Source organism: Streptomyces sp. CLV115, from assembly GCF_038448545.1.
Classification (GTDB): Bacteria; Actinomycetota; Actinomycetes; order Streptomycetales; family Streptomycetaceae; genus Streptomyces; species Streptomyces sanglieri.
Genome location: NZ_JBCEWQ010000026.1, coordinates 1 through 57671 on the forward strand (window position 1 = coordinate 1; position 57671 = coordinate 57671).

Below are 57671 nucleotides of genomic sequence, written 5' to 3' on the forward strand. Positions count from 1 at the left end.
GGGATGGGCCTGTCGGTCGGTGCGCCCGGCGGTGTGTCGACCGGCTCGCCCGGCGGGGCGTCGACCGGGCCCTCGGCCGCGGCGTCGGCCGGGGCATCCACCGGGGCGCCGACCGGGGCGTCGGCAGGACCCTCGGCCGGGCCCTCGGAGGATGCGGGCACCGATCCGTCCGCCGGTTCCTCGATCGGACGGCCGGAGGCGACCGCCTCCCGTGCCCGTGCCCCCTGCTCCGCCACCGCGGCCGCCAGCGCCTCCGGCAGCCAGCCGCCCTTCGCCATGCCCGCCGCACCCTCCAGGGCCAGCTCGGCCGCCACCGTTCCGGCGCTCGGCCGGTCGGCCGGGGCCTTCTCCAGGCAGCGGGCGACCAGGTCGCGCAACTCCTCTGGAACCGCGCCGAGTTCGGGCGCGGTGCGGGCGATCCGCTCGGCGCCCTCGGCGGCCGGACCGTCGGCGAGCGGGGTGGTGCCGGTCGCCGCGTACGCCAGCAGCAGGCCCAGCACGAAGAGGTCGGAAGCCGGTCCGGGCTCCTCGCCCGCCACCTGTTCCGGAGTCAGATAGCCGAGCCGTACGGACAACTGGCCGCCGGGCCGGGCCTCGGCGGCGGCCGCCGCGCCCAGCGGGCCGAACGCGGTGAGACGCGGTCCGTCCCCGGCGAGCAGCACCGTCCGGGGAGCGAGGCCCTGGAGCACGGCTCCGGTGGCGTGCGCCCGGGAGAGGGTCTCGGCGATGCCCGCGCCCAGTATCCGCACCGCACGCTCGGGCAGCGGTCCGGTGGTACCGATCGCCTCGGCGAGTGTCAGTGCGGGTACGTACGGGCCCGCGGTCCACAGCAGGTCCTCGTCCGGGGACTCGTCCGCGGCGTCGCTCGGGGTGTCGTCCGCCACGGCCGGCTTCGGCCGGGCCCGGTCGCCGGTCAGCCGGTCCGCGGTGTCGGCCTCCGCCTGGAAACGGCGCCGGAAGGCGGGCAGCGCGGCGAGTTCGGGCCGGGCGGCGGTGATCACCACCGCGTCCGGCGCGGTCGCGGCGTGCGCGAGGTACTGAACGGCGCTCGCGGTCTCGCGCAGCCGTGCCAGCACGGTGTACGGGCCGAAGCGGCGTGGATCGTCCTGACGCAGCGCCTCCATGGCGCACCCCCCTCGCTGACCGTGCCAGAGCACCGGAGCGTCGATCTTAGACCGAGTGGCCCGCCTCCCCACCCTGCCCCGTACCCTCAGTCCGGCTTCGACCAGGGCCACTTGGGGCTGTGCCGCTCGCGGCCGCCGGGGGCGTACTCGTACACCCAGCCGCGCGGCAGCCCGAGCCGCTTGCTGTGACCGGCCGGAACCCTGCGGTACGCGTACACGGTGGCCGGCCTGCCGTCGGCGGCCGGCACCGGGACCTCGTACCACTTCGGCGGATGTCCGGTCGGGCCGACGAGGACGGGCAGTACCCGCCCGTCCAGGGGGCCGCCCGTGAAGGCGGTGTTCTCGCTTCGCACGCCTTCAGTCTGACCGATCAGCTCTCGGGGAGCAGATGGGCCGCCTCGCCGAGCACCGGCACCAGCCGCTGTGCCAGCCGCCCCGCCGGACCCCCGGCGGTCTCCAGCGGCAGCAGCGCCGCCACCGCCGAGGCGGTCTCCCGGTCCGTCGCCGCCGTGGCGGCCAGCAGCACGATCAGCTGGTCCACCAGCCAGTCGCGCAGCTCCGCCGCGTCGGGCCGCTTCCCCTCGTCCAGCCAGATCAGCGACGCCGCCTCGACGGCCGCGATCCAGGTGCGCACCATCATCCGCAGCCTGGGGCCCGGCGCCGTCCCCTCCCTGCCCAGGTGCAGCAGGATCTGCTCGGCCGCCGCCCGCCGCACCTCGTCGACGATCGCCGACGTGCGGGAGGTCTCGACGACACAGCCGCCGCGCAGCAGCGCGCTGAAACCGGTGTCGTGCTCGTCGACGAAGGCGAGGTAGCGGTCTAGCACCCGCGTCACCCGCTCGGTGGGCGGGCCCACCGGCGGCTCGCCGAAGCACAGGATCAGCTGCTCGGCGGCGGACCTCAGCGCCGCCTCGTACAACTGCTGGCGCCCGCCCGGGAAGTAGCGGTAGACGAGCGGGCGGGACACCCCGGCGACCGTCGCGACCTCGTCGAGCGAGACCTCGTCGGGGGCCCGGTGGGCGAAGAGGGTGAGGGCCGCACCGAGGAGCTGGGTGCGGCGCTCCTCGACGCTCAGCCTTCGGTACGCGCGGGCCGGCGGCGCGGTGGCGGCAGCAGAGGTCATGCGTCAAAGCCTAGGGCCTCTCGTTCGGATCGGGCCGGGCCCGTCCTGACGAAAGACCCCGAGCGAGCCGCGCCCCGGGGCGGCCGGCTCAGGCCAGCAGACCCGAGCGCTTCCACAGCCTGCGCCCCACCCCGTTCAGCACCCCGATGTCGTCGAAGAAGTCCGTCAGCCGCTTCGCGCCCGACTGCATGACCTCCGCCCGGTGGCCGCTCGCCTTCACCTGGGCGACGGCCTCGTGGCGGTCCAGGCCGACGTTCTCGTACACCCGCGGGTTGACGAAGCAGACCGAGAAGACCCGGGCCGCCTCGCCGCAGCTCAGCCGGGTCAGCTCGCGCTCCCAGCGCGGGGCGGTCACCATCTGGCGGCGCAGCTCCTCGCGGGCGTAGCGAACGTGTCGCGCCTCCTCGACGACATGGATGCGGGTCACGCCCCGCACCAGCGTCTGGACCCGCTCGTCCGGGAAGGTCAGCCGCTGCATCCAGTCGAGGATCTCCTCGCCGAGCAGGGTCGCGGCGAACGAACCGGGGGTGGTGGAGACGGTCTTCAGTACCCGCGCGAGGTTGTGATAGACGCGCGGCACCGGATAGTCGGGCGTCCCGCCCCAGGTGATCATGCGGCCGAACATCATCGAGTGCCGGCACTCGTCGGCTATCTCGGTGAGCGCGTAGCGGACGTGGTTGCTGGTGACCGGCCGGTCGTAGATGTGCCGGACCAGCAGCTGCATGAGGATGATCTCGAACCAGATGCCCAGTGAGGCCAGCGACGCCGCCTCGTGCCGGGACAGGTCCATCCGCTGTTCCTCGGACATCTTCCGCCACAGCGGGGTGTCGTAGAGCGAGACCAGCTCGGGCGGCCAGAACCACTTGCCGTCCTCGATTGCCGCGTCCCAGTCGAGTTCCTTGTCCGGGTCGAAGGAGTGCTTGGCCGAGGAGTCGAGCAGCCGCTCGGCGATCTGTTCGCGGTCCCGGAGCGGGCCGAGCGCGTCGCGCAGCAGCTGGACGTCGAGTTCGGTCACTGGGGTCATGGCTGGAGGCACCTCACACCTGGGTTACCGACGGTCACTCCTTATGAGACTCCTCGTCAGTAAGGCCGTCAATCCCTGGCGCACGACTTGTTGACCCGGCGTCTACCAACGTGTGAACCTGCCAACTGACGCAACCGCCAAGGGGATTGCCGAAACATGCCAGGCGAAGGAGCCGTCCGTGTCGACACACGACCTCTACACCACCGCCCCCGACGCACCCTCGTGGCGGGTACCCGCCTCCGGCGCCGCCCGCTTCAGCTGGGACTACGACGACGGCCGCGAACGCCTGCTCGCCCTCTACCAGAAGGGCAAGGACAAGCAGTGGGACGGCAACAAGCGCATCGACTGGTCCCTGGAGGTCGACCCCACCGACCCGCTCGGCACCCCCGACGAGGCCCTGACCCTGTACGGCACCCCGCACTGGGCGAAGATGACCGAGAAGGACCGGGGCGAGCTGCGCCGGCACTACACCTCCTGGCAGTTCAGCCAGTTCCTCCACGGTGAGCAGGGCGCCATGGTCTGCGCGGCCAGGATCGTGGAGTCCGTCCCCGACCTGGACGCCAAGTTCTACTCCGCGACCCAGACCATGGACGAGGCCCGGCACGCGGAGATATACGGCCGGTTCCTGCACGAGAAGGTCGGGATGCTCTACCCGATCAACGACAACCTCCAGGGGCTGCTCGGCGACACCCTGCGCGACTCCCGCTGGGACATGCCCTACCTCGGGATGCAGGTCCTCATCGAGGGGCTGGCGCTGGCCGCCTTCGGCATGATCCGCGACACCACCACCAAACCGCTGCCCAAGCAGATCCTCGCGTACGTCATGCAGGACGAGGCCCGGCACGTCGCGTTCGGGCGGATGGCGCTGCGCGACTACTACAAGCAGCTGAGCGACGCCGAACTGCGCGAGCGCGAAGAGTTCGTCATCGAGGGCTGCTACCTGATGCGGGACCGGCTGAGCGGTGTCGAGGTGCTGGAGAACTTCGGCATCGCCAAGCAGGAGGCCAAGGACCTCTCCGAGCACTCGGAGTTCCTCCAGCTCTTCCGCAAGCTGCTGTTCAGCCGGATAGTGCCGTGCGTCAAGGACATCGGCCTGTGGGGCGAACGGCTCCAGAAGGCCTACGTCGACATGGGCGTCTTCGACCTCGGCGACTCCAACCTGGACCTGCTGATGGCCCAGGACGAGGAGATGGCCGAACAACTGGACCGGGACCGCTTCGCGGAGGAGGAGCGGGCCCGGGTCGCCGAGGTCGAGGAGGCGATAGCGCAGGGCGGGCCGGGCGCGTCCGGGGACCGGTGAACCGAAGCGGTGGCGGGAGCCGTCGAGCCGAACCCACCGGGGTCGAATTCGCGTTCGCATGTGTGACGTACCGTGGTGCCATGAGCATGCCGCCGCAGCCGCCCCAAGGCCCGTACGGACCTCCCCAGCCCCAGGGGCCGTACGGACCTCCGCAGTCACAGCCCCCGTACGGCTCTTACCCGCAGCAGCCCGCGTACGGGCCTCCGCAGCAGCAACTCCCGCCGCAGGGAGCATGGGGGCAGCCCGGGGTTCCCGGACAGCCGGGGGTGCCCGGATGGCCCGGCGCGCAGCCGCCGAAGAAGAAGCGGACCGGACTCGTCGTCGGGATCACCGTCGCCGTACTCGCGGTGGTGGGCGGTCTCGGCTTCGCCGCCTTCAAGCTGATGGACATCGGCAAGTCGGTCGCCGACGGCGGGTTCCCGCCGTCGGAGTACCGGCTCACGGCCGAGCAGAAGCTGCTGGACGGTGAGTTCACGCTGACCACCGACATGTCGCGGGACAAGGGCAAGGAGATCGAGAACACCTACGACCCCAGCATCCGGAACCCGAAGGCGGTGGTCGCGCAGTACACCTCCGCCAAGGGCGGCGCGCTGGTGCTGTCGGGGATGTGGGGGCAGCTGAAGAGCCCCGAGTTCGCCCGGCGCAAGATGCTCTCGGGGGCCGCGGAGGCGGACGGCGCGACCCTTGCCGTACCGGCCAGGAAGTTCACCCCCGACGGATACGGCATCACGGTCGAGTGCCAGGTCCTGCAGCAGAAGACGAACGGCACGACGACCAGCTTCCCCATGTGCGCCTGGGGCGACGGGAACACCGGGGCCATGGTCGCCGTGATCACGCCCGAGACCGCGGTGAAGGCTCCCGACGCCATCGACCTGACGCAGCTGGCGGCGGACACCGCCAAGGTCCGGTCCGAGGCGCGCAAGCCGATCGGCTGACCGGCCCGCGGCCCGCGGCCCACGGTGGGCGGCGGGCCGGGCGCCGCAAGGCCTCCGCGCCGCCGCGGTACGGTCAGCCGCCCAGCGCCGCCGCCATGACGGAACGGGCGATCGGGGCCGCGCTGCCGCCGCCACTGATGTCCGCCCGGTTCGCCGCCGCGTCCTCGACGACCACCGCGACCGCGACGGCCGGCTGCGCCGAACCCGGCTCCTGCGCCCAGGAGATGAACCAGGCGTACGGGCGGCCCGAGTTGTCGATGCCGTGCTGGGCGGTGCCGGTCTTGCCGCCGACCGTGACCCCGTCGATCGCGGCATTGGACCCGGTGCCGTTCTCCACGACGTCCACCATCATCTCCCGCAGCTGCATCGCCGTGCGCGGGTTCATCGCCCGGTGGTAGGTGTGCGAACCGTTCTGGTGGACGGTCGTGGAGCCGCGGGTGGTCGTGCGGTCGACCAGGTAGGGGTGCATGAGGTCACCGCCGTTGGCCACGGCGGACGCCACCATCGCCATCTGGAGCGGGGTCGCCGTCGTGTCGAACTGCCCGATCGACGACAGCGCCAGCTGGTCGTCGGTCATCTCGGTGTCGAAGTTGCTCTTCGCCACGCCCGAGGGGATCCGCAGCCCGGTGTCGTTGAAGCCGAACTTCCCTACCGCGTCCACCATGCCCTTGAGGCCGACCCGTACCCCGAGGTCCGCCATCACGGTGTTGCAGGAGACCCGGATCGCCTCGGCGAGCGAGGCCTTCTCGCAGCCCCGCGACTCGTTGGGCAGCGTGGTCGACGTGCCCGGCAGCACATACGGCGACGGGGTGCCGGTGTCCGCGTCGGGATCGGTGACGACCTCCGCGTCGAGCGCCGCCGCCGCGGTCACGATCTTGAAGGTGGAGCCCGGCGGATAGGTCTGCCGGATCGCCCGGTTGAGCATCGGCAGGCTCTTCGACGCGTTCAGCCGCTCCCAGGCGTCGGTGACGGACGGGCCGGTGCCCGAGAGCAGGCCGGGGTCGTACGAGGGGGTCGAGACCAGCGCCAGGATCTTCCCGGTGGACGGTTCGACGGCGGCGACCGCGCCCCGCCGGCCGCCGAGCCCCTCGTACGCGGCCCGCTGCATCGAGTCCTTGACGGTCGTCACGACGTTGCCGCTGGGCTGCCGGCTGCGGGTGATCTCGTTCCACAGCGGGAACGGGGCGAGCATCGGATCGGTGCCGGACAGGACGGAGTCCTCGGCGTTCTCGATCAGGGTCGTGCCGTACGTCTGCGAGGCGTAGCCCGTCACCGGCGCGTACAGCGGGCCGTTGCGGTAGGTGCGCTCGTACTTGAGCTGTTCGCCCGTGTCCTTCGAACCGGTCACGGACCTGCCGCCGACCAGGATGTTGCCGCGCGGCTGGTCGTAACGGGCGATCGTGAGGCGGCGGTTGGCGGGGTTGTTGTCCAGGCTGTCGGCGTCGAGGACCTGGATCCGGGCGGCGTTCAGCAGCAGCGCCACGAGCAGCACCAGCAGGAGCGCGGCGGCCCGCCGGATGTAGCGGATCACCGCTCGTCCCGCGCGATCGGCGCGATGATGCCGGTCTCCACCTGGCCGGGCTGCGGTCTTCGGGCCAGATCGCTGACCCGGATCAGCAGCGCCACGATGATCCAGTTGGTGACGACGGACGAACCGCCCTGGGCGAGGAACGGCATCGCCATGCCGGTCAGCGGGATCAGCCCCATCACCCCGCCCGCGATCACGAACACCTGGAGCGCCAGGATCGAGGCGAGACCGATCGCGAGCAGCCGCCCGAAGGGGTCGCGCAGGGCGAGCCCGGCCCGGTAGCCGCGTGCCACCAGCAGCGCGTACAGCAGGAAGATCGCGGTCAGCCCGGTCAGTCCGAGCTCCTCGCCCGCGGTCGCCAGGATGAAGTCGGACTTGGCGGCGAAGCCGATGAGGATGGAGTGGCCGAGGCCCAGCCCGGCCCCCAGCATCCCGCCCGCGGCGAACGCGAACAGCGACTGGGCCAGCTGGCCGGGCCCCTGGCCGGCGTCGATGGAGGCGAACGGGTCGAGCCAGTCCTGGACCCGGCTGTGCACATGCGGTTCGAGGGAGCCGACGACGAACGCGCCGACCGCCGCGAGCAGCAGGCCCACCGCGATCCACCCGGTCCGGCCGGTGGCCACGTACAGCATGATCACGAAGAGGCCGAAGAAGAGCAGCGAGGTGCCCAGGTCGCGTTCCAGAACCAGCACGCCGACGCTCAGCAGCCAGATCGCCACGATCGGGCCGAGCACCCGGCCGGTGGGGAGCTGGAGCCGCCAGATCCGGCGGCCGGTGTAGGCGAGCGCGTTGCGGTTCGCGGCGAGGTACGCGGCGAAGAACACCGCGAGCAGGATCTTGGCGAACTCGCCCGGCTGGAAGGAGAATCCGCCGACCCGGATCCAGATCTTGGCGCCGTTCACCGCCGGGAAGAAGATCGGCACGATCATCAGGACCAGCGCGGTGGCGACCGAGAGGTACGCGTACCGCTGGAGCACCCGGTGGTCGCGCAGCAGGACCACCACCGCGATGAACAGCGCCACCCCGAGCGTGGACCAGACCAGCTGGGTGGGGGCCGCCTGGTCCCTCGGCGTCTCCAGGTCGAGCCGGTAGATCAGCACCAGGCCCAGTCCGTTGAGCAGTACGGCGATGGGCAGCAGCAGCGGATCGGCGTACGGGGCGCGTAAGCGGACCGCGAGATGGGCGAGGAGGGCGAGCAGCCCGAGGCCCGCGCCGTAGCCGGCCACGTCGGGCGGGACCGCGTTGTTCTTGGCCAGGCCGACGGCGGCGTAGCCGTAGACGGAGATGAGGACGGCCCCGATCAGGAGCAGCAACTCGACTCCGCGCCGCTTGGGCAGACGTAGATCGGGCGGGGGCGAGTCCGCCGTCGTTGCGGTCATGCCAGGAAACGTAGCAAGAGCTGGTGGCTATTTCCCTTATGTCGTAGCAGGTATGTCCGGCGGTGCGGCGGCGGACGGCCGGCCGCGGTCCGGGGGCGGTCGGTGTGCGGTGGTGGACGGTGCGAGGGGTGGCCGGTGTGCGCTCCGGCGGTCCGTCACTGCTCCCGGCCGGGCGCGGACTTCGTGCCGGTGCCGGTGCCCGTGCCGGATTCCGGCGTCCCGCCGTCCGGGCCGGTGTGCTCGGGCAGTGTCACCTGGGCCACCGCCCCGCCGTCCCGGGCGTTGCGGAACTCCAGACCGGCGCCGATCACCTCCGCCTGCCCGGCGGCGATGGTCAGCCCGAGTCCGTGCCCCTTGCCGCCGGGTTCGGTGCGGAACCGCTGCGGGCCGTCGGCCGGCAGGTAGTCGGGGAAACCCGGGCCGTGATCGCGTACGGTCACCACCGGCCCGTCGACCGTCAGCACCACCGGGGGCCGGCCGTGCTTGTGCGCGTTGGCGATCAGATTGCCCAGCACCCGTTCCAGCCGCCGCCTGTCGGTCACGACGCGTACGCGCGCGGCGCCCGCCGAGGGGCCGACACGGATCGCGGTGCCGGTCCCGGACGCGCGCACCACCCGCTCGACCAGCGGCACCAGTTCGTACACATCGAGATCGACCGCTTCCGTACGGGCGTCGAGCCGGGAGATCTCCAGCAGGTCCTCCGTCAGCGCCCGCATCGCCCGTACCCGGTCCCGCACCAGCTCGGACGGCCGTCCCGGCGGCAGCAGTTCGGCGGCGGCCGAGAGGCCGGTCAGCGGGGTGCGCAGTTCGTGCGCCACATCGGCGGTGAAACGCTGCTCGGTCTGGAGCTTGCGCTGGAGCGTGGACGCCATCGTGTCCAGCGCCCCGGCGACGATCGCGACCTCGTCCTGCGGGCGCGAGGGGTCCGCCGTACGGGGGTCGCGGACCCGGGCGTCGAGGTCACCGGCGCTGATCCGGCGGGCCACCCGGGCCGTCTGGTGCAGCCGCCGGGTGACCCGGGTGACCGCGAAGACTCCGACCAGCAGGGTGGCGCAGATGGCCAGCAGGGAGGAGACGAGGATCGCCCCGTCGAGGCTGTCGATGGTGCGGGCGCTCTGGGTGTAGTCCACCTGGGTGGCCAGCGCGCGGCCGTCCGCCGGGCCCGCCGCCCACATGGCCGGACGCCCGTCGTGCTCGCCGACGAGCGTGCCGCGCCGGCCCCCGGCGGCCAGCGCGCGCAGGGCGGCCGGCAGCCCGGGCGGATCGATGCCGGAGCCCGGCGGCAGCGCCTCGCCGGTCTCGTACGCGGCGGTGACGTCCGTCAGCCGGGACAGGGCCTTCTCGCGGGCCCGGTCGACGGTCTCGTGAGTCACCCCGGCGTGCACCAGCGCGCCCAGCAACGCGGCCAGCGCGCAGCACATCACGGTGAGGAAGACGGCCGACTTCCAGGTGAGCGTCGCCGCCCAGGCCGGCACCCGGGGGCGCCGCCACCGTGCTGCCCGTCCGCTTCCGCCGGGGCCCGGCCGTCTCACCGGCGCTCCGCGGAGATCCCGGCGGACGGTGCCGCGGTGGGGGAGACGGGCGCGGCGGTCGGCCGGGTGGGCGGTGCGGTGGCCGAGGGGCTCGGCCGCTGCGCCCGGGACGACGGGATCCGCTGGATCTCGTCCTGGGTCGGCAGCATCGCCCGCTGCCGGGCGTCCCAGGACCAGGCGGTGCGGTACTCGTACCCGGTGATCGCCGAAGGCGCCCGCATGATCAGGTCCCGTCCGGCCAGCTCGACGCTGATCACCGCGTCCGAGGTGGACAGGATCCGGGTCAGCCCGCCCGACTGAGGCATGTAGACCCGTACGGAGAGCTGGTGGTCGGCCAGCCGGATGCCGAGCACCATCTCGTCCCTGCCGTCGCCCGTCAGATCACGGAAGTAGGGCCGGAGCACCGGACAGGAAGCCGGTTCGGTCCGGCAGGCGTTGATCTGCTTCACAGTGTCGGCGGGCAGGTCTGCCGTGCCGCTGGACCGGGCGGGCCGGGCCGTCAGTCCCGCCCGCACCACCGCCACCGGATCCAGCCGGTGCACATCGCCGTCCGGCATCTCGATGCCGGGGATGCGCGCGGTCTCGCCCTCGCCGTAGTCGTACGGGGCGGCCGAGGCGGGCGGCAGCCAGGGCCAGAGCCTGGCGGGCCCCACCGCGTCCGGGGTCCGTCCGGCGCTCCGCAGCCCGCCGCCGCTGCCGCAGCCGGTCAGCAGCGCCAGGCCGGCGACGGCCCCGAGGGCCACCGCCGTGCGGCACCGTACCCGGCGACGCGGACGCATGACTCTCCCTTCCGGAGGTCCAGTTCTCATGACCTTATTCGGAAGGGAGTCCGTTATGCCCGTTCATATTCGAATAATGTTTATTCGGTGCGCTCCCGCTGAGGTGCCGATCAGCCCTGGTACGGGTTCTGGCCCTGCCCGTTCGGCGCGTAACCCGGCCGGCCCTGCTGCTGTCCGTACGGATTGCCCTGCTGGGCGGCCGCGTGCTGGGCCAGCAGCTGTTCGGCCTGCTCCTTGGGGATCTGCTGCTCACCGCCGCAGAACGTGCACTGGGTCGCGAACTTCGTCGAGAAGGGGAAGAGCGGCACGAAGAACAGCGTGAACTTCGTGACCCTCTTGCGCAGCGTGTGCGCGGCCGGGTTGCCGCACCAGCCGCAGACCAGCGTCAGTATCGCCAATTGGTACAGATAGCCGCGCGTACCGAAAATGATCATGTTGTGGATCCCTTCCCCGTGTCCCGCAGAAGCGCCTGCCTGCAGAGCGCCAGCAGCTGTTCGTCCTCGTATGTGTCGTGGCTGCCGAACACGCCGTCCATCGCGTTGTGACGGCGTACGGAGGTGAGTTCGGCGCGCAGTACGCGTGCCGCATCCGACCCTGCACCAGCGGCACCCATCCGCGCCAGGCCTTCCGCCACCCGGATGCGCACATGATGGTTCTTCTCCCAGTCCGCCAGGAGCACCGGCACGGACTCCTGGGCCCGCCCGGACACGTCCCACAGCGCGATCGCCGCGTCCACCCGCAGCCACTGTTCGCCGTGGCCCAGCAGCGCCCGCAGCCGGGGAGCGACCACCGCGGCCCGCACCCCCAGCCCGCCCAGCGCGTTCACCGCCGACCGGACCTCGTGCACCCGCTCCGCCCGCAGCCCCTCGATCAGCACCGGCAGCACGGCATCGGCGTCACCCTCGACCGCCCACAGGGCCTTCGCGATCTCGGTCGCCGGGGTGGCCCCGGGGCTCCGCAGCAGCGCCCGCAGCTCGGGCAGGACACCGCGCGCCGCCGGCCCGAACGAACCGAGCGCCCGCAGCGCCTCGGTACGCAGCCACTCGCCCCGGTACTCCGGCGCCCCGCGCAGCACCCGCAAGACCTCCGGCAGCGCCTCGTCCGCCCGCAGCGCGGCCAGGCCGGTGAGCAGCGGGCCCGCCCGGTCGTGCAGCCGCCCGTCCAGCGGGACCTCGCCGAGCCGGCGGCGCAGCGCCCCGGCCAGCGGGGCCGCCGCCGCCCCCAGGAAGCCGATGGCGAAGCCCACGTCGTGCGGCACCTCGGGCCGCTCCAGCGCGGCGGCCAGCGCGGGCACGGCGCGGGCGTCGCCCAGCCGGGCCAGCGCCTTCACCGCACTGCCCAGCGCCGGCGGCCCGCTCGGCCAGTCCTGCACCCAGGCCCCGGGATCCGCCGCCACCCGTGCCGCCAGCGCGTCCGCGGCGGGCGCGGCGAGCCCGAAGAGCTCCTCCAGCACCTGCGAGGCGGCCTCGGCCAGCCGTGGCTCGGGGGTGGCGAGCTGCTCACCGACCAGCCGGACGAGCTCCTCGTACGAGCCCCGCCAGGTCCGGATCAGCCCGCTGCACATCCGCAGCGCGTCGATCCGCTGTCTGCGGTCCGGGCTGCGCAGCTGATCCGTCAGCAGCGCGGTCCGCTCGGCGACCCGGTCGTCGAGCCCGACGTGCAGGGTGCGCAGCAGGTCCGCCGTCCAGGGAGCGGTGGGCACCGGGGCCTCCTCGTCGGGCAGCGCCCGCAACCGGCCCACCCGGGCCACCGGCGCGACCCGCTCCTCGGCGGGCGGCTCCCCGGCCGCGTCCGGATACGCGTCGACGGCCGCGACCGCCTCGGCCGAAGCGGCCGCACCGCTCTGCGCGTCGACCGCGGGGGCGGTGGCGGACCGGCGCGCGGGTACCGAGCGCAGCTGCCGCAGCAGCCCCGTCACCACCCGCACGACATCGCCGGGCAGCGCGTCCGGTGCGCACCGGGCCAGCTGGGCCAGCGCGGCCAGCCGCAGCCCCGGCCAGAACCCCTCGCCGGCCAGCCTGCTCAGCCACGCCGCCGCCTGACCGGCCAGTGCCCGGTGGCGCAGGGCGACCCGCCCCGCGGCCTCCACCAGGGCGAGCCGCACCTCCTCGTCCGGCTCGATCGGCAGACGCTCCCGCAGCAGCGCGAGCACCCTGTCCGGATGGCCGTGCAGCGCGGCGAGCGCCAGGGGCGCGTTGAGCCGTACCCCCGGGTCCTCGTCGGCCATCAGCTCGAAGAAGACCCCGGCGCCCGCGGTGACGGCGGTCGCCGCCATCGCGTAGTTGGCCGCGCCCTCGATCTCGTCCTCGTCGATCTCGGCCTCGTCGTCCTCGTCCAGATCGATACCGCCGATGCTGGTGAGAAGTTCGACGATGCTGCCCCGGTCCTGGATGCCCGGATCCACGACCAGCTCGAAGAGAAAAGGAATGCTGGCCAGCGTGCAGGCGTACACATCACCCTGGTGGTGAACCGCCCCGTACATCCCGTCCAGCGCCGCCTCGCGCTCCGCCGGATCCGCGGACGCGAGACCCCACAGCATCGCAGGCACATCACCGGCCGGCCCGTAGGCGTGCTCCATCGAGGCCCAGTCGACCTCATCGATCCCTGCGAACACCCCATCGCCTCCCCACGCATTTCAACGAAGCAGTGTCTGCGAGGAGTGTGCACCACCGGTCGGACGATCCGCCCGCCACATGCGGTCTTTTCCTGGCGAGCATGACAAAGGGACGTGCCATGCGCTATCGGCGGACCGTCGAGAATGCCGCTTCCGGTGACGGGACGACAGCAGGACACCCGGCGGGGGCCGGAGAGGATTCCGGCCGGGCGGCACCGGCGGGGGAGGGGGAGGAGCCGCTACCGGGCGGCCGGCAGACGCCCGGCCCGGTCCGGGTCGGCCAGCGGCCCGAGCAGATCCCCGTACCGTTCCAGCCGCGCCCCCATCGCGTCCAGCGGGAAGACCAGCTCGCCGGGGGTCCGGCACCGCTCGATCTCCGCCCAGGTGACCGGCGCTGACACGGTCGGTTCGGGCCGGGCGCGCAGCGTGTAGGGGGTGGCGGTGGTCTTCGCCGCCGCGTTCTGGCTGAAGTCGACGAAGACCTTCCCCGGCCGCAGCGCCCGCTTCATCCGGTGCACGACCAGTCCGGGGAGGTCCTGTTCCGCCCGGACCGCCAGCTCCTTCGCGTACGCCGACACCTGTTCGGACGGAGTCGGCTCCAGCGGTACGAGCAGGTGCAGCCCCTTCGATCCGGACGTCTTCCCGTACGCGCACAGTCCGTCCGCCGCCAGCCGCCCGCGCAGCCACCGCGCCACCGCACAGCACTCCACGACCGTCGCGGGCGCACCCGGGTCCAGGTCGAACACCATCCGGTCGGCGATCCCCGGCGCGCCGGCCCGCCACTGCGGGGTGTGGAACTCCACCACCAGGTTCGCCGCCCACATCAGCGAGGCCAGATCCGCCACGACCACCTGCCTGGCCTTCCTGTCCTCGCGGTGCGGCACCGCGGCGGTCCGTACCCAGGACGGCGTACCGGGCGGCGGATTCTTGGTGAAGAAGCGCTGCCCGTCCGGCCCGTCGGGATAGCGCAGGAAGGACACCGGCCGGTCGCGCAGATGGGTGAGCAGGGGCTCCGCGACCGTGGCCGCGTAGTAGTGCAGCACCTCGCCCTTGGTGGTCCCGGTGGCCGGATACAGCACCTTGTCGAGATTGCTGAGCGTCAGCCGTCGCCCTGCCACCTCTGTGATCGGCGTCATACGATAAGAATCACACGTTTTGCGGACTCAACGGTATTCATGCGGACACAAGGGGTGAACGGTGAGGTCCATCTGGAACGGTGCCATCTCCTTCGGGCTGGTCAGCATCCCCATCAAGCTGGTCAACGCCACGGAGAACCACTCGGTCTCCTTCCGCCAGATCCATCTCGCCGACGGCGGCCGGATCCGCTACCGGAAGGTCTGCGAGATCGACGAGCAGGAGGTGTCCGCCGGCGAGATCGGGAAGGCGTACGAGGAGGCCGACGGCTCGATGATCCCGATCACCGACGAGGACCTCGGCTCGCTGCCGCTGCCCACGGCGAAGACGATCGAGATCGTGGCCTTCGTACCGGCCACCTCGATCGACCCGCTCCAGATGGACGCGGCGTACTACCTCTCCGCCAACGGAGTTCCGGCGGCCAAGCCGTACACCCTGCTCCGTGAGGCGCTGAAGCGGAGCCAGAAGGTCGCCCTGGCGAAGTACGCGCTGCGCGGCCGCGAGCGGCTGGGCATGCTCCGGGTGGTCGACGACGTGATCGCCATGCACGGCCTGCTCTGGCCGGACGAGATCCGCAGTCCCGAGGGCGTCGCGCCGGAGGCCGAGGTCACGGTCCGGGACGCCGAACTCGACCTGGCCGACGCGCTGATGGACACCCTCGGCGAGGTCGACATGGATTCGCTGCACGACGACTACCGCGAGGCGGTCGAGGAGCTCATCGCCGCGAAGGCGGACGGCCGGACCCCGGAGCCCGCCGCGGCGGACGACTCCGGCGGCAAGGTCATCGACCTGATCGCGGCCCTGGAGAGCAGCGTCCGGGCGGCGAAGGAGGCCCGCGGCGAGGAACCGGCGGCCGAGGAGGCGGCGGACGCTCCGGTCGCCGAGGTCACCTCCCTCAGTGGGCGAAAGAAGTCCGGCGGCACCGGGGCGAAGAAGAAGGCCACCGCCGCCACCAAGAAGAAGGCCGCCGCGAAGAAGCCCGCGTCCGGCCGGGCACCCGCCAAGAAGACCGCCGCGCGGTCGACGAAGAAGTCGGCCGGCCGGACCGGCGCCGGGACGGCGGCGAAGAAGACCACCGCGAAGGCGGACCCGAAGCCGGCGGCGAAGAAGGCGTCCCCCCGCAAGCGTGCCTCGGCCTGATCCGCCGGACACGCCCCGGGCACACGGCCGACGGCCGCCCCGGAGACAGTGCTCCTGGACGGCCGTCGGTTTTGGACCGGTGGCTCAGTGCCTGCGGAACGGGAAGCGGTACGAGTCCACGTATCCGGCCGCCGGAGTCCCGACCCCCGTCACGTCGTCGTATCCCCGGACCGCCTTCAGCGAGGCGTCCTTGCCCAGACCCCGCAGCGAGGTCAGCAGACCGTCCGCCGCGTCCACGCCGTTGGCGTAGTCGACCCGGACCACCGCGAGATCCCGGTTCGGGCCCAGCGGGTGGTCGGTGACGTCGTGGTACGCCTTCGAGCCGTACCGGGCGTAGATCGCCGGGTTGGCGAAGCCGAGCGGCCGCCCGTGCCCGGCCTGCTGCGCGAGCGCCTGGACACCGGCGATGACCGGCGCGGCCAGTGACGTACCGCCGATGCGGTACTCGTCGTAGCCGAGCGAGCCGTCGGGCAGCGTCTGGGTCTGGCCGACCAGGAAGCCGGTGTTCGGGTCCGCGACGGCCGCGATGTCCGGGGCCGTGCGCATCCGCTGCTTCCCGTTCGCCCGAGCGAGCGAGTCCGGGACGACTCCGCGCTGGTAGAACGGCTGCTTCACGGACGAGCTGGTGCCGCCGCCCGCGCCGGAGGTGTACGCGCCCGGGAAGCCGTCCCAGCTCTTCCCGTCCTCGGAGAGGCTCGACTTGAGCGTGCCCCAGCCGGTCTCCCACTGGTACTTGTCGTGCTTGCCGACGGCCAGCGCGGTGCCGCCGACGGAGGTCACCCAGGCGGAGTTGGACGGCACGTCGATCTGCTTCGTACCCGTCGACGCGACGTTGTCGCCGTCGTCGCCGGAGGAGAAGTAGAAGCCGATGCCCTCGATCGCGCCCATCATGAAGACCTGGTCGTACGCGGCCGCGACGTCCGGTGTCTCATTGGCCTCCACATCGCCCCAGGAGTTGGAGACGATGTCGGCGAGCCGGTGGTCGACGACCTTGTTCAGCGAGTCCAGCAGATCGGCGTCGTAGCAGGAGGCGCCGCCCACGTACACGATGTCGGCGGCGGGCGCGACCGCGTGCACGGCCTCCACGTCGAGGGTCTCCTCGCCGTACCAGCCGGACGCGCCGCACTCCTCGGTCTTCGTGTAGTCGTCCGGCAGCACCTGCGTGAGCTGCCCGCGACGGTACGGGGCGTCGCCGTTGCGCCTGGCGTACTCGGCGGCGTCCTTCGCGATGGTCGGCGAGGCGTACGCGTCGGTGATCGCGACGGTGACGCCCTTGCCGGTCCAGCGTCCCGCACCGTAGGCGGCGCGCAGCTGCCTGCCGGTGTACCCCTTCACGGCGTACGGCGCCCTGGTCCCGTAGGCGCTGGGCAGCGACGAGGCGGTCTTCGAGCCGTAGTACGTGGAGAAGGGGCCGGAGTTGCGGAACACCGCGTCCGGCGGCGGCAGCGCCTCGTCGTGGCTCGACTTGTGCGGCGCGTTGTCCAGGCCGGAGACCGCGAGCACGGCGTCGCTCAGCGCGGCGGGCACGGAGGCGGTGGAGGCCGGGGCGCGGTAGGTGTGGCCGCCCTTGCGGTAGTTGCGCAGCTGGGTGCCGAACGCCTTCTCGGCGGCGGCGACCTCACCGGTGGCCGAGACGTAGTGCCGGTTGGTGCCGGTGACGGTCAGCCCGTTCGACTTCAGCCACGTGCTGACCTGGTCGATCTGCTGCTGGGTCGCCCCGAACCGGGCCTGTGCCCGAGCGGCGCTCAGGAACTTCCGGTACGAGGCGGACTGCGGGTCGGAGACGGCCGCGGCATAGGCGGCCAGCCCCTTCGCGTCCCGCCCGGCCAGATGGACCCGGACGCCGACCTTGCCGCTGTCCGACGTGGCTCCCAGGTCCGCCCCGGCGGTCGCCCAGGCGGGCTTGGTGCCCTGCAGCGCGTCCCGCCCGCCCGGCGCGGAGTCGGCGCTGGCGTTCGGTATCCCGAGGGCGAGCGCACCGGCCAGCAGTGGCAGCGTCGCCGCCATGCTCAGCACGGCGCGACTTCTCGCGCGGCTGGTTCTCATACAACCCCCTGCGATGTGGGTCTACGCGTGTGGATTACATGTGCCGGATGTTGTGCACATGTAATGCGTCACTCTGGCGAGGAACGCCTCATGTAAGGGGCATGCACTCGCCAAGAATCGACCAAGTGCGCCAATGTGCAGGGCGGTTCGCCGGGAAATCTACGAAATGCGCTGCTGCGGCCGCCTTGTCGGGCGGGCGGCCGGCGCGGGGGAGCCCGTGACCGCACTCGTACGCGCCCGCCACCACCACCCCGTCGCGCGGTGGATCGCCCGGGACGCCGGGGGCCCGCACCGGGGGGCGAGCCGGTGATCGCGAAGGTGCGGGCGGGCATTGTCGTCATGTGTTGAACGCCCGGAAAATATGTTGGTACGCATTGTCATGATCCCGGTAATGTCTCGCGCCGAGTCCCCCGCAAATCGGCTGGGGATCCTTCAAGTAGTGCATTCAGCAAGAAAGTTGTAACCATGAACCAGAACCGGTTCCGTACCCTCGCGGTCTCCGTCGCCGCTGCCGCCGTCTTCGCTCCGGGCGTCTGCGGACTCGCCCATGCGCAGGGCGAAGCGGTCTCCGGTCTCCGGTCCGTGGTCGAGCAGCCGACGACCGGGGGCCCGGGCGTCGTGATGGCGCGCGCGGAGACGAAGCAGTGGATGTGGTAGACGCCTGACCGAGGTCCGGCTCCCGGGCGAAGCGGCTCAGGAGCCGGCCGCCTCGGGGTGTTCCAGGAGCCGCTGGCGCAGGTCGTCCGCCTCCTCCCATGCCTCCAGCCGCCGGTACAGCGCCACCGCCCGGGTGCCGTGGCGCCGGGCCGGGCCCCAGCGGCGGGTGTCCAGAGCCGTGTGCGCCAGGCCCGAGAGGGCCTGCGCCGAGCCGAGCAGGGAACCGGTCCTCCGGGCCGCCGTCAGAGCCTGCTCGTACGTCTGCGACGCGGTGCTGAACTGCCCCGACGCGCGGTGGGCGTCGGCCGCGCCGAGCAGGGCGCGCATGTACTCGTAACCGCTGTCGATCCGGCGGGCCACCTCCCCGGCCGTCCGGAAGTGGGCGAGCGCCTCGCCGGTGCGTCCGGTCACCGCGTACATCGTCCCCAGACTGATCAGTGTGTTGGCCTCGCCCAGGGCGTCGCCGTGCGCCCGATGGCTCTCCAGGGAACGCCGGAAGCAGGCCAGGGCCCGCGCGGTCTGTCCGGTCGCCTGGTACACGGCCCCCATGTTGGTGTCCAGGATGTCGAGTTCCTGACGGCCGCCGTGCCGCTGCGCCAGCTCCAGCGAGCGTTCGTAGTGGGTGAGCGCCTCCTCGTACTGCCCCTGGCTCTGATGGAACTCGCCCAGGTTGTTCTGGGCGCGGATCTGCCCGAGCAGATCTCCCGTCTCCTCGTAGATGGCGAGGATCACCCGGGCCCTGCCCAGCGCCTCCCCGTGGCGGCCCGCCTGGAAGAACGCCGCGCCCTGGACGTTCAGCGCGCCCGCCTCGCCCTCGCGGTCCCCGACCCGCCGGTACCCGGTCAGGGCCTCGTCGAGGACGCGCAGTGACGCACTTCCACGCCCTGCCGCCAGATGGGCCCGGCCCGCCTGGAGCAGGGCGTCCGCGCAGCCGTGCAGGTGGCCGAGACCGCGGAACAGCTCCAGCGCCTCGCCCGCACAGCTCAGCGCCTCGTCGGGAGCGGTCTGCGCCAGTACGTCGGCTGCCTCGATCAGCGTCTGCGCGAGGGCGTACGGGGTGCCGAGCGCGCGAAGGGCGTGGACGGCGGCCCCGTAGAGCTCGTTCGTGACCGCCCAGGTGCCCCAGTGCTTGAGCACCGGCGCCAGCACATGGGGGAAGAGGGCCGCGTACGCGGGCGCCTCGGCGGCGGCCGTACGGGCGACCGCCAGGAGGTTGGCCCGCTCCCGGGCCAGCCACGCCGAGGCGTCGTCGGAGTCACGGAAGCCGGTGGCGTACGCCGAGGTGTACTCGGGCCCCGGGGGCAGCCTCCGGCGGTGCGGCCGGGTGTGCCGGTCGGCGTGGTGCGCCATGGTGAGGTAGTGGCCGAACAGCCTTCCCGCGGCCTCCTCCCGGGCCTCCTCCGGTTCCGCCTGGGCGAACATGCGCAGCGCGAAGGCCCTGGTGAGATCGTGCAGCCGGTACCGGCCCGGGGCCGGCTCCTCAAGAAGGTGGACGTCGTGCAACTCGTCCAGGGCGCGGCGGATCCGGGCGCCGTCCGGGGGCGCGCCGACGAGCGCCGTGGCTGCGGCGACCGTGATGTCCGGGCCGGGATGCAGCGCCAGGTGGCGCAGCAGCTTACGGGTGGGGCCCGCCAGTTCGGTGTACGAGAAGCGGAACACCGAGACGAGTTCGCCGTCGTCGAACTCGTCCAGCGGGTCGGCCGCCTCGGCCAGCCGCTCCAGCAGATGGCGCAGGTTCCAGGACTTCCGGTGCCGGAAGCGGCTGGCCAGCAGCTGGATGTGAAGGGGGTGGTGACCGCCGGCCCGTGTCACGAGCGCGAGCGCCTCGGGGTCGGCCGAGACCCGGCCGGTGCCCGCGATCCGGGTGAAGAGCGCGGCGGCCTCCTCGTCGGACAGCACCTCCACCAGGAGCGAGGTGGCGCCGTCGAGCCCGGCGAGCCGGTTCCGGCTGGTCACGATCGCCCGGCAGGTCGCGGCGCCGGGCAGCAGCGGACGCACCTGGGCCGCGTCCCGCGCGTTGTCCAGCACCACGAGCACCCGGTGACGTGCCGTCCACTCCCGCCACCGTGCCGCCCGTTGGTCCAGCGAGTCCGGCAGATCACCGCCCGCCCCGGCCGCCCGCAGCAGCACCGCGAGCGCCTCGGCGGGGTCGTCCGGCGCCCGCCCGCTGAACCCGTGCAGATCGACGTAGAGCCGGCCTCCCGGATAGGCGTCGTGGAGCCGGTGGGCGGCGTGCACCGCGAGCGTGGTCTTGCCGATGCCGGGCATGCCGTGAACGACGGTGAGCGGCATCGCGTACGCGGCGGAGCCGTCCGGCGGGCCGGAACCCTGCGGGGCGGAACCGCCCGGTGTCATCAAGTCGCCCAGCAGTACGCGGAGTTCCGCGGCGCGGCCGGTGAAGTCGCGGCTGTCGCGCGGCAGGTTGCTGCGTGGCCCCGGACCCGCCTGCCGGTCGGCGCTCACCGCCGTCTCCAGGAGCGTACGGTCCTGTTCGAGGATGCGCCGGTGGAGTTCCTGGAGCTCCGGACCGGGCTCGATGCCGAGCCCGTCGCGCAGCCGGCCCCGCGTGGTGCGGAAGAAGGCGAGCGCCTCGTCGTGCCGTCCGGACCGGTACAGCGCCAGCATCAGCGCGTGGATCACCTGCTGGGCCAGCGGATTCTCCGACGCCAGTCCCTGCAGTTCACCGACGAGATCGGCGTGCCTCCCCAACTCCAGCTCCAGCCCGATGCGTTCCTCCCGCACCCGGCGCAGGTCCTCCACCAGCCGGCCCCGTACCGAGGCGGCCCAGTCGCTCCGGGACTCGGGCAGCGGCTCGCCGCGCCACCGGGCCTCCGCCGTGCGCAGCAGACCGATCGCCAGCTCCCGCTTGCCCTGCCCGGCCGCCGCGCGGGCCTCTTCGCGCAGCCGCTGGAAGTGCGAGACGTCGACCTCGGTACATGCGTCGATCCGGAGCTGGTACCGGCGCGGCGACAGGCTCTCCACCTGGATGAGATCGCCGACGGAGGCGCGCAGCAGCTTGCGCAGCCTCGACACATAGGTCTGCATGGTGCTCACGGCCGTATCGGGCTGTTCGTCGCCCCAGACCCGGTCGATCAGCGCGTCCATGGAGACCGGTTCACCGCGCGCGTGCAGCAGAACGGCCAGTACACAGCGCGTTTTCACCGATCCCAGCCTGCACTGCTGTTCTTGATGCCATAGTTCAAGAGGTCCCAGAGCAAGAAGTTCCACATCGCCCCCCGCTGGGTGCGCTGCTACCTGCCGCCGACGGCAGCGCCCGCACGGGTGTGCCGGACCTTCCAATGTCGCGCCGGCCGCGGGGAACAGGCAGGGGCGCACGGGCGCGTACCGGGCGCACCCTCCGCCCGCCGTTCCCCTCGCCCGGAAGATCCCCCGGAGCCGCCCGCGACCGCCCGCACCCGGAGTGCAGGATTCCTGCAAGCGACCCGTCAAACGCGTCGGGCATGACTTCGGCGTGCGCCGCGAAACGACGCGGCGTCTCGGACGGGGCCACCGGTCCGAGGACGAGGAATCGGGGGAACGATTCTATGAGTCTGACATTGGCCGAAACGCATCGGCCGCATGTGCCGATGCGTCTGGACGTGGACCGCTGGGCCACCCGGCAGATCCGCCGGAGGGTGCTGGCCGTCGTGCATACGGTGACCGCCGGGCAGCGGCTGCTGGACGCGGTACGGCTGCTGGAGGGCGACGCGCGGGTGCAGGTGTTCTTCACCGCGGCGCCCGACGTGTTCAACCACGGGGTGGACGACTTCCTGGCGGAGCTCGGCGGCCTGGTCCTGCCCTGGCACCAGGCGGTCCAGCTGCCCTTCGACCTGGCGCTGTCCGCAGCCCACGGCGGGCTGAACGACCTGCATGCCCCGGTGATCGTGCTGCCGCACGGTGCCGGGCACAACAAGCTGGTCCCGGCCGGGCAGCGCGGACGCCAGGTCGCGGAGCGCGGGGTGTACGGGCTGAACCGGCAGTGGCTGGTCCAGGACGGCAGGCTGGTGCCCGAGTCGATCGTGCTGGCGCACCACGAGGAGCTGACCCGGCTCGGCCGCGAGTGCCCCGAGGCGCTGCCCGCGGCGGAGGTGGTGGGCGACCCCTGCTTCGACCGCATCGCCGCGAGCCTGCCGCTGCGGGCGCTCTACCGCGAGGCACTGCACACCAGGGCCCGGCAGCGACTGGTGCTCGCCTGCTCCACCTGGGGGCCGCGCTCCCTGTTCGGGCAGAGCCCGGAAGTACTGGAACGGCTGGTCACCGAACTGCCCCGGGACGACCACCGGATCGCGCTCCTGCTCCACCCCAACGTCTGGAACGCCCACGGGGATTGGCAGATCCGCAGCTGGCTGGCGCCCCTGGGCAGGATGGGCCTCACCGTGATCAGCCAGCACGCGGACTGGGTCGGCGCCCTCGTCGCCGCCGACTACATCGTCGGTGACCACGGATCCGTCTCGCTCTACGGATCGATGACCGGCGTCCCCGTCCTGATGGCGGGCGCGCCGGAGGCGGACGTGGACCCGGGATCCCCGGTGGCCGAACTGGCCTCCCTCGTCCCCAGGCTGCACCGCGACCGGCCGCTCGGCCGCCAGCTCGCCCGCTCCTCGGCGCTCTACCGGCGGCAGCGGTACGAGCGGATCGCGGACCGCATCACCTCCGAACCCGGCCGGTTCGCCACCCGGATGCGCACGCTGATCTACCGCAAGCTGCGCCTGCGGGCCCCCGCGGTGCGACTCGCCGCCGAGCACGCGCCGCTGCCGTTCGGCGTGCGGCACGACGAACGTGGCGGGGCAGTGCGATGACCGCGCTCACCGTGGCGCTGTACGAGGACCCCCGGGCCCGGGGGCCGGTCCGCCGCACCGAGGTCACCCTGCTGCACCCGGCCACCGGCGCCCCGGTCGTGGACGAACACGTACGCGTCCGGCTGCCCGCCCCGTCCCCGCTGCTGCTGCTCGCCGATGTGCTGGTGGCCGGGGGAGACGGGCCCCGGTCCGCGACGGCGCTGGCCGGCCGTCACCCCGGAGCCCTGGTGGTGGCCGTGCACCGCGGCCCCCGGTGCTGGCTGCTCCTCGGCGGTGCGGGCCGCCCGGTGACGCTGGACGCGCGCCGGACGGACGCGCCGTGGGCGATCTGGGCCTCGGTCGCCCACGCCTGGCTGGTGGCCGGGCTGCCCGTGGCGGAGTTCGGCACGACGGCGGTACGGATCGTCGGGAACACGCGCACTCAGCCGGCGGCGCCGCCGTCGTCCGCGGTGCCGTTCTCCCGGGCCTCCGGTCCCAGTGCGTCCAGCCTGTCCCGCACCTCCCGCGCGTCGGCCGAGCCCGGCCCGCCGACGCCGGAGTACAGGATCAGCGCCTCCCGGTAGCACTGCCGGGCGAGTTCGGGCTGCCCGCGCCGTTCGGAGACCAGGGCCAGGCCTCCCAGCGCGCGGGCCGTCTCGTGGTCGGCGGACATGGGCCGAAGCGCGTCCAGCGCCGCCCGCAGACCGGTCTCGGCCCGGTCGAGCAGCCCCAGGCCGAGGTACGCCCGCCCGGCCAGCGCGTCGGCGCGGGCGGTGTTGTACGTGTCACCGGCCTCCCGCAGCACCTCGCGGGCGGCCCCGGCATCGCGGGCCGCGTCGTCGTACAGCCCCCGCGACAGCGCGACGTCCGCCAGGTTGAACCGCGCCAGCGCACCGGCCCGCCGGTCGCCGCAGGCCGGCAGCTCGGCGGCCGCCCGGCCGAAGAACTCGGCGGCCCGGTCGGGCTTCCCGAGCCGCTGGTGGGCCAGGCCCCGGTAGTTGAGCGTCCGGGCGTGCCCGAGCGCGTCGCCGGTGCGCAGGAAGGAATCGGCGGCCCGCTCGAACATCACCAGCGCCTGTTCCGGGCAGCCCATGTCGAGTTCGCCCAGGCCGCCCGAGGTGAGCATCCGGCACACCGCCGCCGCGTCGTCGCACTCCTCCGCCGCGAGCAGCCCTTCCCGGTGCGCCTCGCGCCACTCCGCGTAGAACTTCCGCCGCAGGAACAGCGGCCACATGGCGTCGGCCAACTGCCAGCCCAGCGCCGGGATTCCGGCCGGACGGGCGATCCGGAGCACCGCCATGAGATTGGGCAGCTCGTGTTCGAGCCAGTCCAGCGCGGCGTCCGCCGCACCCGTGCCGCCGTCACCGAACTCCGCGACCACGACCGGGCCGGGGCCGTAGTCCCGGGCCATGGTGCGGTGCTGGGGGTCGATGACCTCCTCCGCACGGGTGGCGTTGGCCAGGTAGTGGTAGCCGATGCGGCGCAGCGCCGAGGCCCGCGCCCCGGGGGACTCGTCCCGGTCCGCCTGGGCCACCGCGTGCAGCCGTACCAGGTCGTGGAAGCGGTAGCGCTCGGTCCCGGCCGCCTGACCGGCGTCGATGAGCAGACTCGCGTCGTACAGCACATCGAGCGCGTCGGCGGCGTCCGAGCCCAGGACCGCGTCGGCCACCGGCCCGCCGAACTCCCGCCCGGGGTGCAGCCCCAGCAGCCGGTAGAGGTGGGCGGCGCCGGCCGGCAGTCCCTGGTAGGAGAGGTCCAGCGCCGCCCGCACATCGTGGTCGCCGTCGATCGCCAACGCCTCCAGCCGGTCGTGCTCCTCGGTCAGTGCCCGGACCATCGTGGTGATGCCGTGCCGGGGGCGCGCCGCCAGCCGGGCCCCGGCGATGCGCACGGCGAGCGGCAGTCCCGCACACAGATCGACCAGGGCCCGCGCCTCCTCGGGCTGCTCGGACACCCGGCTGTCCGCCAGGGTCGAATCCAGCAGTTCCACCGCCGCTTCCCGGCCGAGCGGCTCCAGATGGATGACATGGCCCCCGTCGACGCTCAGCCCCGGCAGCCGCCGCCGGCTGGTCACCGCGGTCACGCACTGTCCCGCCGGCAACAGCGGCCGGACCTGCGCCGCGGTCGCCGCGTCGTCCAGCATGACCACGAGCCGCCGGTCCGCGGTCAACGACCGGTACAGCGCGACCCGTTCGGCCAGGGCCGGGGGCACCTGCGGGGTCGGCACACCCAGGGCCCGCAGGAACCGCCCGACCACTTCGCCCGGGTCGACCGGGCCGCCGGGCGACTGGGCCCCCAGATCCGCGTACAGCTGACCGCCGGGAAAGTGCGGGCGGATGGTGTGCAGCCAGGCCAGCGCTACCGCGGTCTTGCCGACGCCCCCCAGCCCGCTGACCGCGGCCAGCGTCGGATGCCCCTCCCGGGTGGCACGGGCGCGGTGCCCCTCCAGCGTGCTCACCTCCGCCGCACGGCCGGTGATCCGGATCGAGGGCGGGAGCTGCCAGGGCGGCCTCGGCCCGCGGGCCTCCGGCGCGGCCTCCCCGTGGAAGTGAATGCCGCCGTACACCTTGCCCGACTGGATCGCGGGGCCGTGCACCGTACCGCTCAAGTCGTTGTCACTGTGCTCGTGCCCCAGCACCGGTCCCCCTCCGGACGGTCACCCGGCCATCTCCTGAAGAACATCCTTTCCGCACAGGCGAGCGAAAAATCCGGCTCGCCGGGGACCGGACCCTCCCGCATGTCCTGATATTGCCCAGGGTGCCGCCTCATGGATGTGCCGGAGGCATATTCCGGACAGTTCCGGGCGGTCCGCGACGCCGCCGGGCAGCCCGCGAAGCCCCCGGACTCGCGGCGAACGGCCCCGGTCCGGCCCGGACCGCCGACGGGAAGCGCCGATTGATCACCGTCCGCACCGCCGCGCGCCTATGCTCGCCGGATGGAGCAGAGCGAAGTGGTGAAGCGGGTGGTGGGCATCCTCACGGAGGCGGGCGAGATCCGTCGGCTGCTCGAAGAGAACGTCGACCGCGACGACCTGGAGACCGATCCCAGCGTGGTGACCGTGCTCCTCAACGAGACGATGCCCCGGATCACCGTCCCCGAGGACGCCTCGATCGAGGAGATCGCGACGCTCGTCGGCCGGGAGGTCGGCGGTGCGGTGGAGCAGCTGGTCGGCGCGTTCACCCTGGCCTTCGCGATGCTGGCCCAGGTGCACGACTCCGGGCAGACGGACGTGACCTCCGCCGATGTGCTCCAGGACCTGGCGCTGCGGGCCGAACAGATCGGCTCCTCCGGCCCGGACGACACGGGACCGGAGGAAGCGGGCGCGTAGGCCGCGCGGATCGCCCGGCGGCACCGGTCCTCGGAACACCGGCCTGCGCTTCATCGGCTCATCGGTCTGCGGCTCACCGGCCTGTGGCTCACCAACTTGTGGCTCCGGCCTGTGACTTGCCGGCTTACGACTCGCCGGCCTGTGACTTACCGGCGTGGGCTTCACCGGCCCACGGCTCACCGGCTTGTCGCTCCGGCCCGTGACTTACCGGCTTGCGACTCGCCGGCCTGAGGCCTGCCGGCCTGCCGGCCTACGGTTCACCGACCTGCGCTTCACCGGCTCCCACCCCGGGACGGCCCCCGCGCGCCCCCGCGCGCCCCGCCTCCGCCCGCCGCAGCAGCACCACCGCCGACACCGCGGCGGCGAGCGCGACCAGTGCCGCGACGGCACCGACCTCGCCGACCGCTGCCGTGTACTCCCGCCGCCCCGGAGCGGCGAGACCGATGAACAGCCCGCCGCACACCGCGGTGCCCAGTGCGAGACCCACCTGGCGGGCGGTGTTGGCCACGGCCGCCGCCGTGCCCGCGCGGGACGGGTCGGCGTCCCGCATGGCCGCGGACGGCAGCACCGGCGACACCATGCCCGCACCGATCCCGGTCAGCAGCAGCGACGGCACGAGCGCCACCGGCCCGTACGAGACACCCAGCAACGCGAAACCCGCACACCCTGCGGCGCAGAGCGCGGTGCCGACGCCCAGCGGGATCCACAGCGCCACGCGCTGGAGCACCGCCCCGCACAGGGCGGAGACGGCGAAGAAGACCGCGGGCTGGAGGGCCAGCAGCAGCGAGGTGTCGACCGCGTCCAGGCCCGCACCGTCCTGGAACCACGACGACATCACCGTCAGCGGTCCGAATGCGGCGAAGTAGTAGCCGAACGCCACCGAGACCACGGCCAGGAACCTGGGGTGGCGGAACAGCGCCGGATCGATGACGGGATCCGGCGTACGGCGCTCGTGCACGACGAAGGCGAGCACGGTCACGGCCGCCACGACGACCGCGAGCCCCGGACCCGCCCCCGCGCCGTGCTCGCCGAACAGGAGCGCCCCGACGACCAGGGCGGCGATGCCCGCGCTCAGCAGGACCGCCCCCGGCACGTCCATCCGCCCCGCCCCGCGCTCCGGATCACGGGGCAGGAACACGACGGCGAGCACCAGCCCGGCCGCTCCCACCGGTACCGCGAGCAGAAAGATCCACCGCCAGCCCAGGGCCTCGGCGAGCAGTCCGCCGCAGACATTGCCGACGGCGGCGGCCAGCCCGGCCACGGCGCCCCAGACGGCGAAGGCCCGGTGCTGTTCCCGCCCCTGGTACGACGCCCTGATCAGCGGCAGCGTGGTCGCGAACATGGCGGCCCCGCCGACCCCCTGCGCCCCCCGGAACACGATGAGTTCCCGCACTCCGGGCGCCAGCCCGCAGGCCAGCGAGGACACCGTGAAGAGAGCGAACCCGACCAGGAAGACCCGGCGCCGGCCGAACGCGTCGCCCACTGCCCCGCAGACGACCAGGAGCGCGGCGAGCGCGAGCGTGTAGAGGTCCACGACCCACTGCAACGCCGCGAAGTCGGTGTGCAGATCGGCGGCGATCGCCGGAATGGCGACGGTGACCACCGTGGCGTAGGCGAGCAGCAGAAAGGTCGCCGTGCAGGCGACGATCAGGGGAGCGAAATGGCGCAACTTCACGGTTCATTCCTCCGGGCGGGCCGGTCGTACGCGTCCAGGCGGCGGTTGTGTTCATCGAGGTAGGCGATGGCGAGGCGGCCCGTCACCGGGTTGCGGTAGGTCTCGCACTCGACCTCGTACACCTCGTGGACGAGATCGCGCGTGAGCACCTCGTCCGGCGGCCCGTGGGTCACCACGGCACCTTCCTTGAGGACGTACAACTCGTCGCAGTAGCTCGCCGCCATCGGCAGGTCGTGCAGCGCGGCGAGCACTCCGACGCCAAGCTCCTTGACGATCGAGAAGATCTCCAACTGGTGCTTGATGTCCAGGTGGTTGGTGGGTTCGTCGAGGATGAGGAAGGCCGGTTCCTGGGCCAGTGCCCGCGCGAGCACCACCCGCTGCCGCTCGCCGCCGGACAGGGTCCGGAAGCTCCGCCCCGCGTACTCGTCCATGTGCACCCGGCGCAGTGCCCGCCGGACGATCTCCCGGTCCCGTTCGCCGGTCGTCTCCAGCAGCCGCTTGTGCGGAGTGCGCCCCATCGCGACCATCTCCGCCACCGTGAAGTCGAAGCTCAGGTCGTTGAACTGGGCGACCACCGCGAGCCGGGTGAAGACCGCACCGGGACGGCTCGCGAGCAGGTCCAGCCCGCCGAGCACCGCGGTCCCGGAGTCGGGGGTGACGACCTTGTAGATGCTCTTGAGGAACGTGGACTTGCCGCACCCGTTCGGTCCGACCACACCGACGAACCGGCCGTCGGCCACCTTCAGGCTCACATCGCGCACGACCCGTGCGCCGCCGAGCGTGACCGAGAGGTGCTCCGCGCTCAGCCCGCGATCGCCCGGCGCACCGTCATGTGGCTTCGCCACTCGGTTACTTGTCACCGAACCCGTACTCCTTACGGATCAGCATGTGCAGGAAGAGAGGGGCGCCGAGAACGGACGTCACGATGCCGATCGGCAACTCGGCGTTCGGGACCGCGACGCGTGCGGCCACATCCGCCCAGATCAGGAAGAGCGCTCCGGACAGCACCGCGACGGGGATCAGCCCGCGATGGTCCGGCCCGATCACACTGCGCACCACATGCGGGACGATCAGGCCGACGAAGCCGATGATTCCGCAGGTGGCGACCAGCATTCCGGTGACCACGGCGGCCAGTACCAGGTGGATCCGCCGGTGCAGCCCGGGATCGATGCCCAGGGTGACCGCGGCCTCGTCGCCCATGAGCAGCGCGTTCAGGACCCTGCTCCGGAAGAGGAAGAAGACCGTGGCGATCAGCACCACGATGCTCACGGCGGGCAGCGTGGCCCATTCCGCGGAGGCGAGGCTGCCCATGCTCCAGAACGTGACCGAGCGGACCCCCTCGGCGCTGTCGGCGAAGTACACCAGCGCACTGGAGGCCGCACCGCACAGGGCGTTGACCGCGGTACCGGCGAGGATCAGCTTGACCGGCGACGTGCGCGAGCCCGCGCTGCCCACCCCCAGTACCAGGGCGGCGGCGGCCAGTGCCCCGATGAACGCCCAGAACGGCACGCCGAGTCCGGCGACGGCCCCCGCGGCCCCGGCCGCCCCGAAGCCGGTCAGGATCGCGAACGCGGCGCCGAGGGACGCCCCGGAGGAGATGCCGAGGACGAAGGGGTCGGCGAGCGGGTTCTGCAGGGTCGACTGCATCACGGTGCCGCACAGCGCGAGTCCGGCACCGACCACCGCGGCCAGCAGGACCCGCGGGAGGCGGATGCTCCAGATCACGTCCACGAACACGGGGTCACCGGGGCCGCCGATCCCGGTCAGCTCATGGAGCAGGATGCGCGAGGACGCGCGCACCGGGACGTCGACCTGACCGATCGAGGCCGACACGACGGCCGAGCCGGCCAGCAGCAGCAGAAGGACGGCCACCAGGACGGACGGCGCCACCCGCCGTGCCCTCCCGCCACGGCCCGCCCGCGTCGCCCGCCGCTCCTCCCGTTCCGACGCGAGCACGTCCCGGCCGCTCATGAGGCCGGGAAGAGGTCGGGGTGGACGAACTCCGCGACGTCCTCGCACAGGTCCGCGAGCGTGAGCGAGCCCCGGATCGAGGTCGTGTAGTCGGCGATCATCACGGCGCCGTGCCTGATCGCGGTGACGTTCTTCAGACGCGGGTCGCGCAGCAGACGGTCACGCGACTTCTCGCCGTCCGACTTCTGGAACTCGGTCACGATGATCTTGTCCGGGTCGGCCGCGACGATCGATTCGAGCGAGAGCTGCGCGTAGCTGTCGTCGGTCAGCTCCATGTACGTACCGCCGGCGCCGTTCACCATCTCGTCCACCAGGCCCAGGGAGGGCGCGTAGTAGTCGTACGTGTCGCGCCCGCCGCTGGCGACCAGGAGAACCTCGGGGGAGTCGGTGGCCTTCTTCGCCGTCCGCCCGATCGCGGCGATCCGGCTCTTCTGTTCCCGTGTGTAGGCCTCGGTCCGCTCCGTCCTGCCGAAGACGTCGCCCAGGTGCCGGACGTCCTCGTAGTAGCTGTCCAGATCGCGGCCCGCGGTGTAGTTCACGGCCGGAAGCACGTCCACTCCCCGCTCGTTCCAGAACGGGATCTCACCGATCTTGTCCGGCTTCAGCGCGAACGACATGGTGAGGACGAGGTCGGGTCGCAGGGCCAGGACCGCTTCCCTGGAGGGGAGCCGGTCGGAGATCTTCGGCAGCTTCGCGATCCGGTCCGCGTACTTCGAGTACGAGTTGTCGAGGTAGCCGACCCCCACGATCCGGTCGCCGAGCCCGAACTCGATCATCAGCTCGGCCAGGGCCTGCCCGATCACGACGACACGCTTCGGCTCGGCCCCGACGGTCTGCTTCAGCTTCCTGCCGGCGTCGTCCATGACGTCCACGGTGACCGGGTAGCGGCCCCGGCCGGAGGTCTCGTCGCCACCGCGCACGGCGGCGGGTTGCGCGGTGTTCGCACAGCCGGCGAGCAGGAGGGCCGAACCGGCGGCGAGAGCCGCGCGGACGCGTATCGGGATCCGGAGCGGGGAGGCGTTCACGATGTCCTTTCGGGGAGGGCGTGGCGTCGGCCACCCGGCCATCCTCGGAAGGAACACGGCGGGACGTGTACGGAGAGCAGGACCCGGAAATGTGAGCGGGCGCCCCGGAAGGGGACGCCCGCTCCACACTCCGCGACCCCGCGGAATCAGGAAACGGCCTCCCGGACACCGGCCACTGCCCGCCCCGCCCGGTACTGCCGGGGTGTCCGCCCGTAATGCTTCTTGAACGCGTGGCAGAAGTTGCTGGGACTGGAGTAGCCGCTCCTGAGCGCGACGGCGGCGACGCTGAGATCGGTCTCCACGAGCAGCAGTGAGGCCCGGCGCAGGCAGGCGTTGCGATGGTGGTTGAAGACGGTGTCGCCGTAGAGCTGCTTGAACCCCTCGTTCAGCCGCTTGGGAGTCATCCCCAGGGCCCGCGCCAGCGACTCCCCGGTGTGCTGCTCGTGCAGGTTCTCCATCAGCAGCTCCGGCACCTTCCGGATCCGCTCGATCTCGTACTCCGCCATGGGCGGCCCGGCCGGGCCGCGCGGGGGCTCGGTGCCCGCGACGATCCGGGCGAGGATCTCCATGACCTTGGACTCCAGATACAGCGCGCGGAACCGGGCCGGCAGCGCACACGTGAACAAGTCGGCGAACGCGGCCGCGAGTTCGGGCGGAGCCTGCCGGCCGAGATAGTGCGCGTCGCGCGACGCGGCGGGCATCTCCTCGACGCTCTCCTCCCAGGCCGCCGCCCCCAGACTCCCGAAGAAGACGGCGACCGCCTCCCGTCGGGCCGCGATCGACACACCCCGGTAGCGCTGCCCGGCGGGCCGGACGAGCCGCCCCGCCGAGGCCCGCGAGTGCGATATCGACAGCTCGTTCGCCCCGAAGATCGTGGCCCCGGTCGCCCGCTCCTCCAGATGCATCAGCCCGTCGACGCAGTACTCCAGCTCGAAGTAGTCGCCCGCGAGATCGAAGTCGAGAATCAACTCGCCGTGGAACGTCAGGTCGTACAAGGTGAGCGTGACCCCGTGGAGCAGCTCATGGACGGTGACACTCCCGACCCCGGTCCCCGGCCGCAGGTCGTACACCCGCACCCCCTCCACGCCATCGCCGCGGCAGGTCCCGATCGCGGAGTAGAAGTCCCGGTACTGCCGTCCGAGATCCGCGTACCCACGTGCGGACGTGAGAGAGAAGCGCCTGGTCACACCGCCTCCAGAGAAATGAGAAGCAATCCCTCGCATTTCTACTTAGGGTAACCTAAGTTCTCTTGCTGGGGCTGGGGCTGGGGCTGGGGCTGGGGCCGGGGCCGGGGCCGGGGCTGGGGCAGGGGGCGAGGCGGACGAAGCCGCTCGCGGCGGAGGGAAGGCCTTCCTGGATCCTGTGCGTCCACGGCTGGACGGGGCGGCACCACCACAGTCCCCCGGGGCCCGGAACCGCGTTCCACGTGCCGCCGGGAGAGGAGAGGTGACGAGGTGCAGGAGGAGGCACCCCCTGCAACCACCATGCCCCGCAGGCTATGGAGCCTTTTTGCTCGCGGGAGGGGGCGTCACGGACGGTTCGATGGTCGACCGGACGTAAATTCGCGTGGTGCCGGGCTCGAACTCATGGGTGAAGAGGTCGACGCAGCGCTGGAGATACTTGCCTTCCGGGGTCGTGAGTTCATCGGGGCACAGGCTGATCTTCCGCAGCCCTTCGACGAACGTCTCCGGCTCGGGCAGCCCGAGGTGACCGAAGCCGGCCGCAGGCCGGTAGTCCTCCTTCTCGGGATGGAAGTTCCCGATCATCTTGGTGTCGTTCCGGATGAGCCTGCCGGTGTACGTCTCCGCTTCGTCGCCGGGGAGGACGAAGGACAGCAGTCCGGTGTCGTAGCGCTCCCCGACTTTGTAACCCGCCCGACGGTCCGATGCCGCCGCCGGAATGCGGATGCCCATCTGGCCGCTCATCCAGGCAGGCGTGGCTCCGTCCTCCCAGCAGCAGGTCATCTCCTGGTCCGCCAGGTCCGACGACACGTCGTCGGCGACGCAGGAGACCAGGCCGATCGTGGTGGCGACGCAGGCGAGGAGCGTCAGGACGACGACTACCGCGACCGGCACACGACGGCGGCGCACGGGCTGCTCGTCGGCAGCGATCTTGCTGGAGCTCTCCATCGGTGGCCCTCTACCGCCCTTCCTGCTGCTCGCGGCTCGGATCCGTGCGGTCGCCCTGACGCCCGGGCTCGTCCGGCTGCGGCAGAGGATCGTGGTTCGGGGCGGATGCGCCCAGATCGTAGTGCTTGACGGAACTGCTGCCCGCCATGTCGAATTCCTGAGCGATGCCCGTGGTGTGGAGGCGGGCCATCTGACCGTCCGGAATGCTCATGTCGCTGCCCCCGGGAAGGCCGATGGTCACCCCTTTGTCCTGGTCCCAGTTGTAGCGGTCCCATGCGTTGGCCTGATAGTCGAGACCGACCTCGGGCCGACCGTTGGCATCCGGCACGACGGTGACCACCCCGGTCACGTTCGACCTGGTGGAACCGATCGCGTAGAACCAGTTCTCGTCGACGTCCTTGGTGAAGCTGAAATCCCGGTTGCCGGTTTCCACCGGTATCGAGACCGGCTGTCCGCCGTTCCTCTTGAACTCCGCGAGTGCCTGGTCGCGCCACGCGTCCTGGTGTTCCCTGATGCCGTCCTCGATGTGCATACGGAAGCCGGGTACGTCCGACATCATCTTGTCGATGGGCAGCTCCATGTCCGTCCCGCTGTTCCCCAGGTAGTGCGCCATGTGCCGAGCAGCGTCGTTGTCGCCCGTCCAGTCGGCCGCCTCGGCGATCAGATTCATCTTCTCCCGGGTCCTGCGCTCCTCTGCTCCCGGTTCCTCGGCGCCGTGGGGCCCGGAACCTCGGTCGGGCGCGGCTTGTTTGATGGACGGAGCGAGCAGTCCAGCCGCGAGAAGGCCGTCCTTGTGCCCGGTCCACAACTCCGCACGGGCCTGGGGGCTCAGCGACGACCAGAGTCGCCGCAGCTCGGCCCGCTGCGCCGTGTTCGCCTCGTCGCCGAGCGAAGCCAGCTTTGTGGCACGGGGCAGCTGGTCCTCGTCCAGCGAGGTGTACGTCGCGTGTCCCGCGTTGTGCGGGTCGCCGCCATGGCTTCTCTTCAAGGCGCGGGTGACGGCCGCATCGATCTCTGCCGCGTGGGACACAAGCCCCGTGAGCGTGTCGGCGTACCACTGCATCAGGTCCTTGGTCCGCTGGGAAGTCCCGTCCACGCCGCAGAAGGCCTCTGTGACCTTCACGGTGCCGCTGGGGCCGTCCGTCACCAGTAGCCCCGGGGCCGGGCCTGCCTGCCGGGTCGGATCACCTTTGCGGGCTTCCGCGGAGAGTTCCCTGGCACGCTTCTGGATGTGCGTCAGTTCACCATGGGCGTCCTGAAGGACAGCCGCGATGCTCTGAGCCTCCAGGTGGAGATCCGTGACCTCCTTGGCCGTCTTGCGGACGAAGTCCTTGGTGACAGCGGCGTTCAGGCCGGCCCAGTCGGCCCCGTCGGACAGTTGCAGAAGACCGCTGTAGACCTCGGTCCTCAGCTTCTCCAGCCCGGCCGCCGTCGCCGCCCAGTCGTCGGCCGCCGCACTGAGCTTGCCCAGATCCACTTCGATGAGATCTGTGTAAGAGAACGCCCCCATGTTTCTTCGCCCCGCTCACTTCACGTACTTCAGTAGCTCCGACACCGGTACGGGAGAGCCGTCTCTTCGCGAGAGAGATGCGGCGATCTCCGCCTCGTCGTTGGCGTGCAACTTCTGCGAGAAGTCAAGATGGTTGGAGATGTGCGCGCACATCTGCAGGACTGTCTTCACCTGCGAACTCCAGACCTCCAGGGTGGTGTACAACTCACCGCCCGCGCTGAAGTTCCGGCCCTGCAACTCCGCTGCGGCCCGGGCAGTCGTCCCCGCGCCGTCCTTGTCGGCCCCGGCACCTGCGAGGTCGGCCCGCTTCCGCAGCTCGCCGTGGATCCGAAAGGCTTCATTGCCGACCTTGCCGAGATCGTCCTGGTGAACCACCAGGTCGGCATTGCCTCCGGACCCTGCGCCGTCGGCCTGGGGCTCATTCGTGTTGAGCCTCATCTGCGCGGAATGCCGATCCTGCGCATCCGCCTTGAGCCGGGCCCACTCGTCGTCGAACGTCATGAGTCCCTCCGGCCCTGTCCGATGTCAACGCGGCACCTTAGCAATGAGGTTGCGACGTGATCACCTGGGCATCACCGGTGTTTCGTATGAGCAGGTGCTGCCACGAGTGCTCCCGGAGCGTCTGGGACCACCCGCGCGTGACTGCCCGAGGTCAGCCCAGCTCACTGGCAATCGCGTGCCAGGTCCCGTGGCTGAAGGCGACGACAGGGTCGGCGTGCTGCGGTGTGCGCTGTTCACTCGCACGGACGCCACGCTAGTGCGGCAGTACCTGGATGGCCACATGGAGATGCCCGGAACTGGCCAACAGGTGTTTCAACTGCGCGTTCATGACGTGCGGGCCGCCGACCCGCTGAAGAAGTACGGCCTCCGACACCGCGGCCCACAGCTGCAACGGGTTGTCGGGGGCAGGTTTTCCTGCCGAGACCCGGGGAGGCGGACGTCGCGGCGGTGGCTGTTCGGCCGGGCCGGAGCGTCCGGGTCCGGGGTGCGTAGCGAACGGTCCGCAGCGTGCGAAGTGAGCGGTATGCCTCTGGAGAAATCCCTGCGGGCGGGTTTCGTCGGCGCGGATCCGGCATTGCTCCGGCCGTCGGCACATACGGCTGAGGCATTATTCAGGAAGGGTGCGAACCAAGCGGACTGCTGTTGCTCCCAAACGGACTGCTGCGTGAGGTAGTGTGACGTGGCGGCTGACTGGGAGGCGTGCCTTCTCGTCTGCTTTGTGATCATTCAGTGATGTTTGGATCAACGGGAGAGCAGATGAACGAGCGGAAAGTCATGGCGGCGTTCGCCATGGCGATGGGGATGATCTGCGCGTTGATGGCCGCGTTCTGGCGGTTGGCACGCACCAGCAGCGTGGATCAGGCTCTGGTGGCCGGCGGGACCGTGTTCGTCGCCGTGGTCACGCTGGCCTTCATCGTGTTGGCCTACTTGGGATCCGACTGAGCGCCGACAGGCATGATGGGGCGAACCGGGGTGCACGCTTCCGGCGGGACGGTACGAGGATGGCAGGAGCCCAAGGTGGAAAGAGCGTCGAAGGCGCAGCTGGGGCGTGCGCTGGACGCCGTGCGCGGGGCAGTGGCGCCACAGGACGCCCTTCACTTCGTGATGCTGTTGATCCTTCTGCGCCACGAGGCCGAGCGTGATGCCGAGGGGTGCGCGGGCCGATCACGGGCCGGGCACGCCTGGGGTGCCGTCCGGGGCAGGGACCTGTGGATGCGTGACGGGTACGAAGTCGTATCGGCCGTCCGGGACGGCCTGGGGGAGTGGGAGTCGCGGCACGGCCGACTCCGGGATCTCTCGCCGGACCTTCGGGATGTCCGTGGCGGGGAGCTGGAGCCCCTGGTTCGCTGCGTGGTCGAGGCGCGGGAGCCGGCGTCGCTGTTCGAGGGCTGCCTGGAGGGCGTGCAGCGGGAGGCGAAGGGGGGCGACTACTACACCCCGGCAGACATCGCGGGTCTTCTCCCTGGACTGATGGAGCCTCGGCCGGGTGAGCACGTGTACGACCCCGTGTGCGGATCCGGCGGTCTCCTTCTGAAGGCCCATGAGTACGTGCGAGCACATGGCGGGCAGGCAGGCGAGCCGACGGTGTACGGGCAGGATTCCAACAGGACCGCCGTGGAGACCGCCGCGGTCAACCTCACCGTGCACGGCGTCGACGGATCCCTGCAAGGGCCTGCGTCCAGCTTGACCGACGACCGGTTCGAGAACCAGACCTTCGACGTGATCGTCGCCAACCCTCCCTTCAACCAGGCCGGCTGGTCCCAGGGCGGTCGAGGATTCCACCATGGCTGGCGTTACGGGATCCCGCCGGAGGGAAACGGGAACTTCGCATGGGCCCAGCATGTAGTGAGCAAGATGGCCCCCACGGAGTCCGGGCGCGGAGTGCTTCTTCTGCCTACCGCTGCTGCCTCCACCTCAAGGCCGGCGGAACTCCAGATCCGCGCCGGACTCGTCGAGGACGATGTGCTGAGTTGCGTGGTCGAGCTTCCCGCGGGTCTGCTCCCGCACGTGCGTAACCCCGTGACCTTGTGGCTCTTCACCAGAAGCAAAAGAAGCAGTTCGGGCTGGGGCTCTGCCGACCGAACAGGTCAAGTGCTGTTGATCGACGCGCGTGATACCGCGGCCAAGGTCGGGCGTGGCCGCCGAACTCTGCCGGACGAGGCCAGGAACCGCATCACCGATACCTTTGCCGCCTGGCGCGGAGCACCGGGCCAGGCGGCCTATGAGGACGTGCCCGGCTGGTGCAGATCGGTGGCCACTGCGGAGACCGCCGCCCAGAACTACGACGTCCTGCCTTCCCGCCACGTCGGCGTGCCCGTAGTCGAGTCCGCACACGCTGACAAGGGAGAGCAGGTGGGTGACTTGACCCGTGAGCTGTACTCCCTCTTCGAGGCGTCCCATCGGCTTGAGGCCGAGCTGCACGATCTGTTGAGGCAGTGGTGATCCCGGACTTCATGGAGGAGCGGCTGAACCGGCTTCCACAGGGCTGGGGAGTGGCGACCCTGGAGCGGATGCCATCGGTGCAGATGATCGGCTACGGCATCACTCGTCCCGGGGCTCACGTGGACGACGGTGTGGGGATGATCCGAGCAGCGGACATCCAGGACGGCCATCTCCATAGCGACGAGCCGAGAAGAATCAGCCCTCGCACGCACCAGGCGAACATCCGTAGTGAGTTGCGGGTCGGCGATGTGCTCATCGTGCTCGTAGGCAGGGTCGGCGAAGCAGCCGTGGTCACCGACGCGTATCACGGCTGGAATGCTGCCCGCACTGTCGCGGTGGTGCGGATGACAGAACCTGATGAGGCGGCCTGGCTCAGGTTGTGGCTCGGATCGCCGTACGTACGTGACTGGTGCGAGAGTCGTGTGACCGGCTCCACCCTGCAACGCACTCTGAATCTGAAAGTCCTGCGCGGCCTTCCCGTGCCGCTGCCGCCCCCGGAGGCCAGGGCGGCATTTCTCCGTACGGCGGAAGTCATGGAAAGGAAAGCGGCAGTCAACACGCGCATCGCGGAATGTGCCATGTCGTTGAGCGACGCGCTGTTCGCTGCCGAGGCACAGGACAAGGGAGCCTGGCCCGAACAGTCCTTCGGTACCCTGGCTCACCTGCGCTCAGGTCATGCGTCGCGCCCTCGCGAGGACGCCCCCCATGCGGACGAATCGTCCCAGGGGTCCGCTGTCCCCTTCATCGCGCCCGCGGACGTCCTGCGCAGGGGCCTGCCGTACATCTCCCGGACAGACACCTGGCTCGCCTCTCCTGACGCGGACTCCGTGTGCGCTCCGCAGTCCCTGCTGCTGGCGACCAGAGAGGACGGCGTGCACGCCGTCCTGAACGAGGTTCCGGTTGTGCCTGGGCGAGGCATTCTCGCCCTGCAGCCGGAGACACTGGCCGACAGCTACTGGCTGCTGCACGAAGTCCGAGCCCGGAGCGGGGAACTGACCGCCGCCGCCCAAGGGCCGGGCGGGCGTGAACTGAGCCGGAACGCGTTCGCGGCCACGGCGGTCCAATGGCCCCCGTCTTCCGTGCGTGAGCGGTTCGCACGGCTCACCGGCAAACTCCACCTGCGTGCCAGAGCCGCGTACGCGGAGAGCGAGATCCTCAACAGGCTGCACGACAGACTCCTGGACAGCTTCCTCGACGGAGCACCCAACGTCGAAAGCGCTCACTGATCGCTCTGAGATGAAGCCCGGCCCGAGTGCTGTGCGGCAGAGGCGTACGCGCGTCCGCGAAGCCGGGGTACTCCGCCACGGCGGAGTACCCCGGCTTCGCGAGCCATGAAAAAGACCCTCTGATCAACGTTTCCGCTGGCCAGAAGGTCTTTTTTTGGTACTTCTTCCGAAGTGCCCTCGGCAGGATTCGAACCTGCGCACACGGCTCCGGAGGCCGATGCTCTATCCCCTGAGCTACGAGGGCGTATCGCTGTGTTGCTCGGCGACGGGTGAAACACTACCAGCTTCCGCGGGGTGTCCGTGAACAGGTATTTCCCGGCTTGCCGGAGCGGTGGCGGGGGGCCGGACGGAGGGCCGGCAGTGTGCTCCGGATGCATCCGGCCATCCCTCGCGCCACCCGTCCGGGGGCGGAAGTGGGTAAAACCCGGACGCAGCCACGGAGTCGCCCCTACCCTCGAAGTGTGTCAGGGGCGTGTGGCCGCGTGCTTGTTGTCGACGACAACAAGGTCATCCGGCAGTTGATCAGGGTCAACCTGGAGCTTGAGGGCTTCGAGGTCGTGACCGCGGCCGATGGTGTCGAGTGTCTTGATCTGGTGCATCGGGTCCGTCCCGATGTGATCACGCTCGATGTCGTCATGCCCAGGCTGGACGGTCTGCAGACCGCCACCAGACTGCGCTCCGATCCCCGGACCAGACATCTGCCCGTGGCGATCATCAGTGCCTGCACGCCGTACGAGGTGGACAGCGGGGTCGCCGCGGGGGTCGACGCGTTTCTCGCGAAACCCTTCGAGCCGACCGAGCTGGTGCGGCTGGTGCGGGAGTTGACGGAGCGGAAGGACCGGCCGTCGCTCGACGGCAGACGGAGCGCCGGGACCGCGGAGCGCGCCGCGGGGTGACCGCATGGCGAAACGGGGTCGCGAGGTGCCCCCCTTCCTCCCATACGCTTGTCCTGTGACCCCCGCCGACCTCTCCAGGACCGTGCTGCACGCCGTGCGCCGCGCGGTCGACGAGAACGCCCTGCGCGCCCCCGTGCCCGCGCGCGTGCGGGTGGAGCGGACGCGGCCCGGCGGGCGCGGGGACTACGCCTGTGCCGTCGCCCTCCAGCTGGCCGGGCCCGCCGAGCTGCCGGCCAGGGACGTCGCCGAGATCCTGCGGGAACGAGTGGTGGGCGCGCCGGGGATCGGGGACGTCGAGGTCACCGGGCCGGGATTCCTGAACTTCACGCTGCGGGCCGGGGCGCGCGGCCTCGACACCCTGGTGCGCGACATCGCCGAGCACGGCACGGTGTACGGGCACGGGGACGCCCTCGCCGGTGCGGCGGTCTCGTTCGCGCCCGTCGAGGAGCTTCGCGCCCGGGTCGTCACCGAGACCGTCGAGCGGCTGCTCCGGGCCCAGGGGGCCGAGGCCGGGGAGCGGACGGCCGGCGGGGAGGCGCTGCACGTGCTGCCGGTGCCGGCCGCCGACCGCGATCTCTTCGAGCGGCTGGGGAACGACGCCGCGCGCTGGGCGCTGCTGCGGGCCGCCCCGCACGACCGGCCCCGCGGCACCGGGAGCGGCGAGCTGCTCGTGCAGCAGGAGAGCAATCCGTTGTTCCGGGTGCGGTACGCGCACGCCCGGATCCGTGCGCTGGGACGGAACGCCCGGCAGCTCGGGTTCGCCGCGGCGTACGAGGAGGGCGTGGCCGCGCCCGCGCTCGGTGCGCTGCTCGCCGACCACCCCGGGGTGCTCGCCGCCGCCGCCCGGCACCGGGAGCCCGACCGGGTCGCCCGGCAGCTGGAATCCCTCGCGCAGGCCTTCTTCGACTTCCACGACGGCGCCTCGCCGCTGCCCGCCGGTGACGAGAAACCCTCGGCCGCCCACCGCTCCCGGCTCGCTCTTGCCGAAGCCGCCGGGACGGTGCTGGCAGGCGGCCTGTCCCTGCTCGGCATCAGCGCACCCGAAGTCCTCTGAGAGACCCGAGAGAGCAGAGCAACACGATGAGCCGATCCGCACACCCCGCCGGACCCCGTCACGCCGACGTCATGACGGAGGGGCACTACACCGCCCCGCCCGCCGATCTCAACGCCCTGGACGCGAAGGTCTGGGCCCGTACCGTCACCCGCGCCGAGGACGGCGCGGTCACCGTCGGCGGGATCGAAGTGACGCGGCTGGCCGAGGAGTTCGGCACCCCCGCCTACTTCCTCGACGAGAGCGACTTCCGGGCCCGCTGCCGCGCCTGGGCCGACGCCTTCGGACCCGGCGCCGACGTGTTCTACGCCGGAAAGGCCTTCCTGTCGCGCGCCGTCGTGCGCTGGCTCCAGGAGGAGGGGCTCAACCTCGACGTCTGCTCCGGTGGCGAGCTGACCACCGCCCTGGACGCCGGAATGCCGGCCGAGCGCATCGCCTTCCACGGCAACAACAAGACCGTCGCGGAGATCGAGCGGGCCGTCGAGGCCGGAGTGGGCCGGATCGTGCTCGACTCCTTCCAGGAGATCGCCCGTGTCGCGCACATCGCGCAGCGGCTCGGCAAGCGGCAGCGGGTGCAGATCCGGGTCACCGTCGGTGTCGAGGCGCACACCCACGAGTTCATCGCCACCGCGCACGAGGACCAGAAGTTCGGGATCGCGCTGGCCGGGGGACAGGCGGCCGAGGCGGTGCGCCGGGCGCTCACCCTCGACGGCCTGGAGCTCATCGGCATCCACTCGCACATCGGCTCGCAGATCTTCGACATGGCCGGCTTCGAGGTGTCCGCCCGCCGCGTGGTCCAGCTGCTCGCCGAGGTGCGCGACGAGCACGGGGTGGAGCTGCCCGAGATCGACCTCGGCGGCGGACTCGGCATCGCGTACACCTCCGAGGACGACCCGCGCGAGCCGCACGAGATCGCGAAGGCGCTCGGCGACATCGTGACCCGCGAGTGCGAGGCCGCCGGGCTCGCCACCCCGCGGATCTCCGTCGAGCCGGGGCGCGCCATCGTCGGACCGACCGCCTTCACGCTGTACGAGGTCGGCACCATCAAGCCCCTGGAGGGGCTGCGTACGTACGTCAGCGTCGACGGCGGCATGTCGGACAACATCCGCACCGCGCTGTACGACGCCGAGTACACCGTCGCGCTCGTCTCGCGCACCTCCGACGCCGAGCCGATGCTCGTCCGGGTCGTCGGCAAGCACTGCGAGAGCGGCGACATCGTGGTCAAGGACGCGTTCCTGCCGTCCGACCTCGCCCCCGGCGACCTGATCGCGGTGCCCGCCACCGGCGCGTACTGCCGTTCCATGGCGAGCAACTACAACCACGCCCTGCGTCCGCCGGTCGTCGCCGTGCGCGACGGTCGGGCGCGTGTCATCGTCAGGCGCGAGACGGAGGAAGATCTCCTGCGTCTCGATGTCGGCTGATGAAATACATATCTCAGGATCCGGACGAGTGGCAGAATCCCCCGTCCGGTGAGTGAGACTGGTCCACACATCAGATGTAAAGGAAACGAGGTCGGATGATGCGTACGCGTCCGCTGAAGGTGGCGCTGCTGGGCTGTGGAGTGGTCGGCTCAGAGGTGGCGCGCATCATGACGACGCACGCCGACGACCTCGCCGCGCGCATCGGCGCACCGGTCGAGCTCGCCGGTGTCGCCGTGCGCCGGCCCTCCAAGGTGCGCGAGGGCATCGACCCCGCACTGATCACCACCGATGCGACGGCCCTGGTCAAACGGGGCGACATCGACGTCGTCATCGAGGTCATCGGGGGAATCGAGCCCGCCCGCACGCTCATCACCACCGCCTTCGAGCACGGCGCGAGCGTCGTCTCCGCGAACAAGGCGCTGCTGGCCGAGGACGGCGCCGCGCTGCACGCCGCCGCCGAGCAGCACGGCCGCGACCTCTACTACGAGGCCGCCGTGGCCGGTGCCATCCCGCTCGTACGGCCGCTGCGCGAATCCCTCGCCGGTGACAAGGTCAACCGGGTCCTCGGCATCGTGAACGGCACCACCAACTTCATCCTCGACAGGATGGACACGAGCGGAGCCGGGTACTCCGAGGCGCTCGACGAGGCCACCGCCCTCGGATACGCCGAGGCCGACCCGACCGCCGACGTGGAGGGCTTCGACGCCGCCGCCAAGGCCGCCATCCTGGCCGGGATCGCCTTCCACACCCGGGTGAGGATCGGCGACGTGCACCGCGAGGGCATCACCGAGGTCACCGCCGCCGACATCGCGTCCGCCCGCCGTATGGGCTGCACCGTCAAGCTCCTCGCCATCTGCGAGCGCGCCGCCGACGGGCAGTCGGTCACCGCCCGGGTCCACCCCGCGATGATCCCGCTGAGCCACCCGCTGGCCTCCGTCCGTGAGGCGTACAACGCGGTGTTCGTGGAGGCCGAGGCGGCCGGTCAGCTCATGTTCTACGGCCCCGGCGCCGGTGGCTCGCCGACCGCCTCCGCGGTCCTCGGCGACCTGGTCGCGGTCTGCCGCAACAAGCTCAACGAGGCCACCGGCCCCGGTGAGTCCGCGTACACGCGCCTGCCGGTCAGCCCCATGGGCGACGTGGTCACGCGGTACCACATCAGTCTCGACGTGGCCGACAAGCCTGGCGTGCTCGCCCAGGTCGCGACGGTCTTCGCCGAAAAGGGCGTATCGATCGATACCGTCCGCCAGCAGGGAAGAAATCCGGGCAGCGGCGACGAAGCCGCCATCGAGCAGGGTGGCGGCGGCCGACGGGTGGGCGGCGAGGCGTCCCTCGTCGTCGTCACCCACCGTGCGTCCGACGCCGCGCTCTCGGCGACCGTCGAGGCGCTGCGCAAGCTCGACACCGTGCGCGGTGTCGCCAGCATCATGCGTGTTGAAGGGGAGTAAGGACCCATGACCAGCAAGGGCACCCACCAGTGGCGCGGCATCATCGAGGAGTACCGGGACCGCCTTCCGGTCACGAGCACGACGCAGGTCGTCACGCTCCGTGAGGGAGGTACGCCGCTCGTCCCCGCTCAGGTCCTCTCCGAGCGCACGGGCTGCGAGGTGCACCTCAAGGTCGAGGGCGCCAATCCCACCGGGTCCTTCAAGGACCGCGGCATGACGATGGCCATCACCCGGGCCAAGGAGGAGGGTGCGAAGGCGGTCATCTGCGCCTCCACCGGCAACACCTCCGCCTCCGCCGCCGCCTACGCGGTGCGGGCCGGCATGGTCTGCGCCGTCCTCGTGCCCCAGGGCAAGATCGCGCTCGGCAAGATGGGCCAGGCGCTGGTGCACGGCGCCAAGATCCTCCAGGTGGACGGCAACTTCGACGACTGTCTGACGCTGGCCCGCTCGCTCTCGGACAACTACCCGGTGGCGCTGGTCAATTCGGTCAACCCGGTCCGCATCGAGGGCCAGAAGACCGCCGCGTTCGAGATCGTGGACGCGCTCGGCGACGCCCCGGACATCCATGTCCTCCCGGTCGGCAACGCGGGCAACATCACCGCGTACTGGAAGGGGTACAAGGAGTACGCGGGCGACGGCATGTCCACGCACACCCCGCGCATGTGGGGCTTCCAGGCATCCGGCTCCGCGCCCATCGTGCGCGGCGAGATCGTCAAGGACCCGTCGACCGTCGCCACCGCGATCCGGATCGGCAACCCGGCCTCCTGGCAGTACGCGCTGGACGCCCGGGACGAATCGGGCGGATTCATCGATGAGGTGACGGACCGACAGATTCTGTCCGCCTACCGGCTGTTGGCCTCCCAGGAGGGCGTCTTCGTCGAGCCCGCCTCGGCCGCCTCCGTCGCCGGCCTGCTGAAGGCCGCCGAGGAGGGCAAGGTCGACCGCGGCCAGAAGATCGTCTGCACGGTCACCGGCAACGGCCTCAAGGACCCCGACTGGGCCGTCGCGGGCGCACCGCAGCCGGTCACCGTCCCGGTCGACGCGGCCACCGCCGCCGAGAAGCTGGGCCTGGTCTAGGGGGCGCTCCGGTCCGTCGGCCGGCCCCGGCGGACCGGGCAGGAACCCAGCTCAACCGCCCTTTTCGGGGCGGAGAGCGCATAGGAGGCGTGCGACACGCATCGTGCGCCTCCTGTGCGCCCTATGTCGCCACAGAACCTTCCTTCGATAAGCTGTAGCCAACCCGCCCCGCCGCATCTGCCGCGGTGTATGGGCCGTTGTGGCCGTCGGGTTCCCCGGAACACCACTCCCCGCCGCCACGACCTCCTGCCGCCAGGAAAACGCTTCACCACCCCCGCTGCCTCACAAGGAGAGTCGTCCAACCGATGGCCGGTCCCGCTTTCCGAGCCGCCGCCGTCCGGGTGCGCGTCCCCGCGACCAGCGCCAACCTGGGCCCGGGTTACGACGCCTTCGGCCTGTCGCTGGGGCTGTACGACGACGTCGTCGTCCGCGTCGCCGACTCCGGGCTGCACATCGACATCGCCGGTGAGGGCGCGGACACGCTGCCCCGCGACGAGCGTCACCTCCTCGTACGCTCCCTGCGCACGGCCTTCGACCTGCTCGGCGGACAGCCCCGGGGCCTGGAGATCGTCTGCGCCAACCGCATCCCGCACGGACGCGGCCTCGGCTCCTCCTCCGCCGCCATCTGCGCCGGAATCGTCGCCGCCCGCGCCGTGACGACCGGCGGCGACGCCCGGCTCGACGAAGCGGCGCTGCTGGAACTGGCGACCGAGATCGAGGGCCACCCCGACAACGTCGCGGCCTGTCTGCTCGGCGGATTCACCCTCGCGTGGATGGACGGCGGATCGGCGCGCGCGATCAGGATGGACCCCGCAGAATCCATCGTTCCGGTGGTTTTCGTACCCGGCAAGCCGGTCCTCACCGAAACCGCCCGCGGACTGCTCCCGCGCGCCGTCCCGCACGTCGACGCGGCGTTCAACACCGGCCGTGCCGCACTGCTCGTCGAGGCCCTGACCAGGCGCCCCGAACTGCTGCTCACCGCCACCGAGGACCGGCTCCACCAGGAGTACCGCGCCCCGGCGATGCCCGAGAGCGTGGAACTCGTCAACCGACTGCGTGCGGACGGTGTCCCCGCGGTCATCTCCGGTGCCGGGCCCACCGTGCTCGCACTGGCCGAGGTCGGTGCGGCCGACAAGGTCGCACAGCTGGCGGGCGAGGGATGGGCGGCCAACCGTCTCGCTCTCGACGCCCCGGGCGCGAGTGTGCTGCCGCTCGCCCCGTAGCCGAGAAGTGATTGCCGGTGAGTGAGAGGGGGAATGTTTGTTGGAGCCGGTAGTGTTAACCTCAAGTCTGCAACCGACGTCTATGTGGCGCGTTGCTTCGTGTCCCTTTCCGGGACCACCAATTCTTCCGGGAGCCTCCCCAACTGCCTGAGCAGCCTGCCTGAGCAGTTTCGTGCACGCTCCGGAACCGGCACGACACCCCTCGCTCGTCCAGGAGTGGGCCGAGCAGGGGGATGCTCGCGCCGGGCCCATGCACACCTTCATCTCTCCGCCGTACCCGGCGGACCACCGCCCCGGCACGGTCCGCAAGAAAAAGACCGCAGTCGGACAGCACAACCGGTCGCCGAGCCAGAAGGCCGACGTCCGCTCCAGGGAAGGACCCTTCGTGAGCGACACCACCGATCTGATGGGCGTGACTGCCGACAAGAGCGTCGACAGCGCCGCGCCCGCCGAAGGTGCTGCCACTGGCACCACCGCACGGCGCCGCCGCTCCGGCACCGGCCTTGACGGCATGGTCCTGGCCGAGCTGCAGCAGGTCGCGTCCGGCCTCGGCATCAAGGGCACTGCGCGGATGCGCAAGGGCCAGCTGATCGAGGTCATCAAGGAGGCGCAGGCCGGTAGCTCCGCCGCGCCCAAGGCCGCCGCGCCCGCCGCGACGTCCGAGACCAAGCCGAAGCGCCGTGCCACCTCCAAGGCGCGCACCGGGGACGAGGCGGCCGCCGACGCTCCCGCCGAGAAGGCCGCGGCCCAGCAGCAGATCGACATCCCCGGCCAGCCGGCCAGCGACGACCAGCCCGCGGGCGAGCGTCGCCGGCGCCGTGCGACCGCGCAGGCGGGCAGCCCGGAGACCAAGGCGGACAGCAAGCCCGCCGAGGCCAAGGCGGACACGCAGGCCGAGCCCAAGGGCGAGGACCGCGCCGACGCCAAGGCCGAAGCCGCCGCCGACACGGCCGAGGGCCGCCGGGGCGACCGCCAGGACCGCGGCCAGCGCGGCGACCGCGGTGACCGTCAGGAGCGCGGCGAGCGCGGTGAGCGCCGCGACCGCCAGCGCGACCGCCGGGGCAAGGGCGACGAGCAGGGCGGCGGCCAGGGCCAGCAGGGCGGCCAGCGCCAGCAGCGCCAGAGCCAGCAGCAGGGCGGCGGCCCGCAGGACGACGGGTACGACGACGAGGCGGGCGGCCGTCGCGGCCGTCGCGGCCGCTACCGCGACCGCCGTGGCCGCCGTGGCCGCGAGGACTTCGCCAACGAGGTCCCGGTCTCCGACGACGACGTCCTGATCCCCGTCGCGGGCATCCTGGACATCCTCGACAACTACGCGTTCATCCGGACCTCCGGCTACCTGCCGGGCCCGAACGACGTGTACGTGTCGCTCGCCCAGGTCCGCAAGAACGGCCTGCGCAAGGGTGACCACGTCACCGGTGCGGTGCGCCAGCCCAAGGACGGCGAGCGCCGGGAGAAGTTCAACGCCCTGGTCCGCCTCGACTCGGTGAACGGCATGGCGCCCGAAACCGGCCGTGGCCGCCCGGAGTTCCAGAAGCTGACCCCGCTCTACCCGCAGGACCGGCTCCGTCTGGAGACCGACTCCAACGTCCTGACGACGCGGATCATCGACCTGGTCGCGCCCATCGGCAAGGGCCAGCGAGGCCTGATCGTGGCCCCGCCGAAGACCGGCAAGACCATGATCCTGCAGGCGATCGCCAACGCGATCACCGTCAACAGCCCCGAGTGCCACCTGATGGTCGTCCTGGTCGACGAGCGTCCGGAAGAGGTCACCGACATGCAGCGGTCGGTGAAGGGCGAGGTCATCTCCTCGACCTTCGACCGCCCCGCCGAGGACCACACCACCGTCGCCGAGCTGGCCATCGAGCGCGCCAAGCGTCTCGTCGAGCTGGGTCACGACGTGGTCGTCCTGCTGGACTCCATCACCCGCCTCGGCCGCGCGTACAACCTCGCGGCCCCCGCCTCCGGCCGCATCCTGTCCGGTGGTGTCGACTCGACCGCGCTCTACCCGCCGAAGCGCTTCTTCGGTGCCGCGCGCAACATCGAGGACGGCGGCTCGCTGACCATCCTGGCCACCGCGCTCGTCGAGACCGGCTCGCGCATGGACGAGGTGATCTTCGAGGAGTTCAAGGGCACCGGCAACATGGAGCTCAAGCTCGACCGGAAGCTCTCGGACAAGCGCATCTTCCCGGCGGTGGACGTCGACGCGTCCAGCACCCGCAAGGAGGAAATCCTGCTCGGAAGCGACGAGTTGGCGATCGTCTGGAAGCTGCGCCGGGTGCTGCACGCGCTCGACCAGCAGCAGGCGATCGAGCTCCTCCTGGACCGGATGAAGAAGACCCAGTCCAACGCGGAGTTCCTGCTCCAGATCCAGAAGACGACGCCGGCCCCGGGCAACGGCAACGACTGACGTCGCCCCGGACCGGCCGGATCACAGGGCCGCCCCCGTCACTTCGGTGACGGGGGCGGCCCTTCGCCGTGGGTCGTGCGGATGTGACGCAGCCGACCCGGAGCCCGTGGCCGAACCGAGACCTTTGCCACATGCCGGACGTGTCGCCGGATGGCGGGGAGATGGCTGCATCGGGCAAGAAACCGCAGGTGAGCGGGGGATCACCTGCTGTTCGCCGATGCTTTATGACTGTTTCGTCCTCACGCGGACACAACGGGTGGCTGTGCAACCCTTCTTGGTGCCGCGGCGTCGTAAGCAGTACCGACAAGCCGACCGCCCAGCGCCCGAACACCGCTGCTGGGGGTAGCCGGGGAGAGCTGACGACCGAAGGAGACCCATGACCGAGCAGAACGGGAGCGGCGGCCGAATACGCCCCACCGGCAAGCGCCGGAAGAAGCCCTCCCGCCGCCGCAGGGCGACGGTCGTCGCCGCCTGGACCCTGGCCGGTGCCGTGGTCGTCGGTGGAGCCGGACTGGGATACGCCTACGTCAAGCTCAACGGCAACCTCAAGGCCGTCGACATCAACGCGGCGCTCGGCAAGGACCGCCCCGACAACATCGACAACGGTTCCGAGGACATCCTGGTGCTCGGTTCGGACTCCCGGTCCGGCGCGAACTCCGCGTACGGCGCCGACGAGGGCACGGCCCGCTCGGACACCGCGATGGTGCTGCACATCAACAAGGGCCACAAGACCGCCTCCGTCGTCTCCATCCCGCGCGACACCCTCGTCACCCGCCCCGACTGCACCAGCGACACGAACGGGAAGCCCGTCGCGGGACAGCAGCGCGCGATGTTCAACACGGCGTACGAGGTCGGCGGGCCGGCCTGCGCGGTCAAGACCGTCGAGGCCATGTCCGGCATCCGCATGGACCACTACCTCGAAGTCGACTTCACCGGTTTCAAGAAGCTCATCGACGAACTGGGCGGCGTGGAGATCACCACCACCGCGGCGATCGACGACCCCAAGAGCCATCTGAAGCTCGAACCCGGCACCCACACCCTGGACGGCGAGCAGTCGCTGGGCCTGGTCCGTACCCGCAAGAGCGTCGGCGACGGCAGCGACCTCGGCCGCATCCAGCTCCAGCAGGCGTTCATCAAGGCGCTGATGGAACAGGTCAAGAACGTCGGGGTGTTCTCCAACCCGAAGACCCTGTTCGACCTCGCGGACACGGCCACCAAGACCATCACCACCGACTCCGACCTGGGCTCGGTCCAGAAGCTCACCGGCTTCGCGAACGGCCTCAAGGGGCTGGGCGCGAAGAACGTCCACATGGTCACCCTGCCCGTCGGATACGACCCGGCCGACCCGAACCGCGTCGTACCGCTGGAGGAGTCCGCCCGGCAGGTGTGGACCGCGCTCGCGCACGACAGGGCGATCCCCGCCTCCGCCACCGAGAAGTCGGCGGGCGACAAGGGCACCGCGGGCGACGTCGTACGGTGACCGGCCGGGCCGGGAATAGTTGCGGCCCGCCCCCGGTTTTGGGAGATACGGCCGGTCCTGGCAGACTGGTACGTCGGCCCCGGTTCACGGACGCGCAATCCGCGCGTACGACCCGGCGCCCTCCCGAACCTAGGAGAAACCCTTGAAGCGCGACATCCACCCCGAGTACGTCGAGACGCAGGTCAGCTGCACCTGTGGCGCGTCGTTCACCACCCGGAGCACCATCGACGGCGGCACCATCCGCGCCGACGTCTGCTCCGAGTGCCACCCGTTCTACACGGGCAAGCAGAAGATCCTCGACACCGGTGGCCGTGTGGCCCGCTTCGAGGCCCGCTTCGGCAAGGCTGCCGGCTCCGCCAGCAAGTAGCGAGCCACTGCGCCGGTTCTCGGCGCCCTCTTGCGGGGGCGTCGGGACCGGCGTTTTTTCCGGCCGGGGGTACGCGGCCCCGTTCCGTACCCCCGCCCGGCCGGCATCACGCCGTCCAGCAGGCACGCACGAGTGAAGGAACCAGGAGCCCGAAGATGTTCGAGGCGGTCGAGGAACTGATCGGCGAACAGACCGATCTGGAGAAGAAGCTCGCGGACCCCGCGGTCCACGCCGACCAGGCGAACGCGCGCAAGCTCAACAAGCGCTACGCCGAGCTGTCCCCGATCGTCGCGACGTACCGCTCCTGGAAGCAGACCGGGGACGACATCGAGACGGCCCGCGAGTTCGCCGCCGACGACCCCGACTTCGCCGCCGAGGTCAAGGAGCTGGAGAAGCAGCGCGAGGAGCTCACCGAGAAGCTCCGCCTCCTCCTGGTCCCGCGCGACCCCAGCGACGACAAGGACGTGCTCCTGGAGATCAAGGCCGGCGCGGGCGGCGACGAGTCCGCCCTGTTCGCCGGAGATCTGCTGCGCATGTACCTGCGCTACGCCGAGCGCGTCGGCTGGAAGACCGAGATCATCGACTCCACCGAGTCCGAGCTCGGCGGCTACAAGGACGTCCAGGTAGCCGTGAAGACCAAGGGCGGCAACGGCGCCACCGAGCCCGGCCAGGGCGTGTGGGCCCGGCTGAAGTACGAGGGCGGCGTGCACCGCGTGCAGCGCGTCCCGTCCACCGAGTCGCAGGGCCGCATCCACACCTCCGCCGCCGGCGTGCTCGTCACGCCCGAGGCCGAGGAGGTCGACGTGGAGATCCACGCCAACGACCTGCGCATCGATGTGTACCGCTCCTCGGGCCCCGGCGGCCAGTCCGTCAACACCACGGACTCGGCGGTCCGCATCACCCACCTGCCGACCGGTGTCGTCGCCTCCTGCCAGAACGAGAAGAGCCAGCTCCAGAACAAGGAGCAGGCCATGCGCATCCTGCGTTCGCGCCTGCTCGCGGCCGCCCAGGAGGCCGCCGAGCAGGAGGCCTCGGACGTACGGCGCAGCCAGGTGCGTACGGTCGACCGTTCCGAGAAGATCCGTACGTACAACTTCCCGGAAAACCGGATCTCGGACCACCGGGTCGGCTTCAAGGCGTACAACTTGGACCAGGTGCTCGACGGCGACCTGGACTCCGTGATCCAGGCGTGTGTCGACGCAGACTCCGCCGCCAAGCTCGCCGCCGCCTGAGCAAAACCCCGCCCCGCCCGTAAACCGTACGGAGAACCGCGATGAACCTGCTGCTCGCCGAGGTGGCCCAGGCCACCCAGCGGCTGGCCGACGCCGGTGTGCCCTCGCCGCGATTCGACGCGGAGGAACTCGCCGCGTTCGTCCACGGCGTCAAGCGGGGCGAGCTGCACCGGGTGCCGGACGCGGAGTTCGACGCCCGCTACTGGGAGGCCATCGCCCGCCGCGAGGCCCGCGAACCGCTCCAGCACATCACCGGCCGCGCCTTCTTCCGCTACCTGGAGCTCCAGGTCGGACCCGGGGTCTTCGTCCCCCGCCCGGAGACCGAATCGGTCGTCGGCTGGGCGATAGACGCCGTACGCGCGATGGACGTCGTCGAGCCGACCGTCGTCGACCTGTGCAGCGGATCGGGCGCCATCGCCCTGGCCATGGCCCAGGAGGTGCCGCGCTCGCGCGTGCACGCCGTCGAGCTCTCCGACGACGCCATCGAGTGGACCAGGAAGAACGCCGACGGATCCCGGGTCACCGTCCACCAGGGAGACGCGCTGACCGCCCTCCCCGAGCTGGACGGCCAGGTCGACCTGGTCATCTCCAACCCGCCGTACATCCCGCTCACCGAATGGGAGTACGTGGCACCCGAGGCCCGCGACCACGACCCGGAGATGGCCCTCTTCTCCGGCGAGGACGGCCTCGACACCATCCGCGGCATCGAACGCACCGCACACCGCCTGCTGCGCCCCGGCGGCCTCGTCGTCATCGAGCACGCCGACACCCAGGGCGGCCAGGTGCCGTGGATCTTCACCGAGGAGCGCGGCTGGGCGGACGCGGCCGACCACCCCGACCTGAACAACCGGCCGCGGTTCGCCACGGCCCGCAAGGCCATGCCGTGACCGGCGGCCACCACCCGCACGACCCGCACCCGCGACACCCGTACACGCTTGAGGAGGCCGGCTGATGGCACGGCGATACGACTGCAACGACGCGACCGACCGTACGACGGGTCTGCGTGAGGCCGCGTCGGCCGTCCGCCGCGGCGAACTGGTCGTGCTGCCCACCGACACCGTGTACGGCATCGGTGCGGACGCCTTCAGCTCCGAGAGCGTCGCCGACCTGCTGGACGCCAAGGGCCGCGGCCGCAACATGCCGACGCCCGTCCTGATCGGCTCCCCGAACACCCTGCACGGCCTGGTCACGGACTTCTCCGAGCAGGCCTGGGAACTCGTCGACGCCTTCTGGCCCGGTGCCCTCACGCTCGTCGCCAAGCACCAGCCGTCGCTCCAGTGGGACCTCGGGGACACCCGTGGCACCGTCGCCATCCGGATGCCGCTGCACCCGGTCGCCATCGAGCTGCTGACGGAGTTCGGCCCGATGGCCGTCTCCAGTGCCAACCTCACCGGTCACCCGGCCCCGGAGGACTGCGACGCGGCCCAGGAGATGCTCGGCGACTCCGTCTCGGTGTACCTGGACGGCGGCCCGACGCCGGGCATCGTGCCCTCGTCGATCGTCGACGTGACCGGCAAGGTCCCGGTGCTGCTGCGGGCCGGCGCGCTCTCCGTCGAGGAGCTCCGCAAGGTGGTACCCGACCTTGAGGTGGCCAATTGACCGCCCCTGAGGGGCGTGGCATAGCGGGGCGGGCCGACACTTTCCGCATCCTCCACGTCAGCACCGGCAACGTCTGCCGCTCGCCCATCACCGAGCGGCTGACCCGCCATGCCCTGGTGGACCGCCTCGGCGATCCGCTCAGCGGCGGACTGATCGTGGAGAGCGCGGGCACCTGGGGCCACGAGGGTGCCCCCATGGAGGCCAACGCCGAGATCGTCCTCGCCGACTTCGGCGCCGACACCACCGGCTTCGTCGGCCGGGAACTGCTCGACGAGCACGTGATCCGAGCCGACCTGGTGCTCACCGCCACCCGCGACCACCGCGCGCAGGTGATCTCGATGGGTCACTCGGCCGGCCTGCGCACGTTCACCCTCAAGGAATTCACCCGGCTGGTCCGGGCGATAGACCCCGCCACGCTGCCCGACCCGCGGGACGAGGGCGTCGTCGAGCGCGCCCGCGCACTGGTCCGCGCCGCGGCCGCGCTGCGCGGCTGGCTGCTGGCCCCCACCGCCGAGGCGGACGAGGTGTACGACCCGTACGGCGCCCCGATCACGTTCTTCCGCTCCATCGGCGACGAGATCAACCAGGCCCTCGACCCGGTCGTCACCGCACTCACCGGCGTACCCGTGGACCACTGACGGGCGGACCGTCCGCGCCACCCTGACGGGCGTACGCACCGCCGGGCAGGGCAGGGGCCCAACGGGTGCACGACCGCGCCGCACAGCGGGCAGGAGGCCCGTCGCGGGCCTACATTGGATCCGACGCCAGCGCACCCCTCCCCAGGCCCGGAGCCCAACGATGCCGGTCACCACTCCAGCCGCACCGCCCTCCGCCCCCGGGGCCGCCCTGCCGCAGGACTTCGAGGCCCTGCGCCGGGAGGACCCGGAGATCGCCGCCGTGCTGCTGGGGGAGCTGCACCGCCAGTCCGCCACCCTGCAGCTGACCGCCGCCGAGAACTTCACCTCGCCCGCGGTACTCGCCGCCCTCGGCTCACCGCTCGCCAACAAGTACGCCGAGGGCTATCCCGGCGCCCGCCACCACGGCGGCTGCGAGCAGGCCGACGCCGCCGAACGCATCGCCTGCCGCCGGGCCACCTCGCTCTTCGGCGCCGAGCACGCCAACGTCCAGGCGCACTCCGGCTCCTCCGCGGTCCTCGCCGCGTACGCCGCCCTGCTCCGCCCCGGCGACACGGTGCTGGCGATGGGACTCCCGTACGGGGGACACCTCACCCATGGCTCGCCCGCCAACTTCTCCGGCCGCTGGTTCGAGTTCGTCGGGTACGGGGTGGACCCGGAGAGCGGCCTGATCGACTACGAGCAGGTGCGCGCGCTGGCCCGCGCCCACCGCCCCAAGGCGATCGTGAGCGGCTCGATCTCGTACCCCCGCCATCCCGACCACGAGCTGTTCCGGGAGATCGCCGACGAGGTGGGCGCGTATCTCATCGCCGACTCCGCGCACCCGATGGGGCTGATCGCCGGCGGCGCGGCGCCGAGCCCGGTGCCGTACGCCGACGTGGTCTGCGCGACCACCCACAAGGTGCTGCGCGGGCCGCGCGGCGGGATGATCCTGTGCGGCGCGGACCTGGCGGAGCGGATCGACCGGGCGGTCTTCCCCTTCACCCAGGGCGGTGCGCAGATGCACACCGTCGCCGCGAAGGCCGTCGCGTTCGGCGAGGCGGCCACCCCGGCGTTCACCACGTACGCGCATCGGGTGGTGGCCCATGCCCGGGTGCTGGCGGCCGGGCTGGAGGCGGAGGGCTTCGAGGTCACCACGGGCGGCACGGACACCCATCTGATCGTCGCGGACCCGGCCCCGCTGGGCGTCGACGGGCCCACCGCCCGGGCCCGGCTGGCGGCGGCGGGAGTGGTGCTGGACACCTGTGCGCTGCCGTACGGGGACGCCCGGGGCATCCGGCTCGGCACCGCGGCCGTCACCACCCAGGGCATGGACGACGCGGACATGGCCCGGCTGGCGGCCCTCTTCGGGGCGGCGGTGCGCGAGGAGGGCGACGTCCGGGCCGAGGTCCGGGAGCTGGCGGAGCGGTATCCGCCCTATCCGGGGTAGCCGTCCGCCGTGGAACCGATCGGCCCGCTCGCCGTGTCCTCGGTCATGAGGCCCGTGCAGCGCGGCCGTCAGTGATTGCCGGACGGTTTAGGGTGTGGGCTGAGATGGCCGGCGAAATCTATGGGGCAGCCCGTGCGTGATTACCTGCTGACGCTCTGTGTCACGGCCGCGGTGACCTATCTGCTGACCGGTCCGGTGCGTAAGTTCGCCATCGCGATCGGGGCGATGCCCGCGATCCGTGCGCGTGACGTCCACCGAGAACCGACACCGAGGCTCGGTGGCATCGCCATGTTCGGCGGACTGTGCGCCGGACTGATCGTCGCGGCCCACCTCCACAACCTCGACTGGGTCTTCCAGCTCTCCACCGAGCCGCGGGCGCTGCTCTCCGGTGCCGCGCTGATCTGGCTGATCGGTGTGCTGGACGACAAGTTCGAGATCGACGCCCTGATCAAGCTCGGCGGGCAGATGATCGCCGCCGCGGTCATGGTCCTCCAGGGTCTGACGATCCTGTGGCTGCCGATCCCCGGCGTCGGCACCGTCGCGCTCACCCAGTGGCAGGGCACGCTGCTCACGGTCGCCCTGGTCGTCATCACCATCAACGCGGTCAACTTCGTGGACGGCCTGGACGGTCTCGCGGCGGGCATGGTGTGCATCGCCGCCGCCGCGTTCTTCCTGTACACCTACCGGCTCTGGTACGGGCACATGATCGAGGCGGCGGCCCCGGCGACGCTCTTCACGGTGATCCTGATGGGCATGTGCCTGGGCTTCCTGCCGCACAACATGCACCCCGCGCGGATCTTCATGGGCGACTCGGGCTCGATGCTGATCGGCCTGGTGCTCGCGGCCGGGGCGATCTCGGTGACGGGCCGGGTCGACCCGGACACGATGAAGCTCTTCGCCGGCAGCGAGCGCGAGGCCACCCACGCGATGCTGCCGGTCTTCATCCCGCTGCTGCTGCCGCTGACGATCATCGCGATCCCGGCCGCCGACCTGCTGCTGGCGATCGTGCGCCGGACCTGGAACGGCCAGTCGCCGTTCGCGGCGGACCGCGGACATCTGCACCACCGGCTGCTGGAGATCGGCCATTCGCACAGCAGGTCCGTGCTGATCATGTACTTCTGGTCGGCCCTGATCGCCTTCGGGGCGGTCGGCTACTCGGTGCACTCGACGTCCCTGTGGATCGTGCTGGTGATCGTGGGGCTGAGCACGCTGGGCCTCGTACTGCTGCTGATGCCCCGCTTCACCCCGCGGGCCCCGTTCTGGGCGGAACGTTTCGTACCGCCCCGCTACCGCCGGCACCGGGGCAAGGGCGGGACGACGCCCGGGGCGGAGCCGTCGTCGGAGGCCTCGTCGGAAGTCCTGTCGGAGGCCGAGGCCCAACAGGGGCCCCCGGACGCCCCGATGGGGCGGAAGGGGCCCGAGTCGCAGGAGCGCACCCCGGTGGTCGTGGGGGTGTCCGGCGTCAACGGGGCGACTGCGATCGGCCCTCGTTCGCGTTTTTCGGACAGAGACAAGGCCGAATCCGCGCGTTGAGAATTCGGGCACCAAGGGGCAATACCAGACAAGCAATTGCGTTGTCTTGCTCACATGCGCGAATTCACTCTCACGTGTGACTGTAAGCACACTTTCTTGGTAAAGACCTCATCAAATAGTTTGTGATACCGTTCACGAAGCCCGGTGACGGAGCCGAAGGACCTGAGTAGCACGGTCCATTGGCCCGAGGCATCGACTCGGACCGGGCCTACGCTCGTCCATGACGACACACTGCCCACCCCCTGCAAGCGGAGCTGCCGCCATGCCGTCCAACGACGTCCGGACTCTCCTTCAAGCCGCCGTACCCACCGCTGCCGCCGGCGTTGTCGCCGTCGCGGTCAGTGCTGGTGTCGCGGGCGGCAAGGGAGCCCTTGGCGCGGGCGTTGCGACGGTCGTGGTCATCCTCTTCATGGGGATCGGCCTGCTGGTCCTGCAACGGACCGCGCGGTCCCTGCCCCACCTGTTCCAGGCGATGGGGCTGATGCTGTATACGGCTCAGCTTCTCCTGTTGTTCATCTTTGTTGCCGCCTTCAAGAACACGACGATGTTCAACCCGAAGGCGTTCGCGATCACCTTGGTCGCGATGACCCTCGTGTGGATCGGCGCACAGACCCGTGCACACATGAAGGCCAAGATCCTTTACGTCGAACCCGAGTCCGACAAGGCGGAAAAGCCCAAGAACACGGGTTCGAAGTCGTGAAGGGTAGGGGCGGGATAAATGCAGGTTCAAGACCCTGCTATCGTCCGGTTCCAACTGCGGCACTGCGGGCGCGGGCATGTGAGCTGACGCCTGCTCGATCGCGAGGCTCAATGCCTGACTGCCGCTCACACATCCGTAACACCAGTCCAGTGCCGAACCGCGGCTGCGCGCCGCGCCGACACAACGAGGTTGCCGTACCTATGCGCCACGCTGAAGGAGCCCGCGGTGAGTGCTGACCCGACACAGGTGCTCGCCTTCGAGACCGATTGCCAC

General features: G+C 71.3%; 49 protein-coding genes and 1 tRNA gene (1 of these 50 running past the window's edge). 26 read left to right on the forward strand and 24 right to left on the reverse strand.

Annotated features, from left to right (window positions below; all coding sequences use genetic code 11):
* The 4 genes from AADR41_RS12315 to AADR41_RS12330 form a co-directional block, all read right to left on the reverse strand.
* Positions 1-1124, reverse strand: a 1124-nt coding sequence (locus AADR41_RS12315; RefSeq protein ID WP_446751022.1) for a protein kinase domain-containing protein, incomplete at its 3' end; no start/stop codon positions are given.
* An 86-nt stretch (positions 1125-1210) separates the two neighbouring features.
* A complete protein-coding gene (locus AADR41_RS12320; RefSeq protein WP_342281408.1) occupies positions 1211-1477 on the reverse strand; it encodes a hypothetical protein in 267 nt (88 codons plus the stop codon).
* Between the two features lie 17 nt (positions 1478-1494).
* A complete protein-coding gene (locus AADR41_RS12325; protein ID WP_342281409.1) occupies positions 1495-2247 on the reverse strand; it encodes a TetR/AcrR family transcriptional regulator in 753 nt (250 codons plus the stop codon).
* An 88-nt stretch (positions 2248-2335) separates the two neighbouring features.
* Entirely contained in the window at positions 2336-3271 is a 936-nt protein-coding gene (locus AADR41_RS12330) for an AurF N-oxygenase family protein (protein WP_342281410.1), read from the reverse strand.
* A 178-nt stretch (positions 3272-3449) separates the two neighbouring features.
* Between AADR41_RS12330 and AADR41_RS12335 the strand changes: the two genes are divergently transcribed.
* Together AADR41_RS12335 and AADR41_RS12340 are read left to right on the forward strand one after the other, a co-directional pair.
* The gene (locus AADR41_RS12335; RefSeq protein ID WP_342281411.1) at positions 3450-4571 is read left to right on the forward strand and encodes a ferritin-like domain-containing protein; all 1122 of its coding nucleotides are present in this window, start codon (positions 3450-3452) and stop codon (positions 4569-4571) included.
* Between the two features lie 80 nt (positions 4572-4651).
* Positions 4652-5506, forward strand: a complete 855-nt coding sequence (locus AADR41_RS12340) for a hypothetical protein (protein WP_342281412.1) — start codon at positions 4652-4654, stop codon at positions 5504-5506.
* A 73-nt stretch (positions 5507-5579) separates the two neighbouring features.
* On the opposite strand, the gene AADR41_RS12345 is transcribed toward AADR41_RS12340, so the two are convergent.
* From AADR41_RS12345 to ligD, 7 genes are all read right to left on the reverse strand, one after another.
* Positions 5580-7037 (reverse strand): penicillin-binding transpeptidase domain-containing protein, encoded by a 1458-nt coding sequence (locus AADR41_RS12345; RefSeq protein WP_342281413.1) that lies wholly within the window; start codon positions 7035-7037, stop codon positions 5580-5582.
* Positions 7034-8413, reverse strand: a complete 1380-nt coding sequence (locus tag AADR41_RS12350; protein WP_342281414.1) for an FtsW/RodA/SpoVE family cell cycle protein — start codon at positions 8411-8413, stop codon at positions 7034-7036. Before AADR41_RS12350 ends, AADR41_RS12345 begins: the two co-directional genes overlap by 4 nt.
* A 155-nt stretch (positions 8414-8568) precedes the next feature.
* Positions 8569-9888, reverse strand: a complete 1320-nt coding sequence (locus tag AADR41_RS12355; RefSeq protein WP_446751023.1) for an ATP-binding protein — start codon at positions 9886-9888, stop codon at positions 8569-8571.
* Positions 9889-9941: 53 nt separating this feature from the next.
* Entirely contained in the window at positions 9942-10724 is a 783-nt protein-coding gene (locus AADR41_RS12360; RefSeq protein ID WP_342281415.1) for a hypothetical protein, read from the reverse strand.
* Between the two features lie 110 nt (positions 10725-10834).
* Entirely contained in the window at positions 10835-11158 is a 324-nt protein-coding gene (locus tag AADR41_RS12365; RefSeq protein ID WP_342281416.1) for a zinc-ribbon domain-containing protein, read from the reverse strand.
* Positions 11155-13338 (reverse strand): PBS lyase, encoded by a 2184-nt coding sequence (locus AADR41_RS12370; protein WP_342281417.1) that lies wholly within the window; start codon positions 13336-13338, stop codon positions 11155-11157. Before AADR41_RS12370 ends, AADR41_RS12365 begins: the two co-directional genes overlap by 4 nt.
* A 239-nt stretch (positions 13339-13577) precedes the next feature.
* Entirely contained in the window at positions 13578-14474 is an 897-nt protein-coding gene (gene ligD / locus AADR41_RS12375) for a non-homologous end-joining DNA ligase (protein ID WP_342281418.1), read from the reverse strand.
* 61 nt (positions 14475-14535) lie between these two features.
* Here ligD and ku point away from each other — a divergent pair, with 61 nt between their 5' ends.
* Entirely contained in the window at positions 14536-15612 is a 1077-nt protein-coding gene (gene ku / locus AADR41_RS12380) for a non-homologous end joining protein Ku (protein WP_342281419.1), read from the forward strand.
* 84 nt (positions 15613-15696) lie between these two features.
* Here the strand turns inward: ku and AADR41_RS12385 are convergent, their stop codons facing one another.
* On the reverse strand, positions 15697-17658 hold the full coding sequence (locus tag AADR41_RS12385) for a S53 family peptidase (RefSeq protein ID WP_342281420.1): 1962 nt from the start codon (positions 17656-17658) through the stop codon (positions 15697-15699).
* 465 nt (positions 17659-18123) lie between these two features.
* On the opposite strand from AADR41_RS12385, the gene AADR41_RS12390 reads away from it, so the two are divergent.
* Positions 18124-18315, forward strand: coding sequence for a hypothetical protein (locus tag AADR41_RS12390; protein WP_342281421.1), 192 nt, complete (start codon positions 18124-18126; stop codon positions 18313-18315).
* Positions 18316-18351: 36 nt separating this feature from the next.
* Here the strand turns inward: AADR41_RS12390 and AADR41_RS12395 are convergent, their stop codons facing one another.
* Positions 18352-21477, reverse strand: coding sequence for an AfsR/SARP family transcriptional regulator (locus tag AADR41_RS12395; RefSeq protein WP_342281422.1), 3126 nt, complete (start codon positions 21475-21477; stop codon positions 18352-18354).
* Between the two features lie 383 nt (positions 21478-21860).
* Between AADR41_RS12395 and AADR41_RS12400 the strand changes: the two genes are divergently transcribed.
* The gene (locus tag AADR41_RS12400; RefSeq protein WP_342281423.1) at positions 21861-23114 is read left to right on the forward strand and encodes a hypothetical protein; all 1254 of its coding nucleotides are present in this window, start codon (positions 21861-21863) and stop codon (positions 23112-23114) included.
* A gap of 421 nt (positions 23115-23535) precedes the next feature.
* Here AADR41_RS12400 and AADR41_RS12405 read toward each other — a convergent pair whose 3' ends face one another.
* Entirely contained in the window at positions 23536-25731 is a 2196-nt protein-coding gene (locus AADR41_RS12405) for an ATP-binding protein (protein ID WP_342281424.1), read from the reverse strand.
* A 297-nt stretch (positions 25732-26028) separates the two neighbouring features.
* Here AADR41_RS12405 and AADR41_RS12410 point away from each other — a divergent pair, with 297 nt between their 5' ends.
* Entirely contained in the window at positions 26029-26421 is a 393-nt protein-coding gene (locus AADR41_RS12410; protein ID WP_342281425.1) for a hypothetical protein, read from the forward strand.
* Between the two features lie 250 nt (positions 26422-26671).
* Here the strand turns inward: AADR41_RS12410 and AADR41_RS12415 are convergent, their stop codons facing one another.
* The 9 genes from AADR41_RS12415 to AADR41_RS12455 form a co-directional block, all read right to left on the reverse strand.
* Positions 26672-28096: an MFS transporter gene (locus tag AADR41_RS12415; RefSeq protein ID WP_342281426.1), complete on the reverse strand. Its 1425-nt coding sequence runs from the start codon at positions 28094-28096 to the stop codon at positions 26672-26674.
* Entirely contained in the window at positions 28093-28956 is an 864-nt protein-coding gene (locus AADR41_RS12420; RefSeq protein WP_342281427.1) for an ABC transporter ATP-binding protein, read from the reverse strand. Before AADR41_RS12420 ends, AADR41_RS12415 begins: the two co-directional genes overlap by 4 nt.
* Positions 28946-30067, reverse strand: coding sequence for a FecCD family ABC transporter permease (locus AADR41_RS12425; RefSeq protein WP_342281428.1), 1122 nt, complete (start codon positions 30065-30067; stop codon positions 28946-28948). The genes AADR41_RS12420 and AADR41_RS12425 overlap by 11 nt, the downstream gene beginning before the upstream one ends.
* Positions 30064-31092, reverse strand: a complete 1029-nt coding sequence (locus AADR41_RS12430; RefSeq protein ID WP_342281429.1) for an ABC transporter substrate-binding protein — start codon at positions 31090-31092, stop codon at positions 30064-30066. Before AADR41_RS12430 ends, AADR41_RS12425 begins: the two co-directional genes overlap by 4 nt.
* Before the next feature lie 146 nt (positions 31093-31238).
* Positions 31239-32279, reverse strand: coding sequence for a helix-turn-helix transcriptional regulator (locus AADR41_RS12435; RefSeq protein WP_342281430.1), 1041 nt, complete (start codon positions 32277-32279; stop codon positions 31239-31241).
* A gap of 309 nt (positions 32280-32588) precedes the next feature.
* Entirely contained in the window at positions 32589-33221 is a 633-nt protein-coding gene (locus AADR41_RS12440; RefSeq protein ID WP_342281431.1) for a hypothetical protein, read from the reverse strand.
* Positions 33222-33231: 10 nt separating this feature from the next.
* The gene (locus AADR41_RS12445) at positions 33232-34731 is read right to left on the reverse strand and encodes a hypothetical protein (protein ID WP_342281432.1); all 1500 of its coding nucleotides are present in this window, start codon (positions 34729-34731) and stop codon (positions 33232-33234) included.
* 15 nt (positions 34732-34746) lie between these two features.
* On the reverse strand, positions 34747-35232 hold the full coding sequence (locus tag AADR41_RS12450; protein WP_342281433.1) for a hypothetical protein: 486 nt from the start codon (positions 35230-35232) through the stop codon (positions 34747-34749).
* Between the two features lie 253 nt (positions 35233-35485).
* On the reverse strand, positions 35486-35827 hold the full coding sequence (locus AADR41_RS12455) for a Scr1 family TA system antitoxin-like transcriptional regulator (protein WP_342281434.1): 342 nt from the start codon (positions 35825-35827) through the stop codon (positions 35486-35488).
* 161 nt (positions 35828-35988) lie between these two features.
* Between AADR41_RS12455 and AADR41_RS12460 the strand changes: the two genes are divergently transcribed.
* From AADR41_RS12460 to AADR41_RS12470, 3 genes are all read left to right on the forward strand, one after another.
* The gene (locus AADR41_RS12460) at positions 35989-36174 is read left to right on the forward strand and encodes a hypothetical protein (protein WP_266426447.1); all 186 of its coding nucleotides are present in this window, start codon (positions 35989-35991) and stop codon (positions 36172-36174) included.
* 270 nt (positions 36175-36444) lie between these two features.
* Positions 36445-37674: an N-6 DNA methylase gene (locus AADR41_RS12465; protein ID WP_342281435.1), complete on the forward strand. Its 1230-nt coding sequence runs from the start codon at positions 36445-36447 to the stop codon at positions 37672-37674.
* The gene (locus tag AADR41_RS12470; RefSeq protein WP_342281436.1) at positions 37668-38900 is read left to right on the forward strand and encodes a hypothetical protein; all 1233 of its coding nucleotides are present in this window, start codon (positions 37668-37670) and stop codon (positions 38898-38900) included. Before AADR41_RS12465 ends, AADR41_RS12470 begins: the two co-directional genes overlap by 7 nt.
* Positions 38901-39072: 172 nt before the next feature.
* Here AADR41_RS12470 and AADR41_RS12475 read toward each other — a convergent pair.
* Positions 39073-39144 (reverse strand) — tRNA-Arg (locus AADR41_RS12475).
* Positions 39145-39382: 238 nt separating this feature from the next.
* On the opposite strand from AADR41_RS12475, the gene AADR41_RS12480 reads away from it, so the two are divergent.
* The 17 genes from AADR41_RS12480 to atpB form a co-directional block, all read left to right on the forward strand.
* The gene (locus tag AADR41_RS12480) at positions 39383-39796 is read left to right on the forward strand and encodes a response regulator (RefSeq protein WP_342281437.1); all 414 of its coding nucleotides are present in this window, start codon (positions 39383-39385) and stop codon (positions 39794-39796) included.
* Between the two features lie 55 nt (positions 39797-39851).
* Positions 39852-40850 carry an ArgS-related anticodon-binding protein NrtL gene (nrtL, locus tag AADR41_RS12485; protein WP_342281438.1) on the forward strand — a complete coding sequence of 333 codons (999 nt, stop codon included), beginning with the start codon at positions 39852-39854 and terminating at the stop codon, positions 40848-40850.
* Between the two features lie 26 nt (positions 40851-40876).
* A complete protein-coding gene (gene lysA / locus AADR41_RS12490; RefSeq protein WP_266912152.1) occupies positions 40877-42268 on the forward strand; it encodes a diaminopimelate decarboxylase in 1392 nt (463 codons plus the stop codon).
* A gap of 95 nt (positions 42269-42363) precedes the next feature.
* A complete protein-coding gene (locus AADR41_RS12495; RefSeq protein WP_342281439.1) occupies positions 42364-43713 on the forward strand; it encodes a homoserine dehydrogenase in 1350 nt (449 codons plus the stop codon).
* Between the two features lie 6 nt (positions 43714-43719).
* Positions 43720-44790 carry a threonine synthase gene (gene thrC, locus AADR41_RS12500; protein ID WP_342281440.1) on the forward strand — a complete coding sequence of 357 codons (1071 nt, stop codon included), beginning with the start codon at positions 43720-43722 and terminating at the stop codon, positions 44788-44790.
* 305 nt (positions 44791-45095) lie between these two features.
* Complete coding sequence (gene thrB, locus AADR41_RS12505; protein ID WP_342281441.1) at positions 45096-46013, forward strand: homoserine kinase; 918 nt, start codon at positions 45096-45098, stop codon at positions 46011-46013.
* A 385-nt stretch (positions 46014-46398) separates the two neighbouring features.
* On the forward strand, positions 46399-48423 hold the full coding sequence (gene rho / locus AADR41_RS12510) for a transcription termination factor Rho (protein ID WP_342281442.1): 2025 nt from the start codon (positions 46399-46401) through the stop codon (positions 48421-48423).
* A gap of 376 nt (positions 48424-48799) precedes the next feature.
* Entirely contained in the window at positions 48800-49903 is a 1104-nt protein-coding gene (locus AADR41_RS12515) for an LCP family protein (protein WP_342281443.1), read from the forward strand.
* 142 nt (positions 49904-50045) lie between these two features.
* On the forward strand, positions 50046-50270 hold the full coding sequence (gene rpmE, locus AADR41_RS12520; RefSeq protein ID WP_019764351.1) for a 50S ribosomal protein L31: 225 nt from the start codon (positions 50046-50048) through the stop codon (positions 50268-50270).
* A gap of 155 nt (positions 50271-50425) precedes the next feature.
* The gene (prfA, locus tag AADR41_RS12525; protein ID WP_342281444.1) at positions 50426-51502 is read left to right on the forward strand and encodes a peptide chain release factor 1; all 1077 of its coding nucleotides are present in this window, start codon (positions 50426-50428) and stop codon (positions 51500-51502) included.
* 41 nt (positions 51503-51543) lie between these two features.
* Positions 51544-52389 (forward strand): peptide chain release factor N(5)-glutamine methyltransferase, encoded by an 846-nt coding sequence (prmC, locus tag AADR41_RS12530; protein WP_266912138.1) that lies wholly within the window; start codon positions 51544-51546, stop codon positions 52387-52389.
* A gap of 64 nt (positions 52390-52453) precedes the next feature.
* Positions 52454-53101 (forward strand): L-threonylcarbamoyladenylate synthase, encoded by a 648-nt coding sequence (locus AADR41_RS12535; protein ID WP_342281445.1) that lies wholly within the window; start codon positions 52454-52456, stop codon positions 53099-53101.
* Positions 53098-53739, forward strand: a complete 642-nt coding sequence (locus tag AADR41_RS12540) for an arsenate reductase/protein-tyrosine-phosphatase family protein (protein ID WP_342281446.1) — start codon at positions 53098-53100, stop codon at positions 53737-53739. The genes AADR41_RS12535 and AADR41_RS12540 overlap by 4 nt, the downstream gene beginning before the upstream one ends.
* Positions 53740-53899: 160 nt before the next feature.
* A complete protein-coding gene (locus AADR41_RS12545) occupies positions 53900-55165 on the forward strand; it encodes a serine hydroxymethyltransferase (RefSeq protein ID WP_342281447.1) in 1266 nt (421 codons plus the stop codon).
* Positions 55166-55285: 120 nt separating this feature from the next.
* The gene (locus AADR41_RS12550) at positions 55286-56698 is read left to right on the forward strand and encodes an MraY family glycosyltransferase (protein WP_342281448.1); all 1413 of its coding nucleotides are present in this window, start codon (positions 55286-55288) and stop codon (positions 56696-56698) included.
* Positions 56699-56960: 262 nt separating this feature from the next.
* A complete protein-coding gene (locus AADR41_RS12555; protein ID WP_342281449.1) occupies positions 56961-57398 on the forward strand; it encodes a hypothetical protein in 438 nt (145 codons plus the stop codon).
* A gap of 210 nt (positions 57399-57608) precedes the next feature.
* Positions 57609-57671 carry the beginning of a F0F1 ATP synthase subunit A gene (atpB, locus tag AADR41_RS12560; RefSeq protein WP_342281462.1) on the forward strand. Its footprint extends 774 nt past the window's final position, so the window shows 63 of its 837 coding nt (coding positions 1-63); it begins with the start codon at positions 57609-57611; its stop codon lies beyond the right edge, outside the window.

What these genes read in the sequence shown, in the direction of transcription:
- AADR41_RS12325 (WP_342281409.1), bottom strand. Translation starts at nt 2,247, where the DNA reads ATGACCTCTGCTGCCGCCACCGCGCCGCCGGCCCGCGCGTACCGAAGG.
- AADR41_RS12330 (WP_342281410.1), bottom strand. Translation starts at nt 3,271, where the DNA reads ATGACCCCAGTGACCGAACTCGACGTCCAGCTGCTGCGCGACGCGCTC.
- AADR41_RS12340 (WP_342281412.1), top strand. Translation starts at nt 4,652, where the DNA reads ATGAGCATGCCGCCGCAGCCGCCCCAAGGCCCGTACGGACCTCCCCAG.
- AADR41_RS12350 (WP_342281414.1), bottom strand. Translation starts at nt 8,413, where the DNA reads ATGACCGCAACGACGGCGGACTCGCCCCCGCCCGATCTACGTCTGCCC.
- AADR41_RS12360 (WP_342281415.1), bottom strand. Translation starts at nt 10,724, where the DNA reads ATGCGTCCGCGTCGCCGGGTACGGTGCCGCACGGCGGTGGCCCTCGGG.
- AADR41_RS12365 (WP_342281416.1), bottom strand. Translation starts at nt 11,158, where the DNA reads ATGATCATTTTCGGTACGCGCGGCTATCTGTACCAATTGGCGATACTG.
- ligD (WP_342281418.1), bottom strand. Translation starts at nt 14,474, where the DNA reads ATGACGCCGATCACAGAGGTGGCAGGGCGACGGCTGACGCTCAGCAAT.
- AADR41_RS12385 (WP_342281420.1), bottom strand. Translation starts at nt 17,658, where the DNA reads ATGAGAACCAGCCGCGCGAGAAGTCGCGCCGTGCTGAGCATGGCGGCG.
- AADR41_RS12390 (WP_342281421.1), top strand. Translation starts at nt 18,124, where the DNA reads ATGAACCAGAACCGGTTCCGTACCCTCGCGGTCTCCGTCGCCGCTGCC.
- AADR41_RS12400 (WP_342281423.1), top strand. Translation starts at nt 21,861, where the DNA reads ATGAGTCTGACATTGGCCGAAACGCATCGGCCGCATGTGCCGATGCGT.
- AADR41_RS12410 (WP_342281425.1), top strand. Translation starts at nt 26,029, where the DNA reads ATGGAGCAGAGCGAAGTGGTGAAGCGGGTGGTGGGCATCCTCACGGAG.
- AADR41_RS12425 (WP_342281428.1), bottom strand. Translation starts at nt 30,067, where the DNA reads ATGAGCGGCCGGGACGTGCTCGCGTCGGAACGGGAGGAGCGGCGGGCG.
- AADR41_RS12440 (WP_342281431.1), bottom strand. Translation starts at nt 33,221, where the DNA reads ATGGAGAGCTCCAGCAAGATCGCTGCCGACGAGCAGCCCGTGCGCCGC.
- AADR41_RS12445 (WP_342281432.1), bottom strand. Translation starts at nt 34,731, where the DNA reads ATGGGGGCGTTCTCTTACACAGATCTCATCGAAGTGGATCTGGGCAAG.
- AADR41_RS12450 (WP_342281433.1), bottom strand. Translation starts at nt 35,232, where the DNA reads ATGACGTTCGACGACGAGTGGGCCCGGCTCAAGGCGGATGCGCAGGAT.
- AADR41_RS12455 (WP_342281434.1), bottom strand. Translation starts at nt 35,827, where the DNA reads ATGTGCCGACGGCCGGAGCAATGCCGGATCCGCGCCGACGAAACCCGC.
- AADR41_RS12460 (WP_266426447.1), top strand. Translation starts at nt 35,989, where the DNA reads ATGAACGAGCGGAAAGTCATGGCGGCGTTCGCCATGGCGATGGGGATG.
- AADR41_RS12465 (WP_342281435.1), top strand. Translation starts at nt 36,445, where the DNA reads ATGCGTGACGGGTACGAAGTCGTATCGGCCGTCCGGGACGGCCTGGGG.
- lysA (WP_266912152.1), top strand. Translation starts at nt 40,877, where the DNA reads ATGAGCCGATCCGCACACCCCGCCGGACCCCGTCACGCCGACGTCATG.
- AADR41_RS12495 (WP_342281439.1), top strand. Translation starts at nt 42,364, where the DNA reads ATGATGCGTACGCGTCCGCTGAAGGTGGCGCTGCTGGGCTGTGGAGTG.
- thrC (WP_342281440.1), top strand. Translation starts at nt 43,720, where the DNA reads ATGACCAGCAAGGGCACCCACCAGTGGCGCGGCATCATCGAGGAGTAC.
- thrB (WP_342281441.1), top strand. Translation starts at nt 45,096, where the DNA reads ATGGCCGGTCCCGCTTTCCGAGCCGCCGCCGTCCGGGTGCGCGTCCCC.
- AADR41_RS12515 (WP_342281443.1), top strand. Translation starts at nt 48,800, where the DNA reads ATGACCGAGCAGAACGGGAGCGGCGGCCGAATACGCCCCACCGGCAAG.
- prfA (WP_342281444.1), top strand. Translation starts at nt 50,426, where the DNA reads ATGTTCGAGGCGGTCGAGGAACTGATCGGCGAACAGACCGATCTGGAG.
- prmC (WP_266912138.1), top strand. Translation starts at nt 51,544, where the DNA reads ATGAACCTGCTGCTCGCCGAGGTGGCCCAGGCCACCCAGCGGCTGGCC.
- AADR41_RS12535 (WP_342281445.1), top strand. Translation starts at nt 52,454, where the DNA reads ATGGCACGGCGATACGACTGCAACGACGCGACCGACCGTACGACGGGT.
- AADR41_RS12545 (WP_342281447.1), top strand. Translation starts at nt 53,900, where the DNA reads ATGCCGGTCACCACTCCAGCCGCACCGCCCTCCGCCCCCGGGGCCGCC.
- AADR41_RS12550 (WP_342281448.1), top strand. Translation starts at nt 55,286, where the DNA reads ATGGGGCAGCCCGTGCGTGATTACCTGCTGACGCTCTGTGTCACGGCC.
- AADR41_RS12555 (WP_342281449.1), top strand. Translation starts at nt 56,961, where the DNA reads ATGCCGTCCAACGACGTCCGGACTCTCCTTCAAGCCGCCGTACCCACC.